Origin of the sequence: Kordia sp., from assembly GCF_050633145.1 — a bacterium.
Classification (GTDB): domain Bacteria; phylum Bacteroidota; class Bacteroidia; order Flavobacteriales; family Flavobacteriaceae; genus Kordia.
Genome location: NZ_JBOEFY010000052.1, coordinates 1 through 57671, shown reverse-complemented (window position 1 = coordinate 57671; position 57671 = coordinate 1). Strand labels below are relative to the sequence as shown.

The following is a 57671-nucleotide window of genomic DNA, read 5'->3' as shown; positions in this document are numbered from 1 at the left end:
CAATTCAAAGGAACTACGACAAACAAGAACGGTTTAGGCTCACGTGCTATCATATATGTGGACGGACAACAACAAGTACAAGAATTGACCTTAACAAGAGGATTTCAATCATCAGTTGCACCAGAATTACATTTCGGATTAGAAAAAGCAACCCAAATAGACAGTCTCAAGGTCATTTGGAATGATGGAAATATCTTCACACAAAAAAATATTACAGCCAATCAAACACTTATTCTAAACCACGATCAGGCTACTCCCAACACCCAAAATCCAACACCAAATACCCAACACCCAACACCTAATACCCAACACCCAAAAACTACACTATTCACTACCAATACAACACTTTCCCAAAGCATCAAACACCTAGAAAACGATCATGACGATTTTGCAAAGCAAGTATTATTACCGCACAAAATGTCTACACTTGGACCAGCAATTGAAACTGCCGATGTCAATAAAGATGGCTTAGAAGATATTTTTGTTGGTGGTTCATTTGGAACGCCTTCTACATTGTATTTACAAACAAAAGAAGGGTTCAAACCACAAATAACAACTGCTTTTGATGCAGACAAAATCTCAGAAGATACTGGCGCTTTATTCTTTGATCCCGATCAAGATGGTGACCAAGATTTATATGTTGTAAGTGGCGGATATGAATTCTCTGAAAAATCAAATTTTCTAAAAGACCGCTTATATATCAACGACGGAAATGGTCAATTTCAAAAAAGTGAAATGGCAATTCCTAGTAATAACATTAGTGGATCGCGTGCATATACTTTAGATTATAACAAAGATGGAAAAGAAGATGTATTGGTTTTAGGAAGGCAAATTCCTGGAAAATATCCGTTTCCAACATCTAGTTACATCCTAGAAAACAGTTCTACAAAAACTACTGTACAATTTGAAGACAATACAAAAATAACAGCGCCTTTTCTTGAAGGAATAGGAATGGCAACAAGCGCTATTATTACAGATTTCAACAATGATTCTTGGGAAGATATTATCCTTGTCGGAGAATGGATGCCCATAACCATTTTGCAAAATAACAAAGGCGTTTTTGAAAACGTTACCGAAAAAATGAAACTGCAAGAAACTACAGGTTGGTGGTGGAGCATTAATCAAGGTGATTTTGATAATGATGGTGACATTGATTATATAATTGGAAACAACGGACTCAACTACAAATACAAAGCTACCGAAGATGAAACTTTCGATATTTATGTAGAAGATTTTGATAAAAATAAAAAAGAAGACATCGTACTCAGCTACTACGATGATGGAGAGCAATATCCTGTACGTGGTCGCCAATGTTCATCACAACAAGTACCAGGAATCAAGCAGAAATTTAAAAACTACGACGCATATTCAACGGCAACACTCATTGATGTGTATGGAAAGAAAAACTTAGAAGAAGCACTGCACTATCAAATCAAATCCTTCGCAAGTATCTATCTAGAAAATACAAAAGATGGTTTCAAAATTCACCAGCTACCAATGCAAGCACAACTATCAAGTATAAATCAAATACTAGTAGATGATTATGATAACGATGGACATTTAGATGCGCTTATTGCAGGAAATTTATACAACTCCGAAGTAGAAACACCCAGAAACGACGCAAGTTATGGCGCATTCTTAAAAGGAGATGGCAACGGAAACTTTCAGTCAATACCAGTCACTCAAAGCGGATTTTATACTACGGGAGATGTCAAAGATTTAAAAAACATAAGCATTGGAAACATACCATACATTCTTTCTGTAAAGAATAATGACTTTATACAATTCATCAAACATAACAAGGAATAATACAACTGCTATAACATGAAACACAATTTGTGCATATAGTATGCAAACCTATTTTTTACACTTAACATTTATATGAAAAAAACAGCTTTATTTTTTCTGCTGATTGCTCTTATGAGTTGCAAAACAAATACAAAATCAACCGAACTTGTTGCGGAATTAGAATATAAAATACCTGCCAAATTAGGCGAAGGTGCTTTTTGGGATTACAACAAAGAAGTCTTGTATTGGGTTGATATTATTGGAGAATCACTCCATGTATATTCTCCAAAAAACAAAACGGACAAAGAAATAAAAATGCCTGCGCCAATTGGTACAGTTGTGCCTTCAAAAGAAGAAAATAAAGTCATAGTAGCGCTAAATGACGGTGTGTATATTGTAAACATAAAGACCGAAGAAATTGTAAAATTGACCGATGTAGAAGCAGAAAACAAAGGAACGCGGTTGAATGATGGAAAATGTGACCCTAACGGAAATCTGTGGATTGGCTCTATGGATTATTCTCAAACGAATCCTGGAGGAAATCTATACAAAGTAACAGCAAGTGGAAAAGTAGATAAAATGCTTGGAAACATTACCATTTCTAATGGAATTGTATGGAGCAAAGACCATAAAACGATGTATTATATTGATACACCAACAGCAAACATAAGGGCATTTGACTTTGATGAAGCCACAAGCACAATTTCTAATGAAAGAATTGTTGTAACAATTCCGAAGGAAGAAGGTTCTCCCGATGGAATGGCAATTGACGAAAATGATATGCTCTATGTAGGTTTATGGAATGGAAACTGTATTGCAAACTACAATCCAAAAACAGGAAAACTCATTCAAAAAATAAAAGTGCCAGCACACAATGTCACTTCTTGTGCTTTTGGTGGTGAAAATTTAGACATTCTTTACATCACGACATCTAGTTTAGATATGACTGATGAAGAAAAGGCAAAATACCCATTAGCAGGTTCGCTATTCAAAATAAAGCTTGATGTAAAAGGAATGCAAAGCTCTTTTTTCAAAAAACCAATCGTACCAGTTATTCAAGAAATAGAAGAAAAAACACAACACTAATATGAAAAATATATACACACTTGTTTGTATACTGATATTCGCACTCGTTGCTTGTGAAAAAGAACAAAAACCAACAAACGAACTCGAAGCAAAAGTGTCAAATCTACTTTCTAAAATGACACTTGATGAAAAAATTGGACAGCTAAATCTACGCGGTACATCGAGTAGAGTAAAAGGAAAATTATCAGATTCACTAAAGCAAGCTGTTCGCGATGGAAAAATTGGTGCGTTTTTAAACGTAAACAATACAGAATATGTAGACGAATTGCAACGCATTGCAGTAGAAGAAAGTCCAAACAACATTCCATTAATCTTTGCACGTGATGTTATTCACGGTTACAAAACCATCTTTCCAATCCCGCTTGGAATGGCTGCAAGTTGGGATGCGAAAGTAGCTGAGAACTCATCAAGAGTAGCCGCAGTTGAAGGTGCTTCTTTTGGTATTCGTTGGACGTTTGCGCCGATGTTAGATATTGCAAGAGACAGTCGTTGGGGACGCATTGCAGAATCGCCAGGTGAAGATCCGTTTTTAGCTGCAAACTTATCAAAAGCGTATGTGAAAGGATTTCAAGGAGATAGTTTAAATGATCCTACAAGTATGATTGCCTGTGCAAAACATTTTATTGGTTATGGAGCTGCTATTGGTGGACGCGATTATAACACAGCTGTCATTAGTGATGCACAATTGCACAATATTTATTTACCACCTTTCAAATCGGCAGTAGATGCAGGTTCACAAACCTTTATGACTGCTTTTAACGAAATGAACGGAATTCCTGCTTCGGGCGATCGAAGATTATTAACAAACATATTGCGAGAAGGTTTTGGTTTTGATGGTTTTGTAGTTTCTGATTGGGAATCTACTGAAGAAATGATTCCACATGGTTTTGCAACAGACTTAAAACATGCGGCTGAAATTTCCTTAAATGCAGGTTTAAACATGGAAATGACTAGTAAAGCTTTTGAAATACATACAAAAGAGTTGTTGGAAGAAGGGAAAATAACGGAAGATCAGATCAATAGTTTGGTAGCAGATATTTTACGTGTAAAACTCAGAATGGGTTTATTTGAAAAACCATATCGCGTAGACAAAAGCGATAATTTATATGCAGATGCACATTTACAAATGGCAAAAGAAGCTGCAATTAAAAGTTCGGTATTGCTGAAAAATGAAAACAATATTCTACCATTAAACAACAAAACAAACATTGCAGTAATTGGCCCATTAGCAGACAAACCAAGAGAACAATTGGGAACATGGTCTTTTGACGGTGATGGAAAATTTACCAAAACACCAATCAATGCGTTTCAAAGTTCAACTGTAAACTACAATTTCGTCGAAGGATTAGCATACAGTAGAGACAAATCGACCAAAGATTTTTCAAAAGCTATTGCAGCGGCAAAACAATCAGATGTCATTCTATTCATTGGTGGAGAAGAGGCTATTTTATCTGGAGAAGCACATAGTCGATCAAATATAAATTTGCCTGGAGCGCAAGAACAACTCATCAAAGAATTGGCAAAAACAGGAAAACCAATTGTATTAGTGATTATGGCTGGAAGACCAATTACTGTCGGAAACATTATTGATGATGTAGCTGCAATTTTAATGACATGGCATCCAGGAACAATGGGCGGACCAGCAATTCACGATATGGTTTTTGGAATTGCAGAACCAAGCGGAAGATTGCCAGTAACATGGCCAAAAGTCGCAGGGCAACTGCCATTATTCTACAATCATAAGAACACAGGAAGACCCGTAATTCCAGAAGAATTTGTGCAAATGGACAGCATTCCAATTGGTGCTTGGCAAAGTTCATTAGGAAACACAAGTCATTACTTAGACATTGGGTATTTGCCACAATATCCGTTTGGATATGGATTAGGATATACCACATTTGAATACAGTGATTTGGTACTTTCAAGCGATACGCTTTCTAAAAATGAAGAACTAACAGTAAAAGTCACCGTAAAAAACACAGGAAAACGAGAAGGAAGTGATGTTGCACAACTCTATGTACAAGATGTGGTTGGACGTATTACGCGACCTGTGAGAGAATTAAAAGGATATAAAAGTGTTACGCTAAAGCCGAATGAGACTAAAGAAATTACGTTTACACTTTCGTTGGATGATTTAAAATACTATGACAATCAATCAGTATATGGTGTTGAAAAAGGAACCTTTAACGTTTGGGTAGGGCAGCATTCAGCAACAGGAAAAATGGCAAAATTCAGCTATGAATAAACTATTCGTCATCATGGGCGTAAGCGGCTGCGGAAAAACCACCGTTGGAAAATTGCTTGCTGAAAGAATCGGAATTCCGTTTGTGGATGCAGATGTGTTTCATCCAAAAGAAAATATAACAAAAATGTCGAATGGTATTGCATTAACAGATGTTGATCGAAAACCTTGGCTTGAAAATATAAATCGAGAACTCAAAAAAAAAGCAGCAGAAAAAGGTGTCGTTTTAGCATGTTCGGCATTGAAAGAAAGCTACAGAGAACTCTTGTCAAAAAACATCGAACATTTGCAATGGATTTACTTAAAGGGCGATTTTAAACTGATTCAAGATCGTATGAAACAACGCAAAAATCACTTTATGGACGTCAATTTATTGCAATCGCAATTTGATACATTAGAAGAACCTATATATGGAATAAAGCTATCTGTCGAAGAATCGCCAACAGATTTAGTAACACAAATAGCATGCAAAATAAAGCAAGTATCATGAAAGCTTCTTTTGGAATTATAGGACTCGGTGTGATGGGAAAAAGTATTGCCATCAACGCTTTAAATAACAATATTTCGGTTGCAGTTTACAACCGAGAAACGAAGCGAGAAGTTAATGTTGCCCAAGAATTTGTGGCTGCGCATTCAGATAAAAAAGTGCAAGGTTTTTCAGATTTAAAGGATTTTGTCAATGCCTTAGAAATGCCTCGTAAAATCCTTATCATGGTCAATGCAGGAAACGCAGTTGATCATGTTATACATGGTTTGTTGCATTTTCTTTCGAAAGAAGACATTATTATAGATGGTGGAAATTCGCACTATCAAGATACCAATAGAAGAATCTCATTCTTACAAGCTCAAAACATTCACTTTATAGGCTTGGGAATTTCGGGAGGAGAAGAAGGCGCGTTAAAAGGACCATCTTTAATGCCTGGTGGCGATAGAAAAAGCTATAGGAAAGTTGCAAAAATATTAGAAACTATTGCCGCAAAAGACAAAAATGGAAAACCCTGCTGCGAATATATTGGTAATGAAGGCGCAGGACATTTTGTAAAAATGGTGCATAACGGAATTGAATATGGCGACATGCAACTCTTAGCAGAGCTTTATGAGATATTATCTAAAAGTAAAAACTATGAAGAAATTGCTGCGTTATTCAACGAGTGGAATCAAACAGAATTGTCTAGTTATCTATTGGAAATTACAGCGCAGATCTTACAAACAAAAGATGATGATGTATATGTATTAGATACCATTCTTGACAAAGCTGGAAACAAAGGAACAGGTTCATGGTCAAGCAAAGCAGCTTTGGAACTAGGAATTCCAACAACGATAAAAACGGGAGCTGTTTATGCGAGATATATTTCATCATTCAAGGAAAAAAGAGAACAATTAGCTGTAAAAACTAGCAACGAAACGATTGGCGAATTGGATGTTGAAGCACTCAAAGAAGCATATGGTTTTGCCAGATTACTCAACTTACACCAAGGTTTTGAATTATTAAAAGCTGCTTCAGAAAATTACCATTGGAAGTTAGATTTTGCAGAAATATGCAGAATTTGGTCAAATGGCTGCATCATCAAATCAGAACTTTTACAAGAAAGTATTGCTGTTTTCTATCTGCATAATTCATTATTAGACAATAACGACATCGTACAAAAACTCGCAGAGCAAGAAACTGCAGTCAAAACAATCGTAAAATACGCTTTAGACAATCGCTTGAACATTCCGTGTATTTCAGAAGCTTATTCGTATTGGATTATGATGACAACCAAACGTACATCTGCCAATATGATTCAGGCACAACGCGACTTCTTTGGAGCGCATACCTTTCAAAAAGTAAACGATTCTACACAAAAATCATATCATTATAACTGGAAAGCATCATGGAACAAGTAATCGCAGCAAAAGCAACCTTAGACATTCCGTTATTGCTATCGGTTTTAGCTGGAATCACTGTATTGTTAGTGCTTATTTTGCAGTTTAAAATACAATCGTTTATTGCATTACTTATTGCAAGTATTACGGTTGGAATCTTAGCAGGAATTCAACCTATGATGATTATAGAAACCATGAAAAAAGGAATGGGCGATACATTAGGTTTTGTAGCGCTCGTCATTGGTTTGGGTGCTATTTTTGGATCTATACTCGAATATTCTGGTGGTGCAGAAGCCTTAGCTCGGTTTATGCTAAAAAAGTTTGGAGAAAAACGAGCCTCTTGGGCATTAATGATTACAGGTTTTTTAGTGGCAATTCCCGTATTTTTTGATGTTGCGTTTATCATTTTAGTGCCAATTATTTATTCGCTACAGCGGAGAACAAAAAAATCATTATTACTTTATGCAATTCCATTATTGGCAGGATTGGCAATTACGCATTCGTTTATTCCACCAACGCCAGGACCAATTGCCGTAGCAGATATTTTAGAAGCCGATTTAGGTTGGGTGATTTTATTTGGATTCTTAGTAGGAATCCCAACTGCAATTGTTTGCGGACCAATTTTCGCCAAATACATTGCTCAAAAAATACACGTAGACGCACCCGAAGTTACTACAGAAACAATAGTACAAGAAAATTATCCCGCAGTAGGATTGATACTTTCCATCATAGGAATTCCAATTCTGTTGATTGTTTGTAATACCATCATCAACAGTCCGTTGGTAAGCGAAGAAATCATTCCGCTTGAAATTAAAGAATGGATAGGCTTGATAGGAAACCCAATTGTAGCATTGATTCTTGCCAACTTAATAGCTTGGTATGTGTTAGGAATTCGACGAAAAACATCAAAGAAAAAACTATTAGATATTACATCAGCTTCCATGGCGCCTACAGGAATTATTATCTTGCTTACGGGAGCAGGAGGCGTTTTTAAAGAAATGCTTGTGACTACGGAAACTGGAAAAATGTTAGCAAAATATTTTGCCGAAATGGGGATTCCAATTATTATCTTCGGATTCCTAATTGCTGTACTGGTACGAATTTTACAAGGTTCGGCAACAGTAGCAATGATTACGGCAGCAGGAATTACAGCGCCTTTGGTCATGGCACAAGTAGATATTACAGCAATCGATAAAGCGTTGTTAGTAATTGCTATTGCTTCAGGAGCATCGATTATGTCGCATGTAAATGACAGCGGATTTTGGCTTGTCAGTAAATATTTAGGAATTAATGAAAAACAAACTTTTCAAAGTTGGACAATGATGACAACTATTTTAGCATTGGTTAGTTTTGCAATCGTGGTTCTTATATCATTCATCAAATAAATTTTAAAACTCGGAACATGTCAACACAAACAAAATTAACCTTTAAAGAAAAAATAGGATATGCATTAGGAGACACAGCAGCAAATATTGCGTGGCGAACTATTGGTCCTTTTTTACCTATTTTTTATACAGATGTTTTTGGGTTAGAAGCCGCAGTAGCAGCGACGCTTTTATTTATAATTCGTTTGGGAGATGGTGTTACCGATTTGATTATGGGAAATATTGCCGATCGAACTAAAAGTAAATATGGAAAGTTTCGCCCTTGGTTGCTATGGACAGCTTTGCCATTTGGAATTGCTTTGGTATTGCAATTTACAACGCCCGATTTAAGTTTGACAGGAAAAATAATTTGGGCATACGCTACTTCCATCTTTTACACACTGACTTATACAGCGAATAATGTTCCGTATTCTGCTTTAATGGGCGTGATGACAAGTGATGTAAAAGAACGTACCGAACTTTCTTCCTATCGTTTCTTTGGAGCATATTTTGGAGGAATTATTGCTACGATTGGCGTCATTGCTTTGGTAGATTATTTAGGACAAGGCAATGAAAATTTAGGGTATCAATATACCATGTATGTATTGGCATTCATCTTGGCAGGCTTCTCTTTAATTACATTCTATACAACGCGCGAACGTGTGCCTGCAGTAGTAACCAATGACATAAAAGAAGATTATAAAGATTTGATTCAGAATAGAGCTTGGCTAATTTTGCTATTTATAGGATTCGTATTTGTAACCTATAACGTGATTAAGCAAAGTGCGACGATGTATTATTTTACACATTATGTAAATGATGAAAGTAATCTTTTTGGAAGTTTAACCGCTTGGGGCGGAAAGAATGGATTGGCAGGATTGTATCTTTTATCATTGCTAGTGATCTCTATGATTTCTACAATTTTTGCACCTGCATTGACGCGAAAGTTTGGAAAAGCAAAACTATTCATCATTAGTATTTTATTTTCTGCCATCACTGCAGGCGCTATGTACTGGTTAGATGCGAATCAAGTTGGAACTATTTTTACGTTGGGAATTATCTCTGAATTTGGCGCAGGATTAATGCCAGTATTGTTCTTTGCAATGTTGGGCGATGCTGCCGATTACTCGGAATATAAAAACGGACGTCGTGCTACGGGATTGATTTATTCGGCAGGAACATTTGCCATGAAATTTGGTGGTGGAATGGCAGGATTTATGACACTGATGATTTTAAATTGGTATAATTATAATGGTGACGAAACTGTGGCAAAAACACCTGAAATGTTAGAAGGAATCAAGTTGAATATGAGCATTGTGCCAGCCGTATTTGTACTTATTGGAATTGTAGCCTTGTTATTTTATCCGTTGACTTCAAAGAAAGTAAAAGAGGTTGAAGCTGCATTGGCGCAAAGACGAGTTGAGAAGTTGTTGTAGAAGGCTTGAATTTTTAATTGAGATTACGAATTTAGGAATACTTTTTATTTTACAAGTTCAATTAACTCCTCAAGTCCTTTTTTTCCAATTTTTTCGAATTTAATAATGTTTCTATTATTGTCATATGTCAGTTTAATTTTTGTATCTATTTCATCTTTAAACTTATATGTTATTATTAGTCCGTTTTGATTTGCAGAAATATCTTGTTTTAAATCATAAATTTGTTGTTCTATAACATCATTATTTTTATTATAAAGTAGCTTGTAGCCCCAAGGCATTTGAGAACAAATAGTACAACTTGAATATTTATATTCAATTAATCTTCCTTCTGAATCGTACATGAAAGTCTCCGACAAATTTTCAAATAATTTTTTAGGTTTCTCTTTAAATCCCCATTCGGTAATTTCTTGATTTTTTAAATTTTCATGGATCAATTCATTTGGGATTCCATAAAATTTTGAAAACTGTTTTTTGAAAAAAGAAATATCAACTTTAGTATCTAAATTTTTAAAGGTTTTTGTTTTTGAGAGATAGGGTTTTCCATCTAAATAATTTGTTGAAACTTTGAAGGATATTGTATCGGATTTAGAACAACTAAATTGTAAAACCAGCAATGAAATGAAGAATATGTTAAGTTTGTTTTTCAATGTTTACTTTTTTTCATCAAAGCTAGTAAACCCAATATAGGTCCTATAGCTAAGATCATTAAAATAGTAGGTGAATTTATATACGTCCGTAAGGTATCAATGAGTAGAATGCTGATGATGGTTATAAAGAAACCAATACAATTCACAATGGTCAACGCCGTACCTTTTAACTCTAATGGCGCATTTTGAGCAACTAAGGTTGAAAATAGTGGTGAATCTGCAATGACCACCATTCCCCAAAAAAGTAAAAAGGAAACAAATACTATTGGTGACATAAAGGAAAATATAACTGGTGAAACGAGACAACATACACATGATAGTAATAAAGATATAAAAGCCACTTTTTTAACACCTACTTTTTGTGCAATGTAACCGCCCACAACACAGGCAAATCCGCCAATTCCAATAATTATAAAGGATAGTAACGGAATGTTGAATGCTGTTTCTGGATGCACTTCAACGTACATTTTTAGTATGATAGGAACAAATGCCCAGAATGCATACAACTCCCACATGTGCCCAAAATATCCAAAGGCTGCGGTTCTAAATTGTTGTTTTTTGAATATTTTCGGAATCGCTAAAAGATTTATGTTTAGACTGGCTTTTCTAAAAGGACCATTTGGTACTAAAACGAGCATTAGTAGCCCACCTAAGACAGCTAATGAAGAAGTTGTGACGAGTACAAATTCCCATGGAAGATTGCCTTTGAGTTCTTTTAATAAGTGTGGAAACGCAGTTCCTAGAACCAAAGCTCCGACTAAAAATCCGAGCGATTTCCCAAGTCCTTTTTCATAATAATCGGATGCAATTTTCATTCCGACAGGATAAATTCCTGCCAAGAAAAATCCTGTGCAAAAGCGGAAAATTAGAATGCTTGTGTAATTGTTACCTTTCCATATCAATGCGATATTAAATAGTGCTCCCAACAAAGCACAGACAAAGAAAACTCTAGAAGGTGCATACCGATCAGCAATAGATAAAATGGCAAAAATGAGCGTTCCTATGATAAATCCGAATTGAAGTATGGAAGTGATATGTCCTAATGCATTTTCATCCAACAAAAAATGTATTTTCAAATCGTTCATGACTCCATTTCCAGCAAACCATAACGACGTACAAAAGAATTGCGATAGTACTATAATGGGAAGTATGTGTTTAGGTATATTCATCGTATCATTTCATCAAAGAAATTGCTTTGGCTACACTTTCTGTTGGTAGCTTGCACGCTCTATTTACACAGACATAAATAAAGGTCTTGTCTTCGTAAAAACGATTTTCAAGCAATGGCAATGTGCTTTCTGAAGTGCTTCCGCATAGAATGATATTTGGCAAATAGTATTGATGTAATTCTTCTGCTTTTGCGATAGCATCTTTACCATTAATCACAACTTCATAATACGGATTGGAGAGGTTTAAATACAATTCCAACCAATTGGAATATAAATACGGATACGCAATGGCATCAGGCAAAATACGGTGCAACATTTTTTTGCTTTTCGATAAAAAATCTTCATTGCCAAAATAATGTCCAAGCTTAAATAAATTGTGACTCATTACAGAGTTTGAAGAAGGCATGACGCCATCTTCTACATCAAATTCTTTAAACGAAAGTCCTTTTTCTGTCGTTTCAGAAAAGGCAAATAGTTCCTTTTCCGCATCATAAAAATGATCAATCGTATAAGTAGTCAATGATTTTGCATCATGTAGCCATTGTTCGTTAAAAGTAATTTGATATACTGCTAAAAAGGCATCAATCAAATATGCATAATCATCTAAATAACCTGAAATTGCTTTGTTTTTTAGACTGCGTGCAACTTTCCAATTACTCGAAATTAGTTTTTCTTTGATCGCATTTGCTGTGTTGATTGCCTGTATTTTAAAACGTTCTTCGCCAAAAACTTTGTAGGCATCAACATAGGCTTTTAACATTAAGGCATTCCAAGAAGTAATTACTTTTGTATCTGTTTCTGGTGCTTCTCTAAGGTTCCGTTCTTGTAAAAGAATAGTTTTCCAATGTGCAATTTTACTTTGTACATCAGCAAGTGTCAGATTGTTTTTTCCAGCGAAAGCGGTATCAGCATACATTTTAATTAGTACATGCTTTCCGTCTTCTGTAACAGGATTTGAGTTGATTCCGAAATAATCTGAAAAAAGCGTAAAATCATCTTTAAGAAGTTCTTGCAATTTTTCTTTTTCCCAAACGTAATAAGCGCCTTCTTCCATTTTACCTTCTTTATTCATGCTATCTGCATTGAGCGAAGAATAGAAGAGATTGTTTTTATGCAATAACTTTTTTTCAATAAAATCGATCGTTTGATATACTACATTTTTATGAGTTTCATTTTTGTGAATTTGATATGCAGACGAAAACAAAGAAGTTAATTGTGCATTGTCGTACAACATCTTTTCAAAATGCGGAATGTTCCAATCTTTATCTATTGTATAACGAGCAAATCCGCCTTCTATATGATCAACGAGTCCGCGATTGGCAATGTTTTGGAGTGTTCTATTTACGTGAAACATTAGCGTTTCACTTTTTTTAATAGCTGTATATCGAAGTAGAAAATTGTAATTGCTAGGTCTTGGGAATTTTTCATTTTCTTTTAATCCGCCAGCTTCCGTATCCAAATGCTCTTTCCAAGTATTTATAATGCTATCTGTTGAAATTTTTGAAAGATCTGAATCAGTATTGGAAGCAAAATTTAGCAAGGAGTTCATACGTTGTGCTTGCGCTCGCGCAAATTCGGCTGTTTTTTCAGGATTTTCTTTGTGAATTTTCACGATTTGTTGCAGTGAATTCATCCAGTCTTCTTTCGCAAAATACGTTCCGCCCCAAATAGGTTCACCATTAGGAAGCGTAATGCAGTTTAATGGCCAACCTGCATTCCCTGTCATAAGTTGTACCGCTTTTATATAGGTTTTGTCAATATCAGGATGTTCTTCACGATCTACTTTTACATTGATGAAATTTTCGTTCATGAATGCTGCCACGGTTTCATCTTCAAAAGTTTCTTTCTCCATTACATGACACCAATGACATGAAGCATAGCCAATAGAGAATAAGATGAGTTTGTTTTCTTTTTTAGCTTTCGCTAGAATTTTCTCATTCCACGGTTGCCAATTCACAGGATTGTGTGCGTGCTGCAATAAATACGGACTTGATTCTTTGGCAAGTGCATTGGTGTATTTGTGTGTTTCTTTTGCAGTTTCAGAACAAGAAACGAGCACTAAAAAAAGAAGTAGAAAGAATGTTTGAAAAACGCGCATGCAAAGCTTTTTCTCAAATATATAGATAGTAGTGAATACAAGCAAACAATGTGATGTGAAAGTGAAGTGTATTATGTTGAATTTTCAAATTACCTAGAATAGGAGATTTTTCCGTGAATTGAAAAAGTAAAAACATTCTAATACAAACAAAGATAGAATTATTTTAGTTAAAACCAACTAGTACCAACTAGTTGGTTTTTATATATATTTGTATAATGGATATTGTTCATATAGAAGATAAAATTGGGATTCCGAAGTACAAGCAAATTGTAGCTTCAATAGAAGATGCTATTCGTAATAAACACTTAATAATTGGAGATCAACTGCCGTCAATTAATAGTTTGCGCGATCAACATTCGCTTTCAAGAGATACCGTATTGTCTGCTTTTAATGAGTTAAAAATGAGAGGTATTGTGCGTTCTGTAGTTGGGAAAGGATACTATGTTTCTAGTGCAAATATTGAAACTAAACACAAGATTTTTTTATTATTTGATGAGTTTAATTCATTTAAAGAAGATTTGTATAATTCCTTTTTAAATGCTTTGAAAGATACGGTTCAAGTAGATATCTTCTTTCATCATTTTAATAGTGAAATCTTCAACAAACTCATTGAGAATAATATAGGCGCTTATAATACGTATGTTATAATGCCTGCAAATCTTCGTACTACAAATATTATTATTGAAAGATTGCCTAAAGATTCGGTATATATTCTAGATCAAACCCATGAGGAGATTTCTAATTATGCATCCATCTATCAAAATTTTAGAAAAGACATAAAGGAAGGACTTACTGAAGCTAATTCTTTGTTGACGAAATATAAAAAACTAATACTCCTTTTTTCAGAAGAGAAGCAACCTAAAGAGATGTTTTTAGGGTTTAATGAATTTTGTGAGACAAGTACTCTTGAGTCTGAAGTTATCGATTCGCTTGATAAAAGGGAATTGACAAAAGGCGAAGTTTATATTATTCCTGATGACAGAAATCTTATACGCTTAATAAAAAAGAAAAAAGAACGAGCGTTCGTTTTAGGGAAGGATATAGGCGTTATTTCTTATAATGATACATTGCTTAAAGAAATTGTTGAAGGTGGTATTACTACTATTTCTACAGATTTTAATTTAATGGGCAAGCGCTTAGCAGAAATGATTACCAATAAAGAACATTTGCAAATAGAAAACACAAATAGTTTAATCATTAGAAACTCATTATGATTTTTAATGTCTGATATAAACTGCATAGAAATGCGATTGCAGTACAACTAACAATAATGCCAGCAAATAGTAGCTATGACCAAGTATTAACAAAAACTATAATACTACGAACCAAATAAAGATGAAATTACACCAATTATATATCGTTTTTTTCTTTAGTTTTTGTGCTTTTGCACAGCAAAATAATCCTATTGAAGGTTATAAAAGTTATATTGAAAATGAGCAAATGATTGGTGAGCACAAATTAGAGGCTCATGCTTCGTTTTCATCGTTTTCTTCAAAACAAGATTTGCTAGACAATCAACCAGAGTTTTACCAACTTTTAGATGGAATTTGGAAGTTCAATTGGGTGAAAAACCCGAAGGACAGACCTACAAATTTTATGCGTTCGAATACTGATGTTTCACAATGGGATTATATAAAAGTGCCATCAAATTGGGAAGTAGAAGGTTTTGGAGTACCCATTTATGTGAATCATCAATATGAGTTTTCAGATTATAAAGCCATGATTGCTGAAGACATGGAAAATGTAGAAACCTACTATCCTAAAGATCCTGGTAATGTTCCCGATAATTATAATCCTGTTGGCTCGTACCGTAGAGAGTTTACTATAAATTCTAAGTGGAAAGGTAAAGAAATCTTTTTACATATTGGAGCAATGAAAGCAGGCGGATTTGTTTGGCTTAATGGTACATACATTGGCTATTCGCAAGGAAGCAAATTGCCAACCGAATTTAATATTACGAAAGCTGCAAAAACTGGAAAAAACACCATAGCCATTCAAATTTTTAGATGGACAGATGGCTCGTATCTAGAATGTCAAGATTTTTGGCGTATTAGTGGTATTGAACGTTCTGTGTATATATATGCACAACCTAAGTTACGACTTCAAGATTTTGAAATAATTTCAAGTTTAGATGATGGTTATAAAAATGGAGTTTTTAATCTTTCAGTGACTATAGAAAATCATTTTTCAAAACATACAAAAGGAACAATTTCGTATAAAATTCTAAATACTAAAGAAGAAGTCATTACTTCCGAAGAAAAAAGTATTGCAATTCAAAAAAACAATGAACAAGTCATTTCTTTTTCTAAAACCATTCCGAAAGTAAAATCTTGGAGCGCCGAACATCCTAATTTGTATACGTTGATTTTAGAATTAAAAGACAAAAAAGGAAAGACACTAGAACTGACTAAAAGATATATAGGATTTCGCTCTGTTGAAATTAAAAATGGATTGCTTTTGGTTAATGGTCAACGTATTACCTTAAAAGGTGTAAATACACAAGAAACCGACCCTGAAACTGGACATGTGATGTCGGAAGATTTGATACTAAAAGACATTCAACTTTGGAAAGAAAATAATATCAATGCAGTGCGCTTAAGTCACTATCCAAGAGGAAGGCGTTTTTATGAATTGTGCGATCAATATGGATTATATGTAGTAGATGAAGCCAATATAGAATCCCACGGAATGTACTACGGAAAATACTCTTTAGCAAAACAACCAAAATGGGAAAAAGCGCATATAGATAGAATGGTTCGTATGGTAAAACGCGATAGAAACCATCCTTCGGTGATTATTTGGTCAATGGGAAATGAAGCGGGTAATGGTGTAAACTTTTTTAAAGGATATGATGCTATCAAAGCGAATGATAAAACCAAACGACCTGTGCAATATGAACGTCCTTATAAAGAGTATGATGCTAGTTTGTATGATATGGATAGCAATACCGATATAATTGTACCGCAATATCCATCGCCAAGACGTTTTGAAGAAGTAGGTAAATCGAAAACCGATAGACCATATATTCCAAGCGAATATGCACACGCTATGGGAAACAGTACAGGAAATTTTCAGGATTATTGGGGCATCATTGAACAATACGACAACTTGCAAGGTGGTTTTGTTTGGGATTGGGTAGATCAATCAATTTGGAAAACCAATGAAAAAGGCGAACGCTTCTATGCTTATGGAGGTGATTATGGTAAAAATATGCCTAGCGATAACAGCTTTTTAAATAACGGCATTGTATTTCCAGACAGAACGCCACAACCTGCTTTGTACGAAGTGAAAAAAGCACATGAGTATATCAATTTTAAACCTAAAGGAATCAACAAACATGATGAATTACGTGTGTTAATTGAAAATCTATATGATTTCACCAATTTGGATCAATTTAATTTCTCAGCAAAAATAAAAGCAGATGGTAACGTGTTAAAAACCATAGTTGTAGAAGATATTAATGTAGAAACACACACAGGGAAATTGATTAGAATTCCTCTAAAAGACATTAATTTTAAGGAGAACACAGAGTATTTTGTAGAGGTTTCCGCAAGGACAAAAAATAAATGGGGACTGCTTCCAAAAGGTTTTGAAGTTGCACATGAACAGATTGCATTAACGTCAAAGTTTAAAAAAGCACCTGTTGCAATATTGCCTGCAAAACAAGCACTTTCAGTAAAAGAAAAAGGAGAGGTAATCAGTATTAATAATGAGGATGTAGCCATTGCATTCTCAAAGAAAACAGGACAAATTAGTTCTTATAAATTAAAAGGGAATAAAATATTTTTAGACGGAAAAACTCCAAAGCCAAACTTTTGGAGAGCAGTAACAGACAATGATTTTGGCAATGCCATGCAAAAAAACAATCTTGCTTGGAAAGAGGCTTCTTTGCATTATACCGTAAAAAAGATTGGCTATCAATTAGATGCATATGGACATGTTATTGTAACAGTTTTATATACACTTCCAGGAGTAGAAACAACATTTCAATCTGTTTATACAATCCAAGGAAATGGAGTTATTCATATAGAAAACACTTTAAATCCTAGCAAATACAAAGGAGATATCCCAAGAATTGGTATGCGTATGCAACTCCCTAAAGCGTTTGACCAACTTAGTTATTATGGACGTGGACCATGGGAAAATTATCAAGATAGAAACGCATCGACGTTTGTAGATGTATATATGTCTAAAGTAAAAGATCAATATGTGCCTTATATCCGTCCGCAAGAGAATGGTTATAAAACCGATGTTCGTTGGATAGCAGTTTCAAATACTAAAAACAACGGACTTTTATTTGTTTCTGAAGGTTCAAATTTATTAAGTTTTAGTGCACTTCACATGGAAAATGAAGATTTTGATACTACTGCTGGATTGGACTATGAAAATTCAAACAAAAGCAAGCATACAATTGATATTAAAGAGAAAGAATTGGTACAACTCAATATTGACTTAGGACAGCGTGGCGTGGCTGGAGATGATAGCTGGTATTCTAAACCACAAGAGCAATATCAATACAAAGGAGATAAAACCTATCAATATAGTTTCTATATTATTCCTTTTGAAAACGGAACAAAAAAACAATTTATAGACTTAAGTAAATTGTATAAATACAAAAAATGAAATTAAAATTAGTATATATAGTACTACTTGTTATGGTATGGAGTTGTAAAAAAGCTCCTTTACCAGAAGTAGCAGCGCAGAAAAATCATTTTAAACATCAAATATTTGAAGAGCACAAACTAGCACCTAGAGCGACTTATTTTGCATTTGAATCTTCGGATATTCTAGAAAAAGAAAACTCTAAACGTTTCTTGAGCTTGAATGGCGATTGGAAATTTAATTGGGTAAAAGATCCAAAACAGCGTCCTAAAACTTTTCATACTGCAGATTTTGATGATGCGCATTGGGATACGATTCCTGTACCAGCTAATTGGGAAGTAGAAGGTTATGGACATCCTATTTATTTAGATGAACGGTATCCATTTACAACAAAATGGCCAGATGCACCAACCGATTATAATCCTGTAGGAACCTATCGTAAAGAAATTAATCTAGATAAAAAATTCTTATCTGAAGACATTATTCTACACTTTGCAGGTGCCAAATCAGCGATGTATGTGTATGTTAACGGTAATTATGTTGGGTATTCGCAAGGCAGTAAAACACCAGCAGAATTTAATATCACTACACATGTAAAAGAAGGCAAAAATTTGATTGCATTGCAGCTATTCCGTTGGTCCGATGCCAGCTATCTGGAAAGTCAAGATATGTTGCGCATGAGTGGAATTGAGCGTGACGTATATGTATACACACAACCAAAAGTATTTATCTCAGACTATTATGCAGATACTAATTTAGATGAGACTTATACCGATGGTATGTTTACAAATACCGTTTCAATAACCAATACTTCTACAGAAAAAGTAAATAGGCAACTTTCCATTGAAGTTTTAGATGGTGCAAAAGCGATTTATAAAACTACAAAAACAATTGAAATCCCTGCGAATACAACCTCTGAAGTTGTTTCAGAAAAAATAATAGAACGCGTAAAACAATGGTCGGCTGAGCTTCCTAATCTCTATACTTTAAAAATGTTTTTGGAAGATGAAACAAATCCGAAGCAAAACCAATACATCACTAAAAATATAGGTTTTAAACGTATTGAAATTAAAAACAGTCAAGTTTTAGTAAATGGGAAGGCAGTTTATTTTAGAGGTGTAGATCGTCATGAAACCGATCCTTATACAGGACATGTTGTTTCAAAAGAATCGATGTTGAAAGACATTACATTGATGAAACAAAACAACATCAATGCTGTAAGAAGCGCACATTATCCAAATGATCCATATTGGTTAGATTTATGCGATCAATATGGTTTGTATGTAATTGATGAAGCAAATATAGAAAGTCATCCATTGGCTATTTCTAAAGAAACGCAAATAGGAAATGAGCTGTCGTGGTTGCCAGCTCATATGATGCGTACCAAACGTATGTTTTATCGTGATAGAAACCATCCATCAATTTACTCATGGTCTTTAGGAAATGAAGCTGGAGAAGGAGCCATTTTTAGAGCTACCTACAAATGGTTAAAAGAACATGATAACAATCGTATTGTACAATACGAACCTGCTGGAAAAGAAGATTACACCGATTTATATTGCCCAATGTATCCTAAGCCAACATATTTAATTAATCATGCGAATTCTAAATCAGACAAGCCATCAATTATGATTGAGTATTGTCATGCTATGGGAAATTCGGTAGGAAACCTCCAAGATTATTGGGATATTATAGAAAAATACCCAAATCTGCAAGGCGGTTATATTTGGGATTGGGTAGATCAATCTTTAGAATATAAAGATGATAATGGAAAACCATTCTTAGCTTATGGCCATGATTATCATCCTGATTTACCAACCGATGGAAATTTCTTAAATAATGGGTTGGTTGATCCATATCGTAAGCCGCATCCACACTTAAGTGAAGTTAAAAAAGTATATGAACCAGCACAATTCGATTACCTAGGAAATGGGAAAATTAAGATTACAAACAAGAACTTTTTTGTCGATTTTAACGATAAAAATATTTCTTGGAAACTGTTGGAAAATGGCATTGCAATAATTCAAGCAGAAAGTATAGCTATAAACGTTCAACCACAAGAAAGCAAAATGCTAAACTTGGAAAAATTCCCTAAAATACTTGATCCTAAAAACGAATATATTTTAGAGTTTAGTTTAGTTCAAAAAGAGGCAACTTCCCTCTTACCGAAAGGTCATGAAATTGCTTGGGATCAATTTATACTTCAAAAAGGAAACGTCACAAAATCAATAGTTGCAAAAAATAATATTTTAGTTATTTCAAAAAATGATGCTACTTATGAAATCAAAAACGATAAGGTAAATTTGGAGATAAATGTTGCATCAGGAGAAATCAGTTCTTGGACTTTTGAAGGCAAAGAAATTACGAACCAACCAATACGCCCTAATTTTTGGCGACCGCCAACCGATAATGATTTAGGAAATGGTATGGATAGATGGGCTAAAATATGGCAAGAAGCCACGTATAATTATGCAGCTCAGTTGATTTCGAAACCATTAAATGTTTCTGATAAAGTGGTTTTTCAAGTAGCGTATACTACACCTAATAAAGAGGCTGTCGTGAGTGTATGGTATCGTTTAAATAAAAATGGTGCGTTAACAATTGATTACACTTATAAACCAAGCAACAAAGAGTTACCAAACATTCCAAGATTAGGAATGTATCTAACGATTCCCAAATCTTTTACTGAGGTATCATGGTATGGAAAAGGTCCAAAAGAAACCTATTGGGATCGTAAAACTGGGCAAAAAATAGGAGTGTATTCGGGTAAAATAGTTGATCAATTTGAGAGGTATTCTCGCCCACAAGAAACAGGAAACAAAACCGATGTGAGGTGGATGAAAGTATCATCAGAAAATATGAATTTAACAGTCTCATCAAATCAATTCCTAAATACAAGCGTTTGGCCATTTTCCATGACCGAACTAGATTTTACAAGTGATGATGGCGCAGTATCGGCTTCTGGATTGGTACCTGTAACCAAAAAACATGGTGCAGATATTAAAATTGGAGAAACGGTACAATGGAATATTGATTATAAACAAATGGGCGTTGGAGGAGATACTTCATGGGGCAGATTAGTACATCCTGAATATACCATTCCAGCAAATACATCTTATAGGTACTCTTTTACAATACAACCAAATTACAACGATCAATAAATAACTCAATATTATGCAAATACTAACATTTTTAGGTTTTACGCTTTTAGTCGCAGTAATATCTTATTTAGCAACTAGAAAGACAAATGAAAATTCGTCAGATGGTTATTTTTTAGGAGGAAGAAGTTTAACCGCCGGAGTTATTGCGGGTTCTTTATTACTAACCAATCTGTCCACAGAGCAAATAGTTGGACTAAATGGATCTGCATACCAAAGTGGTCTTTCTGTAATGGTATGGGAAACTCTAGCTGCTATTGCAATGATTGTTACCGCAATGTTTTTATTGCCAAGATATCTAAAAGGTGGCCTAACCACAGTTCCTGGGTTTTTAGCAAAAAGGTTTGATGTTACCACCAAAACATTAACCTCTGTACTATTCTTAACAGGATATGTTGTGGTATTACTTCCAGTAATATTGTATTCTGGCTCCATAGCTATTAGTGGTATGTTTAATGTGCCTGAATTGTTAGGTGTAACGCATACACAATCTATCTGGATTTGTGTTTGGGGCATCGGTATTATAGGATCAGTATATGCAATTTTTGGTGGATTGAAAGCTGTAGTTATTTCAGATTCTATTAATGCTATTGGTTTATTAATTGGAGGAATCTTAATTCCTATTTTTGGATTAATGCTTGTCGGTGACGAAAGTATTTTAGATGGACTTTCAACTTTAACAGCAGAAAACCCAGAGAAATTCAAATCTATGGGAGGACAGACAGATCCAGTTCCTTTTTATACCATTTTTACTGGGATGATGTTAGTGCAATTATTTTATTGGGGTACTAACCAACAAATAATACAAAGAGCTTTAGGCGCTAAAAATTTAAAAGAAGGACAAAAAGGATTATTATTAGCCGCTTTTATTAAAATATTAGGACCTATAATTGTTGTGCTACCTGGGTTAATAGCTTTTCATGTTTTTCAAGGCAGTATAGAATCTGCAGATAGTGCGTATCCAATGTTAGTAAAAAAAGTGCTTCCAGAAGCTTGGGTTGGTTTCTTTGCAGCGGTTCTATTTGGAGCTATTTTAAGTTCTTTTAACAGTGTTTTAAATAGTTCTGTAACATTATTTGGGATAGACGTTTATAAAGAACATTTAAATAAAGATGCTGATGAAAAAACAATCGTAAAGTATGGCAAAATGTTCGGTGTTATATTAGCTATTGCATCTATGTTTATAGCTCCTTTAATAGCAAACGCAGGAAGTTTATTTGATTATTTACAAGAAATAAATGGTATCTATAGTATTCCAATCTTAACGATTATAGTAGTTGGTTATTTAACAAAAAGAGTTCCTGCAAAAGCTGCAAAAATCGGATTGGTTTTAGGATCATTATTATATATCGTTAGTCAATTTGGTTTAAAACCATCTTTTGAAGCATCTAAATTAAACGCTAATAAAGAGGTACTAGTAAGTCTTGCAGAAAATATTAATGTCGAAGTAAATTCTTTAGGGAATGGAGCAAAAGAATTTAAATTAATTTCAGATAACGTTCAAGAATTAAAGAATGCTCCAGAAATAACTCTTGATTTAGTAAAAAAGATGTCAGGTCAATTATCAAAAGCCAGATCATATATTTTTAAAGAAAAACTAAATGCTAAATCTGCTGCATTCTTAAAATCTGCAGATAGCTTCAATGGAAAGGTTTCAGTGCTTAAAACCCAAGCATACCCTCACTTTTTGGACGTAATGGCTATATTGTTTTTATTAAATGCAGGTATAATGTTATTAATAGGAAAAATTAGCCCAAGGAAAGAACCTTATGTACAAGAATATACGCAGCAAGTAGATATTACTCCTTGGAAATATGTAAAACAAGTAGGAATAGTAATTTCTGTTCTAGTAATTTTAATATATATCTATTTCGCTTAATTTACGATGAATACAGAATTAATAGAAGTTATTAAAAAAAGCTTTTCTGAAAGATTCAACACAAATAATTCGTTGCTTATTTTTTCTCCAGGTAGAATTAATCTTATTGGTGAACATACAGATTACAATGAAGGTTTTGTTTTTCCAGCAGCAATAGATAAAGGTATTTATATTGCAATACAGAAAACGGAAAATTCTAAAAGTACGATGGTTGCTCTTGATAAAAATGAGGTATACGAATTTGACCTCAATAATATCATTCCTTTAAGTGACCACAGCTGGAAAAATTATGTATTAGGTGTTATTTCAGAAATTCAAAAAAAGGATAAAAAACTCTCTAATTTTAATGTAGTAATTGCTGGAGATATCCCAGAAGGCGCAGGATTGTCATCTTCTGCTGCTTTAGAAAATGCAATTGCTTATGGATTAAACGAATTGTTTGATTTAAACCTTTCTAAACAAGAAATGATCCTAATTTCACAGCAAGCAGAGCATAATTTTGTTGGTGTTAAGTGTGGAATCATGGATCAGTTTGCTTCAATGTTTGGGGAGGAAAATTCAGCTTTGCTCTTAGATTGTAGAAGTTTAGAGGCGAACTCTTACACCATCAACTTAGATGAATATGAGTTGGTTTTGATACATTCAAATGTAAAACATACACTTGCAACTAGTGCTTATAACGATAGGCGAGCTGTTTGCGAAAAAGTAGCTAGTTTAATCGGTGTAAAAGCATTGCGTGATACTGCTCGGAGTGACATTGATGCAATTGCTTCACAACTTACGGATGCTGATTATCAAAAAACTTTATATGTGATTGAAGAAAATGAGCGAACATTAAAAGCAGCATCTTCATTACTTACTAATGATATCAAAGCGCTTGGTAAATTATTGTTTGAGTCTCATAAGGGACTTTCAGAAAAATACAAAGTAAGTTGTTCAGAATTAGATTTTTTAGTAAACGAAGCACAAGTTTCTAAAGCTGTTATTGGTGCACGAATGATGGGCGGCGGCTTTGGAGGTTGTACTATTAATATTGTAGAATCTTCAAAAAAAGAAACTTTTTTAGCAACTATACAGCAAAAATATAGTAACACATTTAATAATATGTGTTCCATTTATGAAGTAAACTTATCCAAAGGAACCAGAGTCATTTTATAATTGATAAAAAATGTCAAAAAACACAGAAAATTTTTCGCACAGACGCCTAAATATATTAACAGGTGAATGGATTTTAGTATCTCCTCATAGAGCAAAAAGACCATGGCAAGGGCAGGAGGAAACTGTTTCTAAAGAAGTAAGACCTGCTTACGATGCGTCTTGTTATTTATGCGCGGGTAATACGCGTATAAACGGGGAACAAAACCCGAATTATAAAGATACATTTGCCTTTACAAATGATTTTGCAGCGATACAAAAAGAAGTTCCAGATTTTTCTGTTAGTGACGGATTATTACAAGCAGCATCTGAAAAAGGAATTTGTAAAGTTATTTGTTTTAGTGCAGATCACTCCAAAACATTAGCAGATATGGAAATAGCTGCAATTGAAAAAGTGGTAGCCTTATGGCAACATGAATTTAACGAATTACGCAAGCATACTTTTATTAATTATATACAAATTTTTGAAAATAAAGGTTCTGTTATGGGATGTTCTAACTCACATCCTCACGGACAAATATGGAGCCAATCATGTCTTCCAAATGAAATTGAAAAAAAAGATAAAAGTCAACTAGATTATTTTAAAAATAATAAGACTTCCTTATTAGGAGATTATCTTCAGCAAGAACTAGAAAAAGGAGAACGTATTTTATTTGAAAATGATGATTTTGTTGCTTTAGTACCTTATTGGGCTATATGGCCTTATGAAGTGATGATTGTTCCTAAAAAACGACAAGCTAATATTTCTGAATTAACAGCAAGTGAGCGTATCAATTATGCAGAAGCGATCTCAAAAATAACCAGAGCATACGATACACTATTTAATTGCTCTTTTCCATATTCTAGTGGAATACACCAAGCACCAACTAATGGAAACAATAGTACTCATTGGCACTGGCATATGAGTTTTTATCCGCCTTTATTACGGAGTGCTACCGTAAAGAAATTTATGGTGGGTTATGAGATGTTTGGGATGCCACAACGTGATATTACTGCTGAGAGTGCTGCTGAAAATATTAGAAAATTAATGTAAATATTTAATAGCACAAGTATAAATACTTATAGAAATTACTAAAAGTATTTTATTGGTACTACAAAGAGAATAAGGACAGTAAAGCATATAAACCTTAGTATTGTTTATGGTATTTTCTTTTTCCTAATCAATACATCAATATGACAAGTTGTTTAGTTACATTGCCATTCTAAATGGTGTGCTTAATTCTTTATTGCTGACCATTTTTAAGATAAGGCGGTTCTTGCGATGACTTACAGGTAACACAATTTCTCCTTTAAGATGTACAAGTCTGTAATGCGGTTCGTATAATTTTAAGTAATTGGGATTGATTAAATACGAACGATGTATGCGTGTAAAGCTAACATCTCTAAAAGATTCCTCGTGTGTTCCAATATTTTTACAACTTAGGATTCGTGAGCCATTTCTTAAGCATATCCATGAATAACTCTCATAAGCTTCAATATAAACAATTTGTGATTTATCAATGTACTCTCCTTGAAGTTTACTTCCTACACGTAAAAATTTTTTATTTTTTGTAATTAGCAGACTCTGATTCTCTCTTTTTTCTAACATGATGCAATATGTTTTTTAGTTTACTACTCCTTTAAATGGGTTGGGGAAATTGGAAGTTTAGAGTTGTTTTCAGAAACCAAAGGAATGTATTACACCAATTGGATGCAACAATATTGTATAAGCGTTGAATTTTGGCTGTGAGCGTTACGTTTTGAATAAAATATTGTGTTTTTTCCTGTTAAATATATGTTAACAAAAATATAATGCATCAAAATGAACTTCTGAAACATTGGTGCTTTACAAGAAATTTAGGCATAAAAAAGTGTCAGATTGAATAGCTTTTAAACATTTTTTCCTTCTTCTTAAACATCAAATAAACAATGTTTTTCTTAATTAAATTCAAGTTTTTAAATAGGAAAAATTACGCTTATACATTAAAATCTACGCTTATAAAGTATAATTGGCTTTTTTATAATAAGTATTGTAATATGCAATTTAATATAGCTGTTAAACTCTTATTAGATTGGTATTATGAAACTATGTGTTACACTATTTTTAGTTCTTCTTATCGTTCCGCAAAAGCGGATTATTAATACTCATGATTTTGATTATGAATTTTATATTTCTTCGGAAAAAATTAAAAAACCTAAGGTCGAGAAAACCTATTTTTGGTATAAATCTGGAGAAATTCATCAGTCGACTGGAGATATAGGTGGCGCTGTTTTAGTTAATGCTTACATTAAATATTACAAATCTAAGCAACTCGCCGAAAAAGGGGTTTTTGATAAAGGGCTTAAAGATGGAGTCTGGAAAAATTGGCACAAAAACGGAAGTTTATCAAAAATAGAAAAATGGAAAAAAGGGTTTAGACATGGCGATTTTATCATCTATACTGAAAATGGAAAAAAGAAAGTTGAAGGAAAGTATCGAAATCATAAAAAACATGGAGCTTGGATAGATTACGTTTCACAAGATACGTTGGTGTATAAGAAAGGAATTCTAGTTCCTAAAAAACAAAAAGATACTATAAAAAGAGAGCCTTTCTTAAAACGCATATTCAAAAAAAAGAAGAAAAAAGCGAAAAAAGAAGATCCCAAAAAAAAGAAATCCAATGCAAAAAAAACTTAAGGCTTCGTCATTGTTGCAAGCTGTTTTTGTTTGTTTGTTAATTGGAACACTTTGTTTTGGAATGTTATTAATGTCAAGTTATAATTCCTTATTTCAAAAAAGAACACTTCAAAAAACACAATTGCAACTCACTAATGATTCTGCAATACAACTTATGTTAGCTAACCTTACTAAAATTAAGGATGGAGCTATAAAAACGAATGTTTTTTCAGATCATATACATACAGATATTAAAGTGTCTGATTGGGGATTTTACAAGGTGCTATGTGCAAAAACGTATCATAAAAGCGATACCATTCAAAAAAATATACTTGTTGGTGAAATTACAAAACCTACTACAGCTTTATATGTATCCAATTATGATAAAATTTTAAATGTAGCTGGAAATGTAACTATTACTGGAAACATGTACATCCCAAAAGGAATACTTGAAAAGAAAAACATGCATGGAGAAAGAACAAATGTGAACATACAAGGAATTCAGAAAACATCTGAAGACAGACTTCCTAGATTGTACAATATGAATACGAAAACAATTTTTAAATCAGACTCTGTGTCGACTATTGAAACTATAGGGAAAGCACAGACGTATGTGCGAGCATTTGATAAAGACACACAAGTTTTTATGACAAACGATCTTTCATTTTTAGAAGGAAAAACAATTAAAGGGAATATTATATTTCAATCAGATGGAACAGTGACATTACGGCGCAATATGAAACTTGAAGATGTGATTGTAAATGCAAAAAATGTAGTAGTTGAAGAAGGTTTCATTGGAAATGTTCAAATTATTGCTTCAACATCTGTAATAATCGAAGATAAAGTACAATTAAAATATCCGTCAAGTATATTAATTCAAGAACCAAAAGAAGCAGCCAAAATAACTATAGGAAAGGAAAGTATGTTAATTGGAGGAATTATACTAAACAATTCTAACCATAAAGCAGCATTAAAATCAGCACTATTAATTGACGAGAAAGCAACTGTTGTGGGAACTGTATATTGTTATGGAGCAGTAGAACTTAAAGGGAATGTATATGGAAGTGTATACGCAGATAGATTGAACACTAAAACCAACGAAACTAGTTACGCGAATCTTTTAATGAATGCAGAAATAAATATCAGTAAGCTTCCTGAAAGTTTTATAGGAATTCCATTATTTGATACAAATGAAGCACATATAAGCAGCTATGAAGCAGTTAAAGAATTATAAAATAAAAGCATCTTCACTGCTAGAATCTGTGATGGCAACAGCAATTATTGCAATTTGTATTGTCATAGCAACCATCGTTTTTGTGAATGTTTTTAAAACAAATGTTTCTACTGATTTCATACAAGCACGTCAAAAAATACATACAATCATTCATGAATTACAGCAACAAAAGAAAATAGAAGCGCATACCTATATATTCTCCAATTTTACCATCAATCAAGAAGTTAACGCTTATGAAGATCATGCAACGCTTAAGCAAATTCATTTTACTATAACAACAAATACAAAGACGGAAACATTCTCTTATCTAATTTCAAATACAGATGAAACTCAACTATAAATATAAAGCGTTTACATTTACTGAAACCATTTTTGGACTCATCATTTCTAGTGTATTGATAGGCGTGATATATACTATGTTTACATCTTTTAATAAGCAATTTATAACTTTTCAGAAGCAGCAATTAATTGCCAATGATTATATGGTTTTTAACGCTACTTTTAATAAGGATATATATAACGCTGCAACTTTATATTATAATGATGAAACTTTACACTTGAAGCGATACGACGAAACAGTCATACATTATTCTTTTAAAAATAATGTAATTAAAAGAACTTATAATGAACATACAGAAGACCTTTTTTCAAAACTGATCTCGCACACTTTTGAAAACAAAGAAGATCATTTTACGATCTCTTTGAAACTACAATTCCATGATGAAATTATTGATTTGAATTATTATAAAAAGAGTAGGCCAGATCAAATTGTAAATACTGCTTTTATAGAAGAAATAAAATAATTGCTAAAATTTATAGGTGTGAAACTTAATGTAACTAAACATAAAAGAACAGTACATGTTACTAAAATCGAAAAAGTAGATTCAACATCTTTGAACTTTGATTTTTTTGCCAAGTTTTCAAGCAAGGAAAAAGAAGCTTTTTATAGAGAATTTGCAGTACTTATTAAATCTGGTGTAGATTTTAATCAATCACTACAAATATTAGCATCTCAACAAAAGTCTAAAAAGATTAAAAAAATACTGACAACGATCAATACAGATGTAATTGCTGGAAATACACTTTTTGATGCGCTTAAAAAACATACAGAATTCTCACCGTATGAATATTACAGTATAAAAATAGGGGAAGAAACGCGAAAATTAGCAGAAGGATTAACACAGTTACAGTTGTTTTTTGCACGTAAAATAAAAATGAAACGGCAACTTATCTCTGTTATAACATATCCAGCATTTGTTTTAGGAATTACATTTTTGGTATTGTATTTTATGCTCAATTACATTGTTCCTATGTTTAGTTCGGTTTTTAAACAATTTGGAAGTGAGTTACCTTCTATAACAAAGTTTGTCATCCAATTATCCGAAAACTTTAATACTATAATGCTTAGTATAGTAGTTGTTGTAATGACAATAATAGCATTCCATAAATATTATAAACATAACAACCGTTACAGAGATACAATAGGTTCCATACTCTTAAAAATACCTTTTTTAGGAAAATTTATGCAAAAAATATATATCTCCAGGTTCTGCCAATCTTTAAGCTTATTATTAGGCGCAAAAACACCTTTAATAACTTCGCTAGAACTTACCAAAGAAATGATTGTTTTTTACCCAATGCAGAAAGCTGTTGATGAAATAAAACAAGATATATTAAAAGGAAATACGTTGGCCACTAGTTTGCAAAAACATAAAATATTTCCCAAGAAACTAATATCACTTGTTGGAATTGGAGAACAAACCAATGAGCTTGATACGATGTTTCATAAACTCAACGATCAGTATAACGATGAAATTGATCATACTACAAAAATGGTAGGTACCATTCTAGAGCCTTTAATCATTATCATTATTGGTTTTTTGGTTGGTTTTATTCTAATTTCCATGTATACACCAATGTTTGATCTTAGTAAAGTCATTGGTTAATTTGTATTGATTTTAGCTGAAAAAGCATCTTTTTAACAGCGATAATTTACGCTTATTAAGTATTTATGACGCTTATTAGTTATTTCATGAGTCCGTTGCGTTTTATCAATACATTTGATAGGAAATAATAAAACTCAATAGGTTCATGATAAAAAAAAATCCTCATAAAAAGAAGCAGAATTTGTGGCTAAAAGGATATTCACTTACTGAAATCCTTATTGTATTATGTATTATTGGTATTCTCATTTATTTAGTATTACCAAATCAAACACAAGCAGTTGTGCAAGCTAGAGCTATTGAAGCAAAAACAGCGCTGAACTCTTTATATTCATACGAGAAAAACTACTTTTTTACACATGCTACATATTCTTCTAGTTTAGAAGATATAGGGTATGAAACAGAACTAACCATTGATAAAGGAGGGCAATCCGTATATAGAATTGAAATTATTGAAGCCTCTATCAATAGTTTTAAAGCCAGAGCGCAATCTATTCAAGATTTTGATGGAGATGGAAATTACAATACTTGGGAAATAGATCACAAGCGAAATTTAAAAGAAGTAGTAAAAGACTAAGATTTGAAAGCAACGCTCACCACAGTATTACTCATCTTGTTTGTTGTTATCAGTATTCAAGATTTCAAGCATAGAGCTATTCATGCATATCTACTTGTAGTTATTGCAATTATTTCAATACTGATCAACTATATAGAACCATTATTGAGTCTGTATGAAATAGGTAAAAGCATCACATTTTTAAGCTGTACTAGTATAGGATTTATGATATATCAAACTATAAAGAATAAACATTTAAAAAATCCAATAGATACATCAATCGGATTGGGAGATATCCTCTTTTTTGTAGCAATCACGCCTTTATTTCAAATTCATAACTACGTCTTGTTTTTCATTTTAGGGCTCTTTCTTTCTATACTCTTGTTTATGATTGTACAAAAAAAAAGAGCAGATACAACAATTCCTTTAGCAGGCTATTTATCACTTTTTTTAATTGTGTGCTTTGGTCTAAAACTATTCAATATTGTAAATCCGTTTTTCATTGAGTTCAACTAAGCAACATATCACCATATCTGTTGAGCAAAAGCAAATCATTAATGCTGAGCTTGCCAATCATTTTAAGGTAATTCCTTTTAGTGAAGATGCAAGTACAGTTGCTTTGTATACAGAAGAAAGCAATCGAAATAACGAGTATTTTGTTCAGGAGTTGCAACTTTTTTTAGATAAAAAAATAAGCTTTATATATGTAGATGAAACACACATTCAACAAGCATTAGCTACATATTATAGAACAGGAGATGAATCGACGACACAAAAGAATTCAAAAGAACAACTTAGTGCAGATTTTTTAGATGAATTAATTCATGAGGCCAAACAAATTAGAACAAGTGATATTCATATAGAAATATTTGAAGAAGAAGCACGCGTACGTTTTAGAATTGACGGTTTATTAATCGAAAAATATAAAATCAAAACTACAAATTACCTTGAATTAATTAATAAAATAAAGATCCGCGCTAGCTTAGATATTACTGAAAAAAGATTACCACAAGATGGAAGAATTAATTTTGATACTTTCGATATCAGAGTTTCTATTTTACCAACACACTATGGCGAAAAAGTAGTAATGCGTTTGTTGGGAAGAGATGCTTCTCATTTAGATTTAAATGCTTTAGGTATGGATGCTGAAGAGCAAGATATTTATCGAAATGCAGTAAAGAAAACCAATGGAATTATATTAATTAGTGGACCAACAGGATCAGGGAAAACTACTACTTTATATGCTACTTTAAAGCATTTGAATCATTCCAAAACAAATATTGTAACCGTAGAAGATCCTATAGAATATACGCTAAAAGGGATTAATCAAGTGCAACTAAAAGAAGACATTGGACTTACGTTTACTTCTGCATTGCGTTCTTTTTTAAGGCAAGATCCTGATATTATTATGTTGGGAGAAATTAGAGATGCACAAACTGCTCAAATGGCAATTAGAGCTTCCTTAACAGGTCACTTGGTACTATCTACAATACATACAAATTCTGCATTAGGAACTATTTCAAGACTCATAGATATGGATGTTCCAGCATTCTTAATTGCTGAAACACTCAATATTTCAGTTGCACAACGTTTAATTCGTAAACTATGTACACATTGTAAAGAAAAGATTGTTTTAAAGAAAGAAGAGCTACCAAATTATTTAAGGAATACTAATGCTTTATCACATCATTACATTCCAAAAGGATGCCATTACTGTTATTACACAGGATACAAAGGTAGAACGGCAATCTATGAAATGATTCCGATAACTTCAATGATTTCCGAAGTTATAAAAAAAGAAAACTTACAAGACGCCAAAAATCATATTGATACTACCAAAACTTTGGCATACAAAGCACTACAACTATTTAAAAATGGAACAACTTCATTAGAAGAAGTGTATCCAATTTTATTAAACACATAATATGATGTATAAAAAAATTAGTATCATACTCATCCTTTTCATATCTGGATTCTGTTTTTCACAGGAAAGTAAAGAGTATCGCACGCAAATAGAAAATTTAGCTACTGAATTAAAAGCATATAATAAAACAATGCAGGTTGAAATTTCTGGTATCACCTTATATGATTTTGTTTCAGCAATTGCAGATGAACATAAATTAAGTATTGATGTTGATACTTCTTTAGATCAAATGGTTTCTAGTAATTTTTATGACGTTCCAGTAAAAGATGTATTGTTATTTCTCATTGGAAAGTATGACTTGGAAATGTTTGTAAAAGGTAAAATTTTGGTTTTAAAAAAGAAGGAAGTCATTCCTGAGAAACCAACACCTATTCCTCCAAAAAAGATTGATGTACGCTATAACAAAGAAAACGGTTTTCTGTCTATAAAACTTAAGAAAGATTCTATTACAAAAGTGGCTCAGGCTATTACTGATGCGACTCAAAAAAATATTGTTTTAGCGCCATCTATAAAAAAACAAACGATTTCATCATATATTCTCAACAGACCTTTTGATCAGGTATTGGATATGATGGCAAAGTCAAACAACCTGACCGTTACCAGAGATGAGAATGATTTCTATTACATTGAAAAAAGCGACATTGTTATAAAGGAAAACATTGTAACCAAAAATTCAAAAAATAAGCGAAATTCCAAACAAAAGACGGTACCAGTAAACTCGAGTGGTTATTACTCAATTGCGGTGGATTCTAAAGGGTTTCTATCAATCAATGCATACGAGGGAGATGTTATGAATATTATTGTAGAAGCCGCAGAAAAATTGAATATCAATTATTTTATGTATGATAATCCTGAAAAGGTAACAACAACACTACTCGCAAACGGAATTACATTCGAAGAACTCTTAAACCATGTGTTTAAAGGAAAAAAATACACTTATAAAGTAGTTGACGATATCTTTTTAATTGGGAAACATGATACAGACGGATTGCGAAAAACTACATTAATTCAAATGGAAAACAGAACCATAGAATCTGTGAAAGCAACATTTCCAAAAGCACTAACAGATAAAATTGAAATTGTAGAATTTGTAGAACTAAATGGATTTGTAGTAACAGGTTCAAGTATTCAAATCATAGGGCTTAAAGAGTACTTAAAAGAAATAGATAAAGTAGTTCCTAATATTGAAATCGAAATTATGATTGTACAATATCAAAAAGGATATGAGGTGCAAACAGGTTTTCAGGCTGGATTGGATGATAAAAAACGAACTACCTCAGGAGTGTTATTTCCTACCTCAGAAGTACAAGTAAATGCAAACTCAGTTAATGGATTAATTGATGCTTTTAACGGTTTAGGAATTGTGAATTTAGGAAAAGTTACGGAACGTTTTTACCTAAGCTTAAAGGCACTTGAAAACAATTCATACATAAAAGTAGAATCTACACCAAAATTGGTAACCCTTAACGGTCATGAAGCTTCTACTTCTATTGGTGAAACCAGCTATTATTTTGAACAAAGAAATGAATTGATCCAAAATGGAATCAACAATAATGTGCTACAATCTGGACAATGGAAATCTACCGATGCAAATTTAAGTGTGCGAATCAAACCATACGTGTCAAAAGACGAACATGTAACCTTAGAAGTTTCAGTAGAGCAAAGTTCTTTTTTGGGAAGAGCTGGTGAAAATGCACCACCTGGAAAAGCAACTCGAAAATTTGAATCAATGGTGCGAGTGAAAAATAATGAAATGATTTTATTAGGCGGATTGGATGAACTAGAAAATGAAAACTCAGGAACAGGAACTCCTTTCTTTTCTAGAATTCCAGTCATAAAATGGTTTTTCAGTAGCCGAAAAAAGAAGAAAGAAAAGTCAAAACTACACATTCTTATCAAACCAACAGTTACGTATTAATAGTGTTTCAAAAATTAAGACATATCATCCCTTTGCAACAAACATTTCAAGTGTTGGGCATTCACTTTTCTTCGGAAGCAGTCGTTACGTATTACTTGCTTACCATTCACAAGAAAAAAGATGATTTTACGGTAGGAAAATGTTTGGAAACGACATCATTGGATGTTGTATATAAGGAATCACAATCAAAGCATCCTTTATTAGTACATTTTTCGGGAGTTGGAATACTTCATAAAAAGGTAGTCCGTGCTGCCAATTATCGCAAGAAACTTTTATTTAAAGGCAATCCAGATGATTTCTACTTTTATGAACTACATCAAGATGAACATATTTTTGTTTCCATGTGTAGAAAAAAAATGCTTGATAAGCATATAGCGCAGTTTGAAGCTAAAAAGTATCACATACTAGACATCGCTATTGGTCCCTTTATTACGTATGCATTGCGCTCTTTCTTATCAGAAAAAAACATCGTTTCTAATCAAACTAAGCTAGTTCTTTCACAAGATAAGCTTACTGATTTTGAAATAAACACAGCTTCAGAAGAAGAACAGTATATTATTGAAGATTTAAAATTCAATGGAAAAGATATTGCACTATTTGCGATGGTGATACAATACCATGTTCAAGAAGAAGTACTAAGCATGGAAACTTCTTTTTTAACGCAAAACAGAACAGGCTATACTTTTTTTAATGCAACAAAAGCAGTTGGTGTTATTGGATTAGTACTACTTCTTTCAGCTATACTTTTTGGTCATTTTACGCTTGAGAAGTATCAAGACGTATTAGCTGAAAAAAAAGCTTTTACTGCAAAAATTGCAGAAGCTTCAAATACTGTCGCCTTGCTTGAAAAAGAGAAAAAAAACAAGGAAACTATTGTCGCTACTTCTGGATTATTTCATCCTAAATTTTTAACACAATATTTCTATGAAATTGGAAATTCAGTTGAAAAAAACATAAAGCTTTCTGAGATAAATATTACACCGCTTACTAAAAAAATGCGTGATGATAAAGAAGTGCAATTCTATAAAAAACAAATTCATGTAAAGGGAATCACCTCCAACGACTCAGATTTTAATCATTGGATAACCATATTAACCGAAAAAGAGTGGGTGCAAAAAATAGATATTGAAGCGTATGCACAAGATAGAAACCGTAAAAAAACATTTGTAATTCATATTTATTTCTAATGTTGGAAAAAATATCATATAAGCGTCGTTTTTTCTTAGTTGTACTTGTATTAGTATTACTTGTTTTTGCAGTATATAAAAAAACGTATCAACCAATTTTTGAATTAAAAAAGGAACTCAATGCTTCGGATGAGCTTGTGGAAAATACAATACAACCATTTACAAAAATTGAGAATTTAAAAACAGAATTGGCAGTATTAGATAGAGTTGTTGGAAACTCAGAAAATCACGCATTAATCCAACAAAAAATATTGGATTTTATTACAACGCATTCTTTTAATGTAAATGTTGTAAATATTACAGACTCACACATACACAAAGGAGATGCTTTTACAATATTTACGAATAAAATAATCTTAAAAGGGAATTATAAAACATTGCTAAAGACGATATATACTATTGAAAAAGAGTTTAAAGCTTCAAAAATTGTGAGTACAAAATTCTATTCAAAAAAAAATTATAGAACAAACAAAACAGAATTATTATTAGAACTTTATTTTCAAAATTATGGGAAATAACATTAAATTTTTAAGCGTCGTATGTTTCCTTCTTTTTTTATCATGTGATGATATTTTAGAAGAAAACTTAACCGATGATTTGGTGACACCTATTACACCAACGACAGGAAGTACAATTGTAAATAATCTTGTGCATTTTTCATGGCAAGCACTTGATGGGGCTGATGATTACAGATTGCAATTAATTAACCCTTCGCAAAATAACATAATACTATTAGATTCATTAATTAATGAAACTTCTTTTCAATATCCATTAGAACCTGGAGCCTATGAATGGCGCGTAAGAGGTGAAAATTTTGCGTACGAAACTGCATATTCGTTTCCAATTTCTTTTAATGTAGAAGCTTCTTCCGATTTAACAAATCAAACGTTAATTCTCAATACACCAACAGATAACCTTTATACAAATACCACAAATTTATTATTTACTTGGAGTAATTTACAATATGCAGATTCCTATACTTTTGAGCTCATCAAAAATCTTAATGGGCAAACAACGCTTACACAACAATCTGGTATTACAGGAACAAGTTTTAGTGTAAATGCAGCTGTTTTTGATGTAGATGCAGAGTATATCTGGAATGTAAAAGCGATAAATACAACTTCGGAAACAATATATACTTCACGATCTGTTTTTTTAGATAGACAAGTACCTAATCAACCAGCATTAAGTACACCAGCAGATGAAGAAATAATTACAGGAACTACCGTAGACTTCAGTTGGGCAATTGGTCAAGATAGTGGAAATGTGCAATCTGAAGTCAGCAGTATTTTAGAAATAGCACAAGACGCAAACTTTAATACCATCATTGAAAGTCTGGCTATAACTAATGGCAGTACACAACAAGTTAGCATTGCTACTGCAGGAACATATTATTGGAGAGTACAAACAAAAGACGCTGCGGAAAATGTAAGCTCATATAGTGTTTCTAGAACATTTACAACCGAATAATAACTGCGATTTTGATCTCTAAAAAAAACATAAATATTGTATTGATTCTATTACTACTCATCATTTGGGGAAGTATTGGGTATAAATATTGCGTAAAAAAGGAAACAGTAGAACATAGAAGTATTGTTCAACAAAAAGAGACATCATTACACTATACGATACGCAAAGATACTTTTGAAATTAAAGACATTAAAAACCCTTTTAACAATGTATTTATTAAATCTAAATCATCCCAAAAAATAGGTAACGGAAAAACGTCTAACAAAAAAAAGTCAATTCCTGTTCAAATAAAATGGCCTAGTATACAATACCATGGTTATATAGTAAGTAAAGGAAATAGTAAAAAATTAGGAGTAATCAATGTGAATGGAAAAATTATGAAAAAAAGAGAAAAAGAGATCATCTTGGAAAAATTCAAAATCAAAAAAATTTACGAAGATTCCATTCAGTTTGAATGCAATAAAGTCTTAAAAACAATAAAATTAAAGTAGATGAAAAAATTAAAATTTCTCCCCGTTGTGAATCTAATCATTCTAATAGTAGGATTGATTTGCGTGTTTGCATTTTTGTATCCAAAAGAAGAAAAAAACTATGGATATATAGATAACCTAGCATTATTTAGCAAATTCAATATGGTAGAAGATTTACAGAAAATGAAACTTCCAGCATTGAATCAGCAACAAAAAAAAGTAGACAGCTTGTATCAATTATTACAGCAACAAACGAAAGTTGAAACTATTCAAGAGTTCAAACAAAAAGTATATATAGAGAATACGAATCTTCAACGCTTAACAACTGAAGTGAAGGAGGGAATTAACAGGCAAGTTTGGGAACGTCTCAACTCTTATTTGGAAGAATTTGGTGCGGAAAAAAAAGTACATCTCATTTTTGGAATACAAGGCAATGGAAATATCATGTATGCTGATGAAGCATATGATTTTACTGAAGAAGTAATACAATTTTCAAATAGCAAATACCAAGGAAATAATTAAAAAATACAACACAGATGAAAAACCTATTATGGATAGTATGCATTATTTTTTTGAGTGTGATTTCATGCTCTAAAAGCCCAAAAGAGAACTTGATAACAGAAGATTATAAGTTTTTTAATTTGGCTGTAGACGACGGATGGAAATCGAAAAGAATAAATCAGTATATAAACAATATAAACTATACAGCTACAGAAGTGCCTTTGCATTATTATATTTTAAAAGACAACCAAAATTTTGAGCCAAAAAAAGTAGATTCTATTTTTAAATTACACAAAAATGAACGCATTGTTGAAATTGAATTTAGTCATGATGAGGAGAAAGAACTATTGCTGAAAAATTTCACCAATATGTCTTATGATAAAGCTGTAGAATATATGGCATTCAAAATACAGAAAGACTTTAAGGTCATTACCTCGTCAAAAGACACAATTGTGTGTTCGGGCGCTTTATTTGAACGTAATTTTAAAGTGGCTCCTTTTAAAAGAGCATTATTATATTTTGGAAATATTCCAGAAACGGATAACATTCAATTACTGTATAATGATCAGTTATTTGGTAATGGAATCATTAAGTTTAATTTCAAATCCACGCCACTTAAGTTGTAAGAATCATCCCAAAAAGTAGATTTGAATTACGCTTATAAAGAAAAAATTACGCTTATGAACTATTTATATGGTTACATGATATAATTACATACTTTAGCTATTGTAGAATAAACCCCAAGCTGTTTTTAACCCCAAAATAAAAGACAGCAACTTCATTAACTATTCGTATTGAACATACATCTTTCTATTGACCTCACTCAATATTAAGACTGTATTGCACATGCCCAATTTTAACAGAAAATAAAAATTTAAGTTTAAAAATAAAACTTAGTTATCAATGATTATACAGCATATTAGAACTGGAAAATTATCTAAGGTTATAGCTTGCTATCTGGCAATGCAATTGGTATTAACAACCATACAACCTTCACAATTATTTGCATTGACAAGTGGTCCGTCTCAACCGGAATTCAATGCCTTTACACCTATTGGAACTTCCGATATGGTAAACCTAAGTACAGGAAGTTTTAATTACAACATTCCTATCATGGATGTGGGTGGTTATCCATTAAACTTAGCGTATGACGCTGGTATTACCATGGATCAAGAAGCAACGTGGGTTGGCTTAGGCTGGAATCTAAACGTAGGACAAATAAATAGAAATGTTCGTGGAATTCCTGACGATTTCAAAGGTGATTCAATCACCTACGAAAACAACATAAAGAAAAACAAAACGGTTGGAATGACGCTTTCTATAAATCCACAGATTTCTGGAAGTGAATTTCCTCTAAATGTCGGAGGAACATTAATGCACAATAACTATGAAGGGTTTAGTTTCTCACCTTCTTTCGGAGTTTCCTATAAGTTTTCGAAAAAGACCAGTGTTGGAATGAACCTTTCACCTTCAGTAGAAAATGGAGCATCCGTAAGTCCTACAGCTACTCAGAGTTTTAGTGGTAAAACTCTAGAAACAAAAAAGACTACTATATCAGCGATTAGTAATAGTATACAAATAGGAACAGCTTTTAATAGCAGGCAAGGTTTAAGTAATTTTAGCTTAAATAGTTCAACTATAGGAAATGTAAATAAAAATTACATAAACAAGAGTGTAAAAGATGGTGCTGCATTCTCTAATGGTAACATGGGAAACATCTCTTTTATAGATAATACCTTTACACCTTTTAAACGAACTGCTTACCACAATGAGAACTATACCTTCAGAGCTTCTCTAGGACCACAATTTGCAGCAGCTAGTTTTGAAGGTAGTGCTTCTGCATTTTATTCAGTCCAAAAAATAAAAGAGGAAGAAAAAATAAAAGAAGAAAAAACGTATGGATACGAGTTTACCAAATACGCCTCTCACAATGATATTTTAGACTTTAACAGAGAAAATGAGCGTATGGTTACCAAAAATACATTGGCGCTTCCCGTTGTAAACTATACACACGACATCTATCATATACAGGGACAGGGTATTGCTGGACAATTTCGACCATTTAAAGGACAAACAGGTTATGTCTTCAATCAGAAAATAGAAGACTCAGGAGATAGTTTTAGTCTTGGTGGAGAAATAGAAGCAGGTTGGGGTTTTAGAAATGGAATCGATATTCACTATTCGCCAACTAGAAGTCATACTGGCGTTTGGAATACGCCTGCCATTCATAAATTTCAATCGGTTAATGATACACATGTTGACTATGAAGAAACGTACTTTAAAGGTATTGGAGATTTAAGTGTAGATCATGATCAGGAATTATATGATGTAAAATTATCAGGAGAAAAACCTATGGCATTAGATTTAACACCTGACGGAAATACCTATAACAAAAAAGCGGTTGGTGTTTTTAATGTGAAAAGCTATGCTATAAACGATACGATTTTTTATACTCCAAATCCAATTGCTGCACCTTTAAAAAGAACACAAAGAGAACAACGAAATCAAGCAATTCTAAAGATTGATAAAAAAGATGCATTACTTGATCCTTTTGTAAATGCGCACAACAGTTTGAAAGACCATCATACCAATGGACTTAAAGTTACGCAACCAAGTGGTGCGGTATATGTGTATGGAGAAGCTGCCGTGAATCATACAAAAGAAGAAGTAACTTTTGCAGCAGATGGCGCTTCGAATTTAGAAACAGGAACCATTTTAATTAATGGGAATGATACTGCTGGAAGTGCTGGAGGTTTTGATAATTTCTTCAATAAAATCACTACGCCTGATTACGCACATACATATTTATTGAGCGCAGTTCTTTCTAACGATTATGAGGATCTAACTGGTGACGGACCAACAGATGATGATTTAGGAGCATATACCAAAATGCATTACAACAACTTTGTAAATAGTCAGCAAATCTCATCAGTAGTTAACGATTATAAATGGAAAACTCCGTATGCAAATAATACAGCTTCGTACAATCCAGGATTATATACAAAAACTAACGATCAAAAAGGAAGTTACATACGTGGAACCAAAGAGTTAAAGTATGTAACTATGATAGAAACAAAAACACATGTTGCCATCTTTGATTTCAAAGCAAGAGAAGATGCAAAAGATGTGCTTGATAGAAATGCTTCTTTACAAGTAGAAACGATCAAACTGTATTCTAAACCAGAAGCTATTGCTGGGAATTTATTAGATGCTGATCCTAACAATAATTCAGAAGTAAAACCTATCAAAACTGCCTATTTTGAATATGACTATTCATTAATGCAAGATACGCCGAATAGTTCTTCAGGAAAATTAACACTAAAGAAAGTATACTTTACGTATCGAGATTCCAATATGGGAAAATATACACCGTACGTTTTCAATTATGATAATATGAATCCTGATTATCAAATGAAGTCACACGATGTGTGGGGAAATTACAAACCATTATTTGAAGAAGGAGTTATTAAAGAAGATACGGATCAAGATGGGATCAATGACGATATCATTCTACCTACAGGAAATACAAGTGCTAATTGCGAAGTAGATGCAGATATTACTGCGCAGGAGTTTCCATTTGTGCAACAGAAAGACAAGGAGTTACAAGATTTATACACAGGAGCTTGGACGTTATCATCTATAGATTTGCCTTCGGGTGGACGTATAGAGCTGCAATATGAATCGGATGATTACCAATATGTACAGGACAAAGCAGCCATGCAAATGTTCAAAGTTGTAGGTGTAAAAGAAACACATAATGGGAGCTTGTCCGATCAATTATATAATGGAGGTAATCATAGAAGATATCTTGCAGTAGAACTTCTTGAAACGACATCGATTACACCTGAACAATTCAGAACAAAATACCTTGGAGAGTATATAGACAAACCGCTTTTCTTCAGATTTCTACTAAACATGACTAGAAATGGAAATTGTACGTATGATTATGTAGAAGGGTATGCAAACATTGATACTAGCAATCTCAACGATTTCCATGTGTACAGTGAAAATAACAAACAATACGGACTAATTCCAATTCAATTTGAAAATTTAGAAGGTAGTATCACAGGCGGTTCTGTACATCCTATTGCAAAATCAGGTTGGTATTTTGCAAGAAAACACCTCAATCGTTATGCCTATGGAACAGGTGATAACACGCCTTCGTCTACTAATATCAATGACATTGTAAATGCTATAGGAAGTAGTCTTCCTGTAATGGCAGAAATCTTTAGAGGTCCTAATGGATATCTACAAGATAGAGGTATTGCTAAAACATTCAAACCAGAAAAATCTTGGATTCGCCTAAAGCATCCAACCAATGCAAAATTAGGAGGCGGATTGCGTGTCAAAAAAGTAGTGATGCATGACAATTGGGATGTTATGGTCAATAATCCGCAATCGAATCCAGTAAATGAATATAGCAATTTTTATGGGCAAGAATATGATTACACTCTAGGGAAAGATGAAAACGGAAATAGCAAAGGCTCCAGTGGTGTAGCTACTTGGGAACCAAATATGAGCAAAGAAAATCCTTTAATTCAACCATTTTTTGACGACTCAGAAAAACTACAAGCAAGAGAATATATTGAAAAACCATTTGGAAAATCATTTTATCCTTCTGCAATGGTTACCTACAGTAGAGTTATGGTTAAAAACTTGCAAAGAACGCTGCAAGAAGCTAGTGTAACTAAAGTGGTGAAAAAACATGCAACAGGAGAAGTAATCAACGAGTTCTTTACTTCGAAAGACTTTCCTACAAAATCTGACCACACAGATATTGACGATAAAAACAATTATAGAACCAATCAAGAGAATATTTTAGATAATGTATTGCGATTAAGTGTAAAAACTGAGTTAGCACTCTCTCAAGGATTTTCTATCATTACCAATGACATGAACGGGAAATCTAAGTCACAAAAAATATATGATGAAAACAAAAACTTAATCTCTGGAGTTGACTATGTATATAATACGAATGAAGCAGGAGAATTAGACAATCATCTTCCTGTAATACTATCAGATGGATCTGTTGATACTACTAAAGAAATAGGAACACATTATGATGTAATTACTGATTTTAATGAGAATTATAATTTATCTGAAAGTTATGGTGTAAATACAAACCTTACATTTTTTACTATAGGAATATGGCCAGTATTATTAGGGCAAATTCCTTTTGAATATAAGAGAAATGAAGCCACATTACATACCAGTACAACAACGAAAGTAATTCACAAAACTGGAATTCTAAAAGAGAAAATTGCTTACGATTTAGGATCTAGAGTTAGTACAAGAAACTTAGCTTGGGATGCCGTAAGCGGACAGGTATTGCTTACTGAAACTGCTAACGCTTATGAAGATAACTATTATAACTTTAGCTATCCAGCACATTGGGCATACAAAGGTATGGGACAGGCAGTTCAGAACTTAGGTCTATCATTATGGGTAGAACCTTTTCAAAGCAGTGGTACTCCAGATGCTTCAGGAGATGAAGAAGGAGCTACCGCATGGTATAAACAAAGTGCTTCACACTATAATATCTCTTACGATTTAGATAAAATTCTAAAAGAAGGAGATGAAATATATATGTATAGCCAAGAAGATGGGTTTCCTGAAGGACATTATTGGATTAATGAAATTTCTACTGACAATAGAATGATATTTATTGATAGAAATGGGGAAATTGTAAATCCTTGTGGCGTTGATGACGGAAAAAAACTAATCAAAGTAATACGTTCTGGATATCGAAACTTACAAAGTGCGGCAATGGCATCAGTTACCACAATGACGAATCCAATAGGAGAAGAAGTTAATAAAGCCATAACAGCTAGTGATTTTGCATACAATGGATCAGAAGATCATAACCCTAGAATTATTAATGCCTCAGCTATCAAATACGATGATTATTGGCGTAAAGGTGTAAAATATCCTTCTGAAGACGACCTAAACAGTAAACATTTAGTTTCGTATCCAAATTACAGTAGTGTAAACCCTTTTGTGAAAAATGTTCTAAATGATTGGCGTGCAGTAAAATCGTATGCATATTTAACAACACGCTCGGCTACGAATACTAAGCGTAATAGTGGGTTTTTTGAAAGCTTCTCACCGTTTTATATATATGATAATACTACTCAAATGTGGGAGGAAAACCCAACAAATAATCAAGATTGGACCTTTGCTAGTGAAGTAACACAATATTCACCGTATGGTGCGGAATTAGAAAATAAAGATGCGCTTGGTAGACATTCTTCAGCACAGTATGATAGCGAGTACAAACTTCCGTTAGCAGTAGCTTCCAACAGTAAGTACACAGAAATGGGATATACCGGTTTTGAAATAAATACAAATCATTTCAACTTTTCTCAACCTGACGGAGTAACCATTACTGAAGAAGAATCACATACAGGAAGGTATAGTATTAAAGTACCTTCAGGATCTTTTTCTGGTCAAAAAGTACAGATTTATGATGAAGGAGTTGAATGCATTCCAACAGTTGCTGTTGAAACTTTGGATTGTACACCACTACCTGATCCTTATAGTTGTCCTAATATTCCAGTAATATCATTTGCTATGAATCAAAACGTAACAAATCAATCTTTTAACATAGCAAATGCTGTACAAAGCTATTTTGATAATCACACAATTGTATCGGCAAATATAGCTGAAGTATTAGTGCCAAATAACAGTGTTTCCGCATCTGTTAACGGTCAAAACTTAGTCATAACTATTATTAACAATAATCTCAGTTTTGGGAATGTCAATTATCTAATAAGAGTCCGACTCGACAACGGATCATATTGTGAATTCGAAGTAATCGTAGGCTGTGGAAACTGTTAACCAAAAAAAATAAAGACAAATGAAAAAATATTTAATATATCTTCTTTTACTATGTGCAGTCAGCAATTTGTACTGTCAACAAGAAACCTCTTGTTTTAGTTTTTCGCTAACTAAAAACAAAAAATATATCATTAGTGCTTGGGTAAAAGAAAGCAATAATAGTACAAAAAAGACATACACTAATGGAGCATTAGAAGTTCATTTTTACAATGGTACGGATGTTTCTCCTTCATTTCCAGTAGTAACTATGAATCCTAGCGGAAAAATTATAGAAGGTTGGCAACGTATCATCGGAATTGTTCAAATTCCTGAAACGGATGGAAATTCCAATGCTTCTCCCGATTCACTCAGAATTCGTTTGTCTTGCCAAAATGAAGGTGATTGTTATTTCGATGATATTAGAGTATTCCCATTCAATAGCAGCATGAAAAGCTTTGTATACGACAAAGATACGCAACGTTTAATGGCAGAGTTAGACGAAAATAACTACGCTACCTATTATGAATATGACAAAGAAGGTGGTTTGGTACGTGTAAAAAAAGAAACAGAAAAAGGAGTGTATACAATTCAAGAAACACGCTCTAAAAGTAAAAAGCAATAAAGATGAGAAAAGTAACGTATAGCAATCTAAAAATGTTGATAGCATGTTGTTTTATATGCTTTAGTGTATTGACCAATGCTCAAGAAAAAACTGTAAATGAGATTCTAAAAGGCACGCAGGAAGCCATGAAAAAGCACACTGATTTGAGCTGTAATATGAACTACAATTGGTATGATACCTATACAGCCACAAGGCCTTCTGTCGAATACAAAGGAGTAATGATAAAACAAGAAAGTGTAGTCTACTCAAAAATTAATCAGACATTCTTTATTAGTGACGAAAAAGAACAGTTGGCTTTAAAATGTAATGAAGCACAACAAGCATTAGTAGTTAGCAAAGTAAACGCTAATCAAGAGCAATTGCCTTGGGAACTCATAGAAATTTACATAAAACAATTCAAGATAAAAAAAGTCATAGATAAAGGAGATCATTGGGTTTGTACATTAACTACAGATGTCATTACGCAATTACCTTACGGAAAAGTAGAAATCTATATTGATAAAAAAAGCGCTCTGATGACCAAGCAAGTTTTGTATTTCCTTTCGCAAGTACCTTATAAAAATACGAAAGGCGAAAAAAAGATGGGGAATCCAAAATTGGAAATTTCGCTCTCTAATTATAAAACGGTGCTTAATAATGAAGAAAAAACAACTGCGCGTTTAGCTACATATATTAAAGGATCAGGTGAAAATATAGCGCCAGTAGCTGCCTATAAAACATTTGAAATCAAACGTTATTGAATAGAAAATATTCTCTAAATCAACTGAAAAATAACTCTTAGACTTCGCTTCAATACTAAAACATAAACAAATGAAATTAATGAAATCAACATATATATTTAAAGTCATTCTCTGGATGGGTATATTCTGTACATATTCATTAGCAATAGCACAAGGAGATATTCCTAAGATTTCCGAACAGAGCAATACGTATGGAAAAATTGCTATTGAAGGCGATAATATCTCACAATTTGTAGCTTCAAATATCAATGATTCCAATACAAGTTTCTACAATCCTGAAGCTTATATATTATTGAGTGTGAATAATGATATAGCGCCTTTTACTAGGTATTCGTTTGAATTACAACTCAAAGTATATCCAGTTCTTTCGGATGGAAATCCAGACACTATTCCTTATGATGAAACGCTAACTGTTGATTTCAAACCACATGCAAATCTTGGGAATAGTGCAGACCAAGTGTATCATAAAATTTTAAACCGTTATGGAGCTAAAGTTGATATCATTGGTTATACAACAACGTATCAAGACACAAATACAAGTGTAAATGAAGTCCCTGAAAATATTGAGTTAAAATTAGGCTTTAAGGCCATCCGTGTTGTAGATATTTCAAATAGTCCAGCACCGAGTGTCTCGAATCTAGTTTCAAATCCTGAAAATTTGAGTGAATACAAGCTTTCTTGGTCTACAGTAGAAGGAGCAATATCCTATGATGTAGAATGGACTTGGATAGACAACTATGAAAATTCAGCTACAAATATCTCATTGACTGAAAAAGAGTTTCAAAGAAACAGCACACGAATCAATACAAAAGATACGAATTATCAAATCTCAAATATCTATGATAGTGGTTATATTATTTACAGAGTAAGAGCCATTGGAAGGTTTGCAGATGATTATATAACAAACTTTTATGGATCATGGAGTCAAACAGGTACAAATACTTCTAAAGTTTCAGACTGGGCTTATGCAACTATAAATGGTCATGAGGACAATAAAAACTGGCAATTTCAAGCAAGTTATGCAGAAGATGGAAAAAAGAAAGAAGTTGTTAGTTATTTTGATGGAACATTAAGAAATCGCCAGACAGTTACTAAAATTAATACAGATGACAATGCAATTGTAGGTGAAGTAGTGTACGATAATCAAGGACGCCCCGGAATAGAAATTTTACCTGCACCAACTACAAGTAATGAAATAAGGTACTATCAAAACCATAATATTAATAATAGTGACAGTAAAAAATACTCTCATTTAAATTTTGATTGGGATGCAACTACAAATGATGATTCCAACTGTGAAGTTGCTGTAGATGGGATGAAAAATACGTCAGGAACGAGTCAATATTATTCTCCAAACTATACTGGAAATAGTGAGTTACATGATGCTGTTCCAGATGCACAAAACTATCCGTTTTCTCAAATTGAATATACACCCGATAATACAGGACGTATAAAAAGAAAAGGAGGCGTTGGTATCACGCATCAATTAGGGAATGGACACGAAATGAAATATTTCTATTCCAAACCTTCTCAACAAGAATTAGATCGTCTCTTTGGTTCAGATATTGGATGGGATGCACACTACAAAAAAAACGCTGTCGTTGATCCAAATGGTCAAGTAAGTGTAAGCTATGTCGATCCGCAAGGAAGAACTATTGCTACAGCACTAGCTGCTGACAATCCAGAAGCATTAGATGGTTTGGAAGATGAAGAAAACGGGAATCATGTTCCAACTACACTAGATTTATTAAACAAGGTAAATACTGCAGATACTGACACAGATGTAGATAACAACATGGCATTCAATACAGGAAGATTTTCAAACCTGAATGTAAATGATGCGTTACGATACAACGGATTTAGAACAGTTTTAAAAAATGGTACCGCACATAACTTTAGTTATGATTTAAGTGTGAACGGAGCTTTTGTAGATAGTTGTGCAACTGATATTCCTTTTGCATATGACTTAAGTATGCGTGTAAAAGATGAATGCGGGAATACATTATTCACTTTGGAAGATCCAGAAATAAATGAAGTAGATGAAACATTTTCTGTAACGCCACCATTGGGCGATTTAGTGATTGAAAAAATAGTAAAAGTTAGTGAAGTTGCACTGAACTACTATACTGATCAATATATCACTGACGGACAAGCTTCAGGTTGTATTTTAGATGATTCTGCTTTTGACATATCAGGAAGTATTGAAGATTGTTTTCCTTCATGTGGAGAATGTGTTGATTCAATAACTGAAGATTATAATAATGATGGAAATCTAAATCAAGATGATTATGTTCAAACGCAACTATCATACTATGATAATTTAGATCAAGTAACTATAGATGCGTTAACAAATAGATTTGAACGCGAATATGATTTGTTAGTAGAGGCTTGTATGGCACCTTGTGTAGCCGATGGAATGATTTCTGCTTCCAATCCCAATGCAGCAAGTTTAGTTACCAACTCCATTTCCTGTAATGTTACCTTACAAACATTAGTAAATGACATGAAACTTGTAGGACAGTATGGAAAACAAGTAAGTGTATTGAATAGTGATGGTGAATACCAATTAGAAGATATAACACCTGAGTTAAGTGTTTTTGATGAAACTAATAATGTACTTGCCAATCCATTTATCATTGATTTATATACAAATCATACCAATGCACCAAGCACGATACCTCCTGTATTTAGTTGGAAAACACCTTTCAATCCAAACTATGATGATCCATATCATTATTATGATGCCAATGGTGAAATTGTAAAAGTATTACTTCCTATTGATGGAAACGTATACGGATTAACTGCAGAAGATCCATTAAATGCTGGATTTGTATCCATTGAACCACAAGATTTAAATTTTGTCGATTTTGAAAATTATTGGCAAGACCAATGGGCAGAATCTTTGGTAGCATTTCACCCAGAATATGTGTATTCACATTTTGCAAATGAACTATGTCAACTGACTAATACATTAAGTGTACTTGATTCTGATGAAAATTCTCAAAATTTTATTGTAAATGTAGATGGTTATGCTAATTATTTAGCGCAACTTTCTTTTACAGAAACCTTACATTATTTAAACACGAGTACATCAAGTTCATTAGCAGCTATTGTTAATGATGATCCATTATTTCAAAATATTAGCGGTCTTTTAACAAATGATATTACTTATCATCGTACAACTGTTTTAGAAGCAATTACTTCAAACTTTGAAAGTACTAACAATCCTATGTTGTATAACGCATTGTTGACCATTGGGTGTAATAGCATTAGTAGTAATTGTACTGTAGATATTAATAATATGACTGATGCTGAAAAAGAAGAAGTGTGGCCTATTTACAGAAGTATGTACCTTTCTTTTAGAGATCGTATAAAAAGCGCTTTAGCTAATATATATGCAATTGACCAAAACGTGTACAATGGCTGTATTGGAGAAGATGCTGAGAATCCTGGTGATCCAGTTTTAAGATTGGATCAAAATGGCTACACATTTCCTTCACAAACAATAGAAGCAACTAATAATGTTTGTAATGGCAGTGAAAACTTATATATCGAAAAAATAAAAAGAATTATATCTGAAGATTACAACTATGATTCTAACGATAGTGTAGCTGAAGTTGGAGAACAACTAGAAGCACTAACCGATTATCAATATTATGTACAATCTGGACAATGTCCAATGGGACGCGACTTTGAAACCTTTATCAAAGGTGTTGTTGAAGACACAAATATTCTCAATCAAAATAGTACGCCATCAATATTATTAGGAAATATTGGAGCTTTTGAAGGCAACTATCTCAGCATGGATCTATTTGATGATTTAGGTGGAACTCCAACTAGTAATACAGTTCAAAATTCAGGAATTGCATTTGCTTCTTCAACGACTACAGCACAAGATCTAGCTATTACGATATCAGTAAATGATCCGTCAACTACGATGTTGCCTATAAATCTAACAATAGATGACACTACATACGATTGGAATGATTATAACGCTACATGGCAAATTAGTGAAATCAGTCAATTTGCATACAGTAATACTTATAACACTGCCGTAACACCAACTCGATTCGATTTTACTATGGCGGCTAAAGTTGTCGTGCCAGGAAGTACGAATGTCATTGCAGAAATCATAATTTCAGGAAATACGATTGCAAGAATTGGTGAATGTAGTGTAGATGGACAAGCTGATGTTGACTTAGATGTTAATGGAAATACCATTGGAGAGCAATTAGGTAACGGAGGTATTTTAAATGATGCAGAAGCATGTCAAGACAAAGATGATTTGGCGGTAAGCCTTAAAAATATGATGAATGCCATGTTACCATTTGGAGCTACTTCTGTAAACCTTCAATCGGTGACTGAATATAGTGATGATGATTTTCTTCCAGAATTTTTAGGTGACGATCCATTAAATATTGCTGCAGTTTGGAGCAATAACGGAAATGGAAACTATACAATTACTATTGGAGGAAATACGGTGCTTGAGCTTTCTGATGTATCAGACTTTATACATCCACAGACAGGAGAAACTATCAGTTTTGCTTCATTAGCTAGCGGTAATATCTCCAATGAAAATGGGATCACTGCTATTAATGGCGTAAGCGTATATGGTTCAACCAATCTTATTATTGACGCCATCGTTAATTATGCGACAACAGGACATTCCATTATATACACATTTACAGCAACTATCAATGCCTTACCGTATGATTGTTGTACCTACATTTCTGGAGATGAAAGTACAAATACCAATACGCCCGATTGTGGAACGGTAGATAACGATAACGATGGTATTTTTGATAGCTGTGATAACTGCTTAAAATATTCAAATCCACAACAAATAGATAGTGATGGAGATGGTATTGGTGATGGTTGTGACAATTGTGAAAATACATACAATCCAAATCAGTCAGATTTAGACCAAGATGGTATTGGTGATACATGTGATGATGATACCAATAGTGCAGATTGTATAGCAGAAATTCAAGCTAACGGAGTCTTATTCAATACTGGAATAACACAATTGTTAAATGCAGTATTAGCAACGGGTAATTTTTACACGCCGCAAGAGGTATCACAACATTTCACACCAGAATTACTGAATTTATTTATAGAAAATGCTCGATTGTTGCATAGTGATGCTTCAATAAATTATACCTCTGTACTTTGGAATGCACCTGTAGCAGTAAATATAAACTTACCAAATACCATAGAATTGCGATTCCAAAATTTAGGCACAACTACAGCTTCGTATTATGTAGTGATAGAACTCTCAGATGCCTTAATGCAAAATGGAATTGCAAACAATGCAAACTTTATTGGAGTTGATCCATTAGGACTTCCTTCGAATACGATGCCAACAGAATACAGCATCGCATACAATGCACCTAACAATGCCAATGCGGTTGCCATTAGTAACATTTATCAATCGCCAGATAAAATATATAATAATTTATCACCTTTAAACTTTGCCTGTGATCTAGCTGCAGTTCGAACAAATAATGGACAATTGACTGCCAATAGAAATGCCATGACTGTTTTCCAAAAGGAAAATACAACTTCTTATGAACCATGTACTACCTGTATTCCACAAACAATTACACCTGTAGATCGAGACGTAATGTGGGAACGTTATACAAATGAAGTAGCAGACATTCCAAATTATACTATTCCAAGTCATCATACATTGGAATATTTTGATAATATGAATTATCAATACATCACTGAAGGCTATATAGACTATTTAGAAACATTTGCAGGAGGAACAGATGTAGTAGATACAAACGCTCCATATTTCTTGACCATTGCTGAATTTGGTGCTACGCCATTAAACTATGGCTTTAATCATCATAATAATAACAATGGCAATGGATATCTACCAGTAATTCTAGCATATAAAACCTACATTGATAATTCAGGAAATACCTTAACTCCTGATGATCCGACATATAAAACTTGGAGTGAGTTTGTGATTTTTTATTTGGAGCAACATCCAGAAATTTGTCCACCTAAACCAATGATTCCAACAATCAATCTTCAAATTAATGATGATTTAAGCGATTGTAGAGAATTTGCTATCAATATTGCCGAAGCCTATGGCGCTGACAATTATAATGCATACATAGAACGTATCAAACACCAGTTCAAGTTAAATTACACAACACAAGCATTAGCAGCGTTAGTTGAAAACTTTACAGTATCGTACAACGATAAAGAATATCAATATACACTATACTATTACGATCAGGCTGGTAACCTTACACAAACAGTGCCTCCTCAAGGTGTAGAACGAATTGAATTTGCAGATATCAATTCCGCTCAAAACAATCAATTCCGTGAAAATAATGCAACTCCAATGCTGCCAACGCATGAATTAAAAACACAATACAAATACAATTCTTTAAATCAATTAGTATGGCAAAAAACTCCTGATGGAGGAGAAACAGTGTTTGCCTATGATTATTTAGGGAGAATTATTGCTTCTCAAAACGCTAAACAATTAGAAGAAAACCCATATAAAAACTTTAGTTACACTAGGTATGATGGTTTAGGAAGAATTTTGGAAGCCGGAGAAATTGAAGACAACACCTCTCTATATAACATAACAGACAAAGGAGAATTATTATATAATGGTTCAAGAGTGAATAACTTTGATGATACGTATGAATCTATGCGAAGAAGAGAAGTGACACGCACCACTTATGATGACAGAATTCTTGTAGAAGAGACTGATAATATAGCGGTATATTCTTCTGATCTATTTACATCAAATTATATACCTTTTAACAGCATTAATAGAGTGACAGCAGTGAGTTATTATGATGAAATTCCACCTAATAAAGCACCTACATTCGACAATGCATTATTTTATAACTACGATGTACACGGAAATGTAAAAGAATTAGTGACCTACATCACGGAACTAAAATTACCAAATTGCCAAGAACAAGCTGATATCTTAGACTGTGAAGCACATATAAAACGGGTGCACTATAAGTATGATTTAATCAGTGGAAACGTAAATCGTGTCACCTTTCAACCAGAAAAACCTGATCAATTCATTCATGCCTACGAATATGATGCAGACAATAGAATTGTATCAGCACATACTTCCAAAGATGGAAATATTTGGGAACAAGATGCCAATTACAAATACTACGAACACGGACCATTAGCTAGAGTAGAAATTGGAGATAAAAAAGTGCAAGGAACCGATTATATCTATACTTTACATGGTTGGTTAAAATCGGTAAATGGAGAAAGTTTAGCCAACACTTCCAATGACTTTGGATATGACGGTAATGCTACTAGAAGTAACATGGCTAAAGATGCTTTTGGATATGCATTACATTATTATGATGGTGATTATACTCCTACAAATACAAGTATTTCAGGAAATATATTCAAGCTTTCCAATAGCAATGTCGTTACTCCAAATACAAAAAATCTCTATAATGGAAACATCAAAACCATGATGACTTCTTTAAGAGATCAAAATGAAAATATCTTAACGACTCAGGTAAATAACTATACCTACGATCAGTTAAATAGAATCAAGGCGATGCAGTCAAAAGCAGTAACAGATAAGCCTTTGAACAGCTTACAAGCACAAGAAAGTTACGCATCTTCTTATGAGTTTGACAGAAACGGAAACTTACAACAGCTCAATAGAAAAGTACCTCAAAATGGTATCCTGAAAACAATGGATAATTTTACGTACAAGTATATTACAGAAAATGGCAATCCAACCAATAAACTTGCTATTGTAGATGACGAAATCGCTGCATCTGACAAGTACGAAACTGATGCTGATATTGAAGATCAAATAAATTTCTTATCGGGCTACGGTTACAATTACAATGCAAATCCAAATAATACAGACAATCATAATTATATCTATGATGAAATAGGGCAACTAATTCAAGACAAGTCAGAAGGATTAGAAATTTTCTGGAGAGTCGATGGAAAAGTAAAAGAAGTACACAAACTTCCTTTTATGGGCAAAGGAGTTCCTGATGTGATCGCCTTTCATTATGACGGATTAGGAAACCGAATTGGAAAGTCCAAATACAAAAAAGGAAATAGTAACGACAAAGAAACTACGTTTTATGCACGTGATGCGCAAGGAAATGTATTAGGTATATATGACGTAACTTCATCTAGAAACTTATACGAGTTCGATTTGGAAATGATTCACAAAGAACAGCACATCTATGGAAGCTCTCGTTTAGGAATTGAGAATATAGGAAAAAAACTGGTTGATGAAAACTTTGAAACTCCAGCATTAACCAATACAGATGGAACAGGTATTCCTATCGTCTTAGGTGGTTTTGCAAAAAGCGGTTTGCGTACTACATCCGATACCTATTTCTATTGGGACCATCCAACTACTACTTCTGGAGTTAACAGTGAATTTAGAGGAATTAACATTCAAACACAATTCAAAATTGATTCAGATCAAAAAACGAATCCGGTCATATTTTTAAGACATGCTAATGTAAAAGGTGGAAAATTTGATCAATTCATTGAAGCCAAAGTATATGCTATAAAAAATCTAACTACCAACAAATTTGCACTTTTCTTATCTGTACGCGAAGAATATGAAGGAGAAGATGATAAAGGAGACGGAATTTACACTAGTAAATACTTTGTGACTCCATATAAGTTTAGTGAAGATTTACTACGTACCAAAGGACTCAAGGTAAATTGTAATTACTTTGGCGAAAATGCCAATATTACAATCAATGGAATTACTTATTCTCCATCCGATACTGAAAACCAACTCATTGTTTCCAATACAACCACAGGAGAAGTAGCATCGATAAACACACAAAGCAACGGACTTGTCTATAGAACGTCAGGACTCATTGCACAAGATCTAGCGTACCTAAATTACTATATCGATATTTCGGAAAGTGATGCACAAACGATTCGCTTCCCAATGCAAGAAACCGCATTTTTGAGCAATAACCTAGGAGAAGAGATGAGAGCTATCAGTACGTTAACGCTCACGGAAGCTGATTACATAATTCCAAATGCTTTTTATAACGATGCAGATAATGACGGAATAGATGACTATATAGAAGATACCAACCAAGACGGTAATGCAGACAACGACGATACAGACGGAGATGGTATTGCAAATTACTTAGATGCAGATGATGATAATGATGGTGTACTCACTACTATAGAAGGAACTACAGACACCGACAATGATAGTATTGCAAACTATTTAGACACAGACGATGACAATGATGGTTTCCTCACTGCTGTAGAAGGACAAACTGATGATGATAATGATGGCACTCCAAACTATCTGGACAATACCTATTATGAAAATGCAGTCAATGGTCCGTTAGCATATACTAATAACACCAACAATATTGGTGACAAAGCCTACGAATTATCAAACCACTTAGGTAATGTACTTAGTGTGATTTCTGATAAAAAAATACTAGCGTATGGAAGTCAGACAAACAAAATTGCTGGAGACTTAGAAGGTTTTAATGAATATGGAGAAGGTGTAGAATTGGTCTTAAACGGCAACTTACAATGTGCTACTATCTATAACAATACTGGGACTTATTTTCAAGCAGATTTTAATGAAAATATAGAATATCAGATAGTTACTGATATCACCAAAGACAATTACAATGCAGATATAAAAATCGAAGTAACAGAGGAAAGTGGCATTGTTCAGTATACCACAATCGTTACGCAAGGAGGAGAAACTGCATTTACGTTTACGGCACCAGCAGCAGGAACCTATAACATTCGTTTTTTAAAATCACATGAAAATACGGCAGACACCAATGTAGAAGCATTTTATATCAAAGATTTTGCTATCTTTACCGTGGTAGAAACCCAAGAAGTTACGGGTTTTTTACCAGACGTTCTTTCATATAACGATTACTATCCGTATGGAATGTTACTTCCAAAAAGACACGCATCCGATGAATCCTATCGTTATGGGTTCCAAGGAAGCGAAAAGGATGACGAATTAAAAGGAGAAGGGAATAGTTATACGACTCATTTTAGACAGTATGACCCAAGAATTGGTAAGTGGCTATCTTTAGATCCGAAACAAAGGTTATTTCCCTCGGAGTCACCTTTTACTTACGGGTTTAATAATCCTGTATTAGTTAATGACCCTAATGGAGACTGTCCACCTTGTGCTGTATGGGCGGCAATAAAAGGAGGAGAAATTTTAATAGGATTAGTTGCTACATACGTAATTCTTGATAATAGAGAAGAAATTTCACAAACAGCATCTTATTTAGCTGAAAGAGCTTACAATGGAGCAAATAATCTTTTTTCAGACGCACCACTACCTGTAGTTTCTGGAGGATTTGATAAATACCCAATACCTCAAATAGGGGTTGAAACAATCCCTGCGGTCAAAGAAAAGTTAAGAGAGCGAATTCTTGAAGAAGTGTTACCTGTAGTAGAAAGTGCCCAACTCAGAGAAGGTTTCGATTTATTACCATTAGATTTACAGGCTCAAACAATTGAAAAAATTCCAGCGTTTAAGGATAGTAATTTTTCTAATAGTGTTTTAAATATGTCTTCGGCTGATCCTTTCCCTAATCTGATGCCAGAGTCATTAGACTATGAATTAGCTAGGGCTGAAAAATTAGGTGTAGAGGTTATGGGACTTAATTCAAAAGGGTTTGATGATATGGTAGTAAATGGTCCAATTAAATTTGTTGTTGATAGTAATGGTGAAATGCAACTAATGAGTAAGTTTGTAGATGGTGAAGAAATCTCTCATGCTGTTCTGACCAAAGGAAGGAATGTACTTACAGCAGGTGAATTAATGTTAGCTGGTTCGAAAGAAATAGGATATTTTGTCCTAGATATTAGTAACCATAGTGGACATTTTCAGCCTAGTGAAAAAAGCTTACAGATTGCAAAAGATGCTCTAAAAAATGAACTTAACATTTTGAATAATTTTTAAAAAAAAGCTATGAATTTTGATAAAATAAATGATAATGAAAAAAATAAGTTAATACATCAAATTAATAATGGTTTTTTCAATAATGAACAGCTATACAATATCTATAGTAATCATTATCTACATATGACAAATGAAAATTTTAATGTTGATTTGAGAATAAAATATCATGAAATATGTATTGTGATTTTAAAAGTTTTACTAAATA

The 57671-nt window shown here is 33.2% G+C and carries 37 protein-coding genes (1 of these 37 running past the window's edge); 33 read left to right on the top strand and 4 right to left on the bottom strand.

Features of this window, described 5'->3' with window-relative positions:
* From ACRBBL_RS21760 to ACRBBL_RS21730, 7 genes are all read left to right on the top strand, one after another.
* Positions 1-1809 carry the 3' portion of a VCBS repeat-containing protein gene (locus ACRBBL_RS21760; RefSeq protein WP_431371205.1) on the top strand. The gene continues 1515 nt to the left of window position 1, outside the view, so 1809 of the gene's 3324 nt are visible here — the last part of the coding sequence; the start codon falls outside the window, past its left edge; its stop codon occupies positions 1807-1809.
* 72 nt (positions 1810-1881) lie between these two features.
* A complete protein-coding gene (locus ACRBBL_RS21755; protein ID WP_431371204.1) occupies positions 1882-2874 on the top strand; it encodes an SMP-30/gluconolactonase/LRE family protein in 993 nt (330 codons plus the stop codon).
* A gap of 1 nt (position 2875) precedes the next feature.
* Positions 2876-5119, top strand: a complete 2244-nt coding sequence (locus ACRBBL_RS21750) for a glycoside hydrolase family 3 N-terminal domain-containing protein (protein ID WP_431371203.1) — start codon at positions 2876-2878, stop codon at positions 5117-5119.
* Entirely contained in the window at positions 5112-5606 is a 495-nt protein-coding gene (locus tag ACRBBL_RS21745) for a gluconokinase (protein WP_431371202.1), read from the top strand. The genes ACRBBL_RS21750 and ACRBBL_RS21745 overlap by 8 nt, the downstream gene beginning before the upstream one ends.
* Positions 5582-7003, top strand: coding sequence for an NADP-dependent phosphogluconate dehydrogenase (gene gndA / locus ACRBBL_RS21740; RefSeq protein WP_431371201.1), 1422 nt, complete (start codon positions 5582-5584; stop codon positions 7001-7003). The genes ACRBBL_RS21745 and gndA overlap by 25 nt, the downstream gene beginning before the upstream one ends.
* Positions 6991-8367 carry a GntP family permease gene (locus tag ACRBBL_RS21735; RefSeq protein WP_431371200.1) on the top strand — a complete coding sequence of 459 codons (1377 nt, stop codon included), beginning with the start codon at positions 6991-6993 and terminating at the stop codon, positions 8365-8367. The genes gndA and ACRBBL_RS21735 overlap by 13 nt, the downstream gene beginning before the upstream one ends.
* 17 nt (positions 8368-8384) lie before the next feature.
* A complete protein-coding gene (locus tag ACRBBL_RS21730; protein ID WP_431371199.1) occupies positions 8385-9782 on the top strand; it encodes an MFS transporter in 1398 nt (465 codons plus the stop codon).
* A gap of 44 nt (positions 9783-9826) precedes the next feature.
* Here the strand turns inward: ACRBBL_RS21730 and ACRBBL_RS21725 are convergent, their stop codons facing one another.
* The 3 genes from ACRBBL_RS21725 to ACRBBL_RS21715 are packed head-to-tail and all read right to left on the bottom strand — an operon-like array spanning position 9827 to position 13696.
* Positions 9827-10429 (bottom strand): hypothetical protein, encoded by a 603-nt coding sequence (locus tag ACRBBL_RS21725; RefSeq protein ID WP_431371198.1) that lies wholly within the window; start codon positions 10427-10429, stop codon positions 9827-9829.
* On the bottom strand, positions 10426-11598 hold the full coding sequence (locus ACRBBL_RS21720) for an MFS transporter (RefSeq protein WP_431371197.1): 1173 nt from the start codon (positions 11596-11598) through the stop codon (positions 10426-10428). Before ACRBBL_RS21720 ends, ACRBBL_RS21725 begins: the two co-directional genes overlap by 4 nt.
* Positions 11599-11602: 4 nt before the next feature.
* Complete coding sequence (locus ACRBBL_RS21715; protein ID WP_431371196.1) at positions 11603-13696, bottom strand: thioredoxin domain-containing protein; 2094 nt, start codon at positions 13694-13696, stop codon at positions 11603-11605.
* A gap of 215 nt (positions 13697-13911) precedes the next feature.
* Here ACRBBL_RS21715 and ACRBBL_RS21710 point away from each other — a divergent pair, with 215 nt between their 5' ends.
* From ACRBBL_RS21710 to ACRBBL_RS21685, 6 genes are all read left to right on the top strand, one after another.
* On the top strand, positions 13912-14910 hold the full coding sequence (locus ACRBBL_RS21710) for a GntR family transcriptional regulator (protein WP_431371195.1): 999 nt from the start codon (positions 13912-13914) through the stop codon (positions 14908-14910).
* A 121-nt stretch (positions 14911-15031) separates the two neighbouring features.
* Positions 15032-18319 (top strand): glycoside hydrolase family 2 TIM barrel-domain containing protein, encoded by a 3288-nt coding sequence (locus ACRBBL_RS21705; RefSeq protein WP_431371194.1) that lies wholly within the window; start codon positions 15032-15034, stop codon positions 18317-18319.
* Positions 18316-21459 (top strand): glycoside hydrolase family 2 TIM barrel-domain containing protein, encoded by a 3144-nt coding sequence (locus ACRBBL_RS21700; protein ID WP_431371193.1) that lies wholly within the window; start codon positions 18316-18318, stop codon positions 21457-21459. Before ACRBBL_RS21705 ends, ACRBBL_RS21700 begins: the two co-directional genes overlap by 4 nt.
* Positions 21460-21472: 13 nt before the next feature.
* Positions 21473-23335 (top strand): solute:sodium symporter family transporter, encoded by a 1863-nt coding sequence (locus tag ACRBBL_RS21695; RefSeq protein ID WP_431371192.1) that lies wholly within the window; start codon positions 21473-21475, stop codon positions 23333-23335.
* A 6-nt stretch (positions 23336-23341) separates the two neighbouring features.
* Positions 23342-24493: a galactokinase gene (gene galK, locus ACRBBL_RS21690; protein WP_431371191.1), complete on the top strand. Its 1152-nt coding sequence runs from the start codon at positions 23342-23344 to the stop codon at positions 24491-24493.
* A gap of 10 nt (positions 24494-24503) precedes the next feature.
* Complete coding sequence (locus ACRBBL_RS21685; protein WP_431371190.1) at positions 24504-25523, top strand: UDP-glucose--hexose-1-phosphate uridylyltransferase; 1020 nt, start codon at positions 24504-24506, stop codon at positions 25521-25523.
* Between the two features lie 156 nt (positions 25524-25679).
* On the opposite strand, the gene ACRBBL_RS21680 is transcribed toward ACRBBL_RS21685, so the two are convergent.
* The gene (locus ACRBBL_RS21680) at positions 25680-26078 is read right to left on the bottom strand and encodes a LytR/AlgR family response regulator transcription factor (RefSeq protein ID WP_431371189.1); all 399 of its coding nucleotides are present in this window, start codon (positions 26076-26078) and stop codon (positions 25680-25682) included.
* Positions 26079-26549: 471 nt separating this feature from the next.
* Between ACRBBL_RS21680 and ACRBBL_RS21675 the strand changes: the two genes are divergently transcribed.
* The 20 genes from ACRBBL_RS21675 to ACRBBL_RS21580 all read left to right on the top strand — a co-directional run.
* Positions 26550-27146, top strand: coding sequence for a toxin-antitoxin system YwqK family antitoxin (locus tag ACRBBL_RS21675; RefSeq protein ID WP_431371188.1), 597 nt, complete (start codon positions 26550-26552; stop codon positions 27144-27146).
* Positions 27130-28359 carry a hypothetical protein gene (locus ACRBBL_RS21670; protein WP_431371187.1) on the top strand — a complete coding sequence of 410 codons (1230 nt, stop codon included), beginning with the start codon at positions 27130-27132 and terminating at the stop codon, positions 28357-28359. Before ACRBBL_RS21675 ends, ACRBBL_RS21670 begins: the two co-directional genes overlap by 17 nt.
* Positions 28337-28699 carry a hypothetical protein gene (locus tag ACRBBL_RS21665; protein ID WP_431371186.1) on the top strand — a complete coding sequence of 121 codons (363 nt, stop codon included), beginning with the start codon at positions 28337-28339 and terminating at the stop codon, positions 28697-28699. Before ACRBBL_RS21670 ends, ACRBBL_RS21665 begins: the two co-directional genes overlap by 23 nt.
* Entirely contained in the window at positions 28683-29162 is a 480-nt protein-coding gene (locus tag ACRBBL_RS21660; protein ID WP_431371185.1) for a hypothetical protein, read from the top strand. Before ACRBBL_RS21665 ends, ACRBBL_RS21660 begins: the two co-directional genes overlap by 17 nt.
* 18 nt (positions 29163-29180) lie before the next feature.
* Positions 29181-30305 carry a type II secretion system F family protein gene (locus tag ACRBBL_RS21655; RefSeq protein WP_431371184.1) on the top strand — a complete coding sequence of 375 codons (1125 nt, stop codon included), beginning with the start codon at positions 29181-29183 and terminating at the stop codon, positions 30303-30305.
* A gap of 145 nt (positions 30306-30450) precedes the next feature.
* Positions 30451-30879: a type IV pilin protein gene (locus ACRBBL_RS21650; protein ID WP_431371183.1), complete on the top strand. Its 429-nt coding sequence runs from the start codon at positions 30451-30453 to the stop codon at positions 30877-30879.
* Positions 30880-30882: 3 nt separating this feature from the next.
* Complete coding sequence (locus tag ACRBBL_RS21645; RefSeq protein ID WP_431371182.1) at positions 30883-31374, top strand: prepilin peptidase; 492 nt, start codon at positions 30883-30885, stop codon at positions 31372-31374.
* Positions 31361-32782, top strand: coding sequence for a GspE/PulE family protein (locus ACRBBL_RS21640; protein ID WP_431371181.1), 1422 nt, complete (start codon positions 31361-31363; stop codon positions 32780-32782). The genes ACRBBL_RS21645 and ACRBBL_RS21640 overlap by 14 nt, the downstream gene beginning before the upstream one ends.
* Position 32783: 1 nt before the next feature.
* Positions 32784-34700 (top strand): type II secretion system protein GspD, encoded by a 1917-nt coding sequence (locus tag ACRBBL_RS21635; protein WP_431371180.1) that lies wholly within the window; start codon positions 32784-32786, stop codon positions 34698-34700.
* Positions 34701-34732: 32 nt separating this feature from the next.
* On the top strand, positions 34733-35887 hold the full coding sequence (locus ACRBBL_RS21630; RefSeq protein WP_431371179.1) for a hypothetical protein: 1155 nt from the start codon (positions 34733-34735) through the stop codon (positions 35885-35887).
* Positions 35887-36405 (top strand): hypothetical protein, encoded by a 519-nt coding sequence (locus ACRBBL_RS21625; protein WP_431371178.1) that lies wholly within the window; start codon positions 35887-35889, stop codon positions 36403-36405. The genes ACRBBL_RS21630 and ACRBBL_RS21625 overlap by 1 nt, the downstream gene beginning before the upstream one ends.
* Positions 36395-37357, top strand: a complete 963-nt coding sequence (locus tag ACRBBL_RS21620; protein ID WP_431371177.1) for a hypothetical protein — start codon at positions 36395-36397, stop codon at positions 37355-37357. Before ACRBBL_RS21625 ends, ACRBBL_RS21620 begins: the two co-directional genes overlap by 11 nt.
* A gap of 41 nt (positions 37358-37398) precedes the next feature.
* Positions 37399-37848 (top strand): hypothetical protein, encoded by a 450-nt coding sequence (locus ACRBBL_RS21615; protein ID WP_431371176.1) that lies wholly within the window; start codon positions 37399-37401, stop codon positions 37846-37848.
* The gene (locus ACRBBL_RS21610) at positions 37849-38349 is read left to right on the top strand and encodes an OmpH family outer membrane protein (RefSeq protein WP_431371175.1); all 501 of its coding nucleotides are present in this window, start codon (positions 37849-37851) and stop codon (positions 38347-38349) included.
* 14 nt (positions 38350-38363) lie between these two features.
* Positions 38364-38954, top strand: coding sequence for a hypothetical protein (locus ACRBBL_RS21605; RefSeq protein WP_431371174.1), 591 nt, complete (start codon positions 38364-38366; stop codon positions 38952-38954).
* A gap of 277 nt (positions 38955-39231) precedes the next feature.
* Positions 39232-45165 carry a hypothetical protein gene (locus ACRBBL_RS21600; protein ID WP_431371173.1) on the top strand — a complete coding sequence of 1978 codons (5934 nt, stop codon included), beginning with the start codon at positions 39232-39234 and terminating at the stop codon, positions 45163-45165.
* Positions 45166-45184: 19 nt separating this feature from the next.
* Positions 45185-45766: a hypothetical protein gene (locus tag ACRBBL_RS21595; protein ID WP_431371172.1), complete on the top strand. Its 582-nt coding sequence runs from the start codon at positions 45185-45187 to the stop codon at positions 45764-45766.
* Between the two features lie 2 nt (positions 45767-45768).
* On the top strand, positions 45769-46506 hold the full coding sequence (locus ACRBBL_RS21590; protein ID WP_431371171.1) for a hypothetical protein: 738 nt from the start codon (positions 45769-45771) through the stop codon (positions 46504-46506).
* 70 nt (positions 46507-46576) lie between these two features.
* Positions 46577-57466, top strand: coding sequence for an RHS repeat-associated core domain-containing protein (locus ACRBBL_RS21585; protein ID WP_431371170.1), 10890 nt, complete (start codon positions 46577-46579; stop codon positions 57464-57466).
* 9 nt (positions 57467-57475) lie between these two features.
* On the top strand, positions 57476-57671 hold a 196-nt coding region (locus ACRBBL_RS21580; protein WP_431371169.1), incomplete at its 3' end, for a hypothetical protein.

What these genes read in the sequence shown, in the direction of transcription:
- ACRBBL_RS21590 (WP_431371171.1), top strand. Translation starts at nt 45,769, where the DNA reads ATGAGAAAAGTAACGTATAGCAATCTAAAAATGTTGATAGCATGTTGT.
- ACRBBL_RS21595 (WP_431371172.1), top strand. Translation starts at nt 45,185, where the DNA reads ATGAAAAAATATTTAATATATCTTCTTTTACTATGTGCAGTCAGCAAT.
- gndA (WP_431371201.1), top strand. Translation starts at nt 5,582, where the DNA reads ATGCAAAATAAAGCAAGTATCATGAAAGCTTCTTTTGGAATTATAGGA.
- ACRBBL_RS21665 (WP_431371186.1), top strand. Translation starts at nt 28,337, where the DNA reads ATGAAGCAGTTAAAGAATTATAAAATAAAAGCATCTTCACTGCTAGAA.
- ACRBBL_RS21695 (WP_431371192.1), top strand. Translation starts at nt 21,473, where the DNA reads ATGCAAATACTAACATTTTTAGGTTTTACGCTTTTAGTCGCAGTAATA.
- ACRBBL_RS21715 (WP_431371196.1), bottom strand. Translation starts at nt 13,696, where the DNA reads ATGCGCGTTTTTCAAACATTCTTTCTACTTCTTTTTTTAGTGCTCGTT.
- ACRBBL_RS21710 (WP_431371195.1), top strand. Translation starts at nt 13,912, where the DNA reads ATGGATATTGTTCATATAGAAGATAAAATTGGGATTCCGAAGTACAAG.
- ACRBBL_RS21750 (WP_431371203.1), top strand. Translation starts at nt 2,876, where the DNA reads ATGAAAAATATATACACACTTGTTTGTATACTGATATTCGCACTCGTT.
- ACRBBL_RS21670 (WP_431371187.1), top strand. Translation starts at nt 27,130, where the DNA reads ATGCAAAAAAAACTTAAGGCTTCGTCATTGTTGCAAGCTGTTTTTGTT.
- ACRBBL_RS21650 (WP_431371183.1), top strand. Translation starts at nt 30,451, where the DNA reads ATGATAAAAAAAAATCCTCATAAAAAGAAGCAGAATTTGTGGCTAAAA.
- ACRBBL_RS21730 (WP_431371199.1), top strand. Translation starts at nt 8,385, where the DNA reads ATGTCAACACAAACAAAATTAACCTTTAAAGAAAAAATAGGATATGCA.
- ACRBBL_RS21685 (WP_431371190.1), top strand. Translation starts at nt 24,504, where the DNA reads ATGTCAAAAAACACAGAAAATTTTTCGCACAGACGCCTAAATATATTA.
- ACRBBL_RS21675 (WP_431371188.1), top strand. Translation starts at nt 26,550, where the DNA reads ATGAAACTATGTGTTACACTATTTTTAGTTCTTCTTATCGTTCCGCAA.
- ACRBBL_RS21620 (WP_431371177.1), top strand. Translation starts at nt 36,395, where the DNA reads ATGGGAAATAACATTAAATTTTTAAGCGTCGTATGTTTCCTTCTTTTT.
- ACRBBL_RS21625 (WP_431371178.1), top strand. Translation starts at nt 35,887, where the DNA reads ATGTTGGAAAAAATATCATATAAGCGTCGTTTTTTCTTAGTTGTACTT.
- ACRBBL_RS21720 (WP_431371197.1), bottom strand. Translation starts at nt 11,598, where the DNA reads ATGAATATACCTAAACACATACTTCCCATTATAGTACTATCGCAATTC.
- ACRBBL_RS21605 (WP_431371174.1), top strand. Translation starts at nt 38,364, where the DNA reads ATGAAAAACCTATTATGGATAGTATGCATTATTTTTTTGAGTGTGATT.
- ACRBBL_RS21745 (WP_431371202.1), top strand. Translation starts at nt 5,112, where the DNA reads ATGAATAAACTATTCGTCATCATGGGCGTAAGCGGCTGCGGAAAAACC.
- ACRBBL_RS21660 (WP_431371185.1), top strand. Translation starts at nt 28,683, where the DNA reads ATGAAACTCAACTATAAATATAAAGCGTTTACATTTACTGAAACCATT.
- ACRBBL_RS21755 (WP_431371204.1), top strand. Translation starts at nt 1,882, where the DNA reads ATGAAAAAAACAGCTTTATTTTTTCTGCTGATTGCTCTTATGAGTTGC.
- ACRBBL_RS21610 (WP_431371175.1), top strand. Translation starts at nt 37,849, where the DNA reads ATGAAAAAATTAAAATTTCTCCCCGTTGTGAATCTAATCATTCTAATA.
- ACRBBL_RS21600 (WP_431371173.1), top strand. Translation starts at nt 39,232, where the DNA reads ATGATTATACAGCATATTAGAACTGGAAAATTATCTAAGGTTATAGCT.
- ACRBBL_RS21735 (WP_431371200.1), top strand. Translation starts at nt 6,991, where the DNA reads ATGGAACAAGTAATCGCAGCAAAAGCAACCTTAGACATTCCGTTATTG.
- ACRBBL_RS21680 (WP_431371189.1), bottom strand. Translation starts at nt 26,078, where the DNA reads ATGTTAGAAAAAAGAGAGAATCAGAGTCTGCTAATTACAAAAAATAAA.
- ACRBBL_RS21700 (WP_431371193.1), top strand. Translation starts at nt 18,316, where the DNA reads ATGAAATTAAAATTAGTATATATAGTACTACTTGTTATGGTATGGAGT.
- ACRBBL_RS21705 (WP_431371194.1), top strand. Translation starts at nt 15,032, where the DNA reads ATGAAATTACACCAATTATATATCGTTTTTTTCTTTAGTTTTTGTGCT.
- galK (WP_431371191.1), top strand. Translation starts at nt 23,342, where the DNA reads ATGAATACAGAATTAATAGAAGTTATTAAAAAAAGCTTTTCTGAAAGA.
- ACRBBL_RS21635 (WP_431371180.1), top strand. Translation starts at nt 32,784, where the DNA reads ATGATGTATAAAAAAATTAGTATCATACTCATCCTTTTCATATCTGGA.
- ACRBBL_RS21585 (WP_431371170.1), top strand. Translation starts at nt 46,577, where the DNA reads ATGAAATTAATGAAATCAACATATATATTTAAAGTCATTCTCTGGATG.